Genomic DNA, 55,536 nt, shown 5'->3' with positions numbered 1-55,536 from the left:
GCCGTGCCGTCCGAGAAGCGGAGCTGGTGCCTGTCCGGCGCCGCGCCGAAGCCGGACGAGAGGTACGCCGTGTCCAGGAGCGTGATCCGGATGCCCGCGTCAGCCGCCGCCTGCACGAGGGCCTCGCCCATCGCGTTCGGGTCGGCGTAGGGCGTGCCGCCCGGCGCGTGGTGGAGGTAGTGGAACTCGCCGACGGCCGTGATGCCGGCGAGCGCCATCTCCGCGTACACCGCCCGGGCGAGCGCGTGGTACGTCTCCGGCGTCAGCCGGGACGCCACCTGGTACATGACCTCCCGCCACGTCCAGAACGTGCCCGAGCCGACCTGGACCGTTCCCCGAAGGGCCCGGTGGAAGGCGTGCGAGTGGGCGTTGGCCAGGCCCGGGATCGTCAGGCCTCGCAGGACTTCCGCGCCCGGGGGCGGCGACTCCAGGCCCCTGCGTACCGCCGTGACGCGGCCGTCCGTCACGTCCAGCGCCACGCCCGGCTCCACGTTCGTGTCCAGCCAGGCGTGTTCCAGCCAGTACGTCGTCACCTGCACGCCAGGCCCTCCAGTACGTCGGCGAGTGCGAGCACCCCCGCCACGCAGTCCTCCTCGGCCGCGAACTCGGCCGGGGAGTGCGAGACGCCCGTGGGGTTCCGTACGAACAGCATGGCGGTCGGGATCGATTCGGACAAAATACCCGCGTCGTGTCCCGCCCCCGTGCCGAGGACCGGAGTCTTCTCCCCCAGCACCGAAGCCAGCTCGTCCCGCAGGGCGTGCGCGAACTCCACCACCGGCGTGAAGGACTCCCGTACGACCGTGAGGTCGATGCCGTGCCGGTTCGCGTAGTCGCGGGCCGCGCTCTCGACGCCCGCCGTCACGGTGTCGAGCGCCGTCTGGTCGGCGGCGCGGGCGTCGAGCCAGCCACGGACCAGGGAAGGGATCGCGTTGACGCCGTTCGGCTCGACCACGATCTTGCCGAACGTGGCGACCGCGCCCGCGAGTTCGGCCTCGCGGCGGGCGGCGAGGACCGTCTCCGCGTACGTGAGCATCGGGTCGCGGCGGTCGACCAGGCGGGTGGTGCCGGCGTGGTTGGCCTCGCCCGCGAAGTCGTACCGCCAGCGGCCGTGCGGCCAGATCGCGGACGCGATGCCGACGGCGTCGCCGGAGAGGTCCAGGGCGCGGCCCTGCTCGACGTGCAGCTCGACGAAGGCGCCGATCCCGGCGAGGCGCTCGGGGTCGGGGCCGATGGCCTCCGGGTCGAATCCGGCGGCCTCCATCGCCTGCGGCAGGGTGATTCCGTCCGCGTCGCGGAGCTCGTACGCCTGCTCCTTCGTCAGCCGCCCGGCCGTGAGGCGCGAGCCGACGCAGGCCAGACCGAAGCGGGCGCCCTCCTCGTCGCCGAAGTTGGTGATGGCGAAGGGCTTGGCGAACTCCACTCCCCTGCGGCGGAGTTCGTCGAGCGCTGCGAAGGCGGAGACGACACCGAGGGGGCCGTCGAAGGCGCCCCCGTCCGGCACGGAGTCCAGGTGCGAGCCGGTGACGACCGCGTCACCGGCCGACGGGTCGCCGAGCCAGGCCCACTGGTTGCCGTTCCGGTCGACCTCGTAGTTCAGCCGGCGCGCCTCGGCCTGCATCTGGAACCAGAGCCGGCAGTCGGCGTCGGCGCCCGTCCAGGCGTACCGGCGGTAGCCGCCCGAGGCGGCGCTGCGGCCGATGGGCCGCAGCGACCGCCACATGGCGTGGAACGTCTCGCTCACGCGGAGCCGCCCTCGGGGGTCCCGGCAGCGCCGTCGCCCTCGCGCATCGGGACCCGTACGCCCTTCTCCTGCGCCACCCGCTCCGCGATGTCGTAGCCCGCGTCGACGTGGCGGATGACGCCCATGCCCGGGTCGTTCGTCAGGACGCGGCGGATCTTCTCGCCGGCCAGCTTCGTGCCGTCCGCCACGGAGACCTGGCCCGCGTGGATGGAGCGGCCCATGCCGACGCCGCCGCCGTGGTGGATGGAGACCCAGGACGCGCCGGAGGCGACGTTCACCATGGCGTTCAGGAGGGGCCAGTCCGCGATCGCGTCGGAGCCGTCGAGCATGGCCTCGGTCTCACGGTACGGGGAGGCGACCGAGCCGCAGTCCAGGTGGTCGCGGCCGATCGCGAGGGGCGCGGCGAGGGTGCCGTTGCCGACCATGTCGTTGAACATGTCGCCCGCCTTGTCGCGCTCGCCCTGGCCGAGCCAGCAGATGCGCGCGGGGAGGCCCTGGAAGTGGACGCGCTCGCCGGCCATCTTGATCCAGCGGTGGAGGGACTCGTTCTCCGGGAAGAGGTCGAGGATCGCCTTGTCCGTCTTGTGGATGTCGCTCGCCTCGCCGGAGAGCGCGGCCCAGCGGAACGGGCCCTTGCCCTCGCAGAAGAGCGGACGGATGTAGGCAGGTACGAAGCCGGGGAAGGCGAACGCGCGGTCGTAGCCCGCCAGTTGAGCCTCGCCACGGATCGAGTTGCCGTAGTCGAAGACCTCGGCGCCCGCGTCCATGAAGCCGACCATGGCCTCGACGTGCTTGGCCATCGACTCGCGGGCGCGGGTGGTGAAGCCGGCCGGGTCCTTGGCCGCGTACGTCGCCATGTCGTCGAAGTCGACGCCGATCGGCAGGTACGCGAGCGGGTCGTGGGCCGAGGTCTGGTCGGTCACGATGTCGATCGGGGCGCCCTCGGCGAGCATCTGCGGCAGCAGCTCCGCCGCGTTGCCGAGCAGGCCGATGGAGAGCGGACGGCGGGCGTCGCGGGCCTCGACGGCCAGCTGGAGCGCGTGGGCGAGGTTGTCGGCCTTCACGTCCAGGTAGCGGTGCTCGATGCGGCGCTCGATGGCGCGCGGGTCGACGTCGATACAGATCGCGACGCCGTCGTTCATCGTCACGGCGAGGGGCTGGGCGCCGCCCATGCCGCCGAGACCAGCGGTGAGGGTGATCGTCCCGGCCAGCGTGCCGTTGAACTTCTTCGCGGCGACGGCGGCGAACGTCTCGTACGTGCCCTGCAGGATGCCCTGGGTGCCGATGTAGATCCACGAGCCGGCCGTCATCTGGCCGTACATGGTCAGGCCCAGCTGCTCCAGGCGCCGGAACTCCTCCCAGTTCGCCCAGTCGCCGACCAGGTTGGAGTTGGCGATGAGGACACGCGGCGCCCACTCGTGGGTCTGCATGACGCCCACCGGGCGGCCGGACTGGACGAGCATCGTCTCGTCCTGCTTGAGGGTCCGCAGCGTGCGCACCATCGCGTCGAAGGAGCGCCAGTCGCGCGCGGCCTTGCCGGTGCCGCCGTAGACGACGAGCTTGTCGGGGTGCTCGGCGACCTCGGGGTCGAGATTGTTCTGCAGCATCCGGAGGGCGGCCTCCTGCTGCCATCCCAGGGCGCTCAGTTCCGTACCGCGCGGGGCCCGTACGGGGCGGGGTCCTGACATGGTGCAGCCTCCTCCGATGTGGATCAGTTATTCACATCCTGGACTGCTGAATACTTGTAGTCAACAGCTGCGGCGGCGCCCGTCCCGGTGGTCCTATGGATCCATGGCTTCCCACCACGCCGGCGCCCGTCGTGATCGGGCCGTCCGGGCCGCCGTCGAACAGGGCCTTCTCTCGCCCTCCGCCCCTGGCCACGAGCCCGGCCAAGAGCCCTCCGAACAGATCGTCGCCCTCCTCGACACCGCAGGCATGCGCGCCTCCGCCGCCGCCCTCGTCTCCGCCTTCGCCGCCGTCACCGACGCCCCCGTCCTGCACGCCTTCGCCGTGAAGGCCTGCCCGCTCGTGCCCGTCCTGCGCCTGCTCGACGCGTGCGGGCTCGGCGTCGAGGTCGCGAGCCCGGGCGAACTGGCCCTCGCCAGCGCGGCCGGCGTCGCCCCGTCCCGTACCGTGCTCGACTCGCCCGCCAAGACCCCCGCCGACCTGCGCCAGGCCCTCGCGCTCGGGATCGCCGTCAACGCCGACAACCTCCAGGAGCTGGCCAGGCTCGACGCGCTCGTCGCCTCCGCGCCGACCGCCTCGCCCGTCGGCATCCGGGTCAACCCGCAGGTCGGAGCCGGTTCCATCGGGGCGCTCTCGACGGCGACGGCCACCTCCAAGTTCGGGGTGGCCCTCCGGGACGAGGGCGCGCGGGACGCGGTCGTACGGGCGTACCTCGACCGGCCCTGGCTGACCCGGCTGCACACCCACACCGGCTCGCAGGGCGTCCCGCTCGCCCTCATGGCCGAGGGCGTCGCCGCCGCCTACGACCTCGCCGAGGAGATCAACGCCAAGGCGGGGCGGCAGCAGATCGACACGCTCGACATCGGCGGCGGACTGCCGGTGAACTTCGCCTCGGACGAGGAGACGCCGACGTACGCGGAGTACGCCGGGCTGCTCGCCGACACCGTCCCCGGGCTCCTCGACGGGCGGTACGGCCTGGTCACCGAGTTCGGCCGCTCGCTGCTCGCCAAGCACGGCACGATCCTGGCCCGCGTCGAGTACACCAAGAGCTCCGGGGGCCGCCCCGTCGCCGTCACCCACGCGGGCGTCCAGGTGGCCACCCGTACCGTCTACGACCCGGCCTCCTGGCCGCTGCGCGTCCTCGCCTACGACTCCGAGGGCCGCCCGCGCACCGGGGACGAGACCGTCCAGGACGTGGCGGGCCCGGCCTGCTTCGCCGGGGACCTGCTGGCCACGGCCCGCCCGCTGCCCCTGCTGCGGCCGGGAGACGTGGTGGCGGTGCCGGACACCGGCGCGTACTACTTCGCCCACCACTACGCGTACAACAGCCTGCCCCGCCCGGCCGTACACGGCTTCACCGTCACGGACGGCGGTGACGACGGTGACGACCGTTCGGGGGTCGTCTTCTCGACCGTACGGAAGGCCCAGACGCTCGACGAGATCGTCGCGGAGGCGGGCGCCGCGCACGCCGACGCGTTGCTGGACCGACGTCCCGGTGGTTCCGTGGAGCCATGACCATGGCTACCAAGAGCGTCGTCGTCGAGCGCCGCGTCGAGGCACCTCCCGGGCCCGTCTGGGAGGTGCTGACGGATCTGCGGGAGATGCCACGGATCCTGAACGGCGTGGAGCGGGTCGAGGTGCTCACCGAGGGCGGATTCGGCGTGGGCACCCGCTGGCGCGAGACCCGGCGGATGATGGGCAAGGAGGCCACGGAGGAGATGACCGTGACCGAGGCCGAGCCGCCGGACCGCTATGTGACGGTGGCCGACTCACACGGCATGCACTACGTCTCCGAGATCGCGCTGCGCCCGGCCGGGACCGGCGCGACGACCGTACGGATGACCTTCTCGGCGACCCCGGCCGAGGGGAACCGCATGGGCTTTCTCGCCAAACTCCTGAGCGGCCTCGGCGCCAAGGCGGTGAGCCGCGCGCTCGCGAAGGACCTGGACGACGTGGCGGCCTCGGTGGAGCGGCGCAACTGATCGGCGACTTCCTCGGCACCGGCATCCTCCGCGGCGAGAACTGACCGCACGGGGGCGAATTCAAGCAAGCCCTGGGCATGTTCCGATGGAAAATGCCAGAACCCCTCCCCACGGTGGAAACGTTGAGTAGCGTCACGGTCACAGCCGTACGCCGCGCGCCGCATCGGGAGGGGAATCCGCGTGCCCGGAATCGACGAGTGCCTGATGGAGGCCATGAGCCTGCCGGGCGCGCGTGGAGCCTGGTTGGTCGACTGGACCAGCGGGCTCGCCCTCGGCGCGGCGGGCGAATCGCCGGTCGGAGACCACGAGACGACGGCCGCCGAAGCCGCCGAACTGGCGCGCGCGGCGGCGGAGTACGACTCCTTCGCGGGCGCGACCCCGCCACCGAGACCGACGGTCCCACCGACGGCGGGCGCGACGGCTTCTACGATGCCGACGACGTCGGCGTTGGCTTCCGCGGCGGGCTCGGCGACGTCGGCGTTGGCTTCCGCAACGACCGCCAGGCCGACCGTCGTTCCGCCCCTGCCCACGCGACCGCCCGTCGGCAGTCCCGTGATGCCGCGCCCCAGTACGGAGTTGGCCCTGCGCGCCGGCACCGAAGTGGCGCTCCGCGAGCGCGCGTCGACCAAGGGGCCGCCGGTCGAGGACCTGATCGTCACGACCCGGGGCGGCTACCACGTCCTGCGCTTCGTCGAGACCTCCTTCGACAGCAGCGTCTTCCTCCACCTGTGGCTGGACCGGGACACCGGCAACCTCGCGCTCGCCCGTATGCGGCTGCGTGACCTCGCGGAGAAGCTGGTGCTCGGATGACCGTCTCCCCCATGCTCGTCCGCCTGGCCGCCGAGCGGGCCACCGGCGCCCTGCTCCGCGACCACGGCACGCTCTACCTCGTCGACGGCCGCGTCACGCACGCCGAGAGCCCCGCCGCGCCCGGGCTCGACGTCCTGCTGACCGCCGGCGGCAGGTTGGCCCGCGAGGGCTGGGACGAGGCCGTCGACCGGGCGGGGGCCCGGCACGAGGTCGGCAGGTTCCTGGTGGAGAGCGGTCGGCTGCGCGACGGCGAGCTGGAGATCTGCCACCTCGGCGCCGTCTACGACGCCGCGTTCTTCGCGCTCGCCCCCGCCACAGGACCCACCCGCTTCCGCTACGGGGTCGCCCACTGGTTCGGTCCCGTACGGCCGGTCTCGACCGAGGCCGTCGAGCGCGAGACCGTACGCCGCCGTGAACTGCTCGACAGCGTCTGGCCGTACGACTCCGTGGACACCGCGCCCGTCGTGCCCCGCGCGCCCGCCCCTGGGCAGTCGGTGAGCCTGCGCCAACGGGCGCTGCTCGCCGCCGCCGACGGGGTGCGCACGCCCGCGGAGATCGCGCGGGTGCTCGGCCGTCCCGCCTTCCACACGCTGCTCGACGTGCGCCGGCTCGCCGCCGCCGGACTCGTGGAGACCCCACCCGATCCCGGCCCCGACCCCGTCGTCGCCGCGCCGCCTCCCATCCCCGCCTGGGTCGGCGAGATCGCGCCCGACCCGGACATCGCCCTGCTGCGCCGGCTCCGCGACGCCCTGGAGGCAAGTCTGTGATGAGGCGTGCCCTGCGCCTGCGCGCCGAGAGGAGATTACTGATGTCGGCAGAAGCCGAGGTGCTCGGTGAGCTGAGACGGCTGCGGGCCCGACTGCCCCAGCTCACCGGGGCGCTCGCGGCGAGCGCGGACGGCCTGGTCCTCGCCCACGACACGGTCGACGCCGAGGCGGAAGGGGTGGCCGCGCTGACGGCGGCGGCCCTCGGTGTCGCCCAGCGGCTCACCGAGTCGACCGGCCAGGGCGGCTTCCGCGAGCTGCTCGTGCGGGGCGACGACGGCTATGTCGCCACGTACGCGGCCGGCGGCTCCGCCGTCCTCACCCTGCTCGCCGAGCCCCGCATCAACGTGGGCCGGCTGCATCTGGAGGCCCGGCGTTCCAGCGCCCGGATCGGCGAGCTGGTCGACGGGGCCCTGGAACGCAAAGACCTGACCCGACCCACCCCGTAGCTCCGCCTGGAGCCGAACCGGAACCGAAACCGAAAAGGAAGTGCGACACCCATGGCGAACACCGAGACCGCTCTGAAGGAAGCCGCGTCCATCCAGGGCGCCATCGGCGCCGCGCTGGTCGACTACACCAGCGGCATGGCCCTCGGCACGATCGGCGGCGGCAAGGAACTCGACCTGACCGTGGCGGCGGCCGGCAACACGGACGTGGTCCGGGCCAAGGTCAGGACGATGGAGATGCTCGGCCTCCAGGAGGACATCGAGGACATCCTGATCACCCTCAACACGCAGTACCACCTGATCCGGCTGCTGAAGGGGCGCGGGGCGACCGGCCTGTTCCTGTACCTGGCGCTCGACAAGAACAACTCCAACCTGGCGATGGCGCGCCACCAGTTGAAGAAGATCGAGGGCGAGCTGGAGGTCTGATCGGCTCGCTCGCGCAGGGGGCCGCCCTACTCGACGAAAAGCCCGCGGGCCGCCGCCTTGGTGTCGAACTCCTCCAACCGCGCCTGCGCGTCGGGCAGTTCGTCGGCCATCGCCTCCAGGAGGACCCTGCCGAGCAGCATCGGCGCGCACGCCGTGTCGAAGGCGAGTCCGGTGCCGACGGCGGCCGGGATCAGCAGGTCGCTGTGGGCGGCGACGGGCGCGAACGCCGACTCGGCGACCGTGACCACGGTGAGCCCGGCCCCCCGGGCGTACTCCAGCGCCTCCACGACCTCCCGGGGGTGGCGGGGCAGTGCGAAGCAGAGCAGGGCCGTGGCCCCGGCCCGTACCGTCGCGTCGATGCGGTCGGTGAGCATCGAGCCGCCCTCGTCGAGGAGGCGGACGTCGGGGTGGACCTTGGCGGCGAAGTACGCGAAGCCGCGCGCCTGCGAGGAGGCGGCCCGCAGCCCGAGGACGGGCAGCGGGCGTGAGGCGGCGAGCAGCCGTCCGGCGCGCTCGACGGGCGCCGGGTCGGCGAGCAGGTCGGCGAGGTGACGGAGGTTCTCGATCTCGGCGAGGACGGCCTGCTGGTACTCGTTGTGCTCGCCGCCCTCGCTCGCGGCCTCCCCGGCGGGGGCGACCTCGCGGAGGTGGCGGCGCAGGGCGGGGTAGCCGTCGAAGCCGAGGGCCACGGCGAAGCGGGTGACGGAGGGCTGGCTGACCCCGGCGAGATCGGCCAACTCCACGCTGGACAGGAACGCCACGTCACCGGCGCGGCGCACCATGCAGTGCGCGATCCGCCGCTGTGTCGGTGTCAGCCGGTGCCCCTCGAAGAGCGCCTGCAGCCGTCCGGCCGGGCTGTCGCTCACGCCGTCCCCCTTCCGCTCGTCCCGCCCACGTGTCCATCCACCGCTATTCATCCCTCTTGAACTCTGCATGAAATTATGCAGGAGGGCAACAAGAGCCGAGAAAAGCGGGGGCTAGCCCTACCGACGCGGAAGGCCACCGCTCTCTACCGTGGCGAGTATGGACGAGCTCAAGAGTGAACTGGACGCCACCCTGCATGCCCGCCGGGAGCTGGGCACGGAGTACGAGGCGGCCCTCGTCGATTCCTTCCTCGGCAAGGTGGAACAGGGCCTGGACAGGACGATCGACCGGCAGGTCAGGCGCCGGCTCGGAGAGCAGCAGGTGGCGAGCGCACGCGGCGTCCGCCCCCGCACGTCGGGGGCCGAGGGCTTCGGCGAGCGCTTCGGCTTCGGGATCATCTCGCTGATCGTGGCGATCCCGCTCTCCGCGATCGCCGTCGCCCAGGCCGATCTGGCGGGCCTGATCGTGGCCTGGCTCGGCATCGTGGGTGTGAACGCGGTCCACGCCTTCCGCGACCGGCTGCCGCTGTCGACGCGCCACGACGAGCGGGAGTAGCGCCGAGTAGCGCCGAGAAGGGCAGGACAGGCAGGAAGGGCAGGAAGGGCGAAAGAAGTAGCGCGGGGACCGCCGCACCCCCGGTGAAGGGGGGCGGGACGACGGCGGTCCCCGCGGGGGACACGGGCCCGGGTCAGGGCCGGTCTCCGCGTCCGCGGCGTCGCGAGGAGTTCCGGGAGCCGCTCCGTAGTCCTTGACGCCGACAACGACCAATGTGCCGGACGCGTGTTAAGCGGGTGCTGCGCGTACGTGTCGCGCTCGTACCGTTTTCGCGAACGCCCGCTCGAACACGCTCCAGGCACTCCTCGGCAGCTACTTCACGGCGCCCTTCACCCCGCCGTTCGCGAGGAAGGCGAGCAGGTCCTGACGGCTGACCACACCGGTCGGCTTGCCCTCGACCAGCACGATCGCCGCGTCGGCCGACTCGCCGAGCACGGACATCAGGTCGGCGACCGGCTCACCGGAGCCGACCTGCGGCAGCGGCGCGCTCATGTGGCGCTCCAGCGGGTCCTCCAGGGAGGCGCGCTGGGTGAAGAGCGCGTCGAGGAGCTCGCGCTCGACGACCGAGCCGACGATCTCCGCCGCCATGACGTCCGGGTGACCGGCGCCCGGCTTGACGATCGGCATCTGGGAAACGCCGTACTCCCGCAGCACCTCGATGGCCTGCCCGACGGTCTCCTCCGGGTGCATGTGGACGAGGGAGGGCAGCACGCCCTCCTTGTGCCGCAGGACGTCGGCGACGGTGGCGGAGGAGGTGTCCTCCAGGAAGCCGTAGTCGGCCATCCACTCGTCGTTGAAGATCTTGGAGAGGTAGCCGCGCCCGGAGTCCGGCAGCAGGACGACGACGACGTCGTCCGGGCCGAGCTCCTTGGCGACCTCGAGGGCCGCGACGACCGCCATGCCGCAGGAGCCGCCCACCAGGAGGCCCTCCTCCTTGGCGAGGCGGCGGGTCATCTGGAAGGAGTCCTTGTCGGAGACGGCGACGATCCGGTCCGTGACGGTCCGGTCGTACGCGGTCGGCCAGAAGTCCTCGCCGACGCCCTCGACGAGGTACGGCCGGCCGGAGCCGCCGGAGTAGACCGAGCCCTCGGGGTCGGCGCCGACGACGGTGACCTTGCCGCCGCCGACCTCCTTCAGGTACCGGCCGGTGCCGGAGATGGTGCCGCCCGTGCCGACGCCCGCGACGAAGTGGGTGATCTTCCCGTCCGTCTGCTCCCACAGCTCGGGACCGGTGGTCTCGTAGTGGGAGCGGGGGTTGTTCGGGTTGGAGTACTGGTCCGGCTTCCAGGCACCCGGGGTCTCACGGACGAGCCGGTCGGAGACGTTGTAGTACGAGTCGGGGTGCTCGGGGTCGACGGCCGTGGGGCAGACCACGACCTCGGCGCCGTACGCCCGCAGGACGTTGATCTTGTCCGTGGACACCTTGTCCGGGCAGACGAAGATGCACTTGTAGCCCTTCTGCTGGGCCACGATCGCGAGGCCGACGCCGGTGTTCCCGGACGTGGGCTCGACGATCGTGCCGCCGGGCTTGAGCGCGCCGCTCTCCTCCGCCGCCTCGATCATGCGCAGGGCGATGCGGTCCTTGACCGAGCCGCCGGGGTTGAAGTACTCGACCTTGGCCAGGACCGTGGCCTGGATGCCAGCCGTCACATTGTTGAGCTTCACCAGCGGGGTGTTGCCGACGAGGCTGATCATCGAGTCGTGGAATTGCACCGTAATCTCCGGGGTCTCCGTAATGGTGCGTCCAGCGTATGCGTAGTCGGAGCGGGTTACGGGGCAGTTAGATCCTGAACGGCTTGAAGGAGGTGACCGCCCCTATGTCGAGGGCGAGGGTGGCACGGCGGATCGCGGCGGGCGCGGCCTACGGCGGCGGGAGCATCGGGCTCCTCGGTGTGGCCGCGGTGGGTGTGGTCCTGGCCGAGGTGCAGCTGGCGAAGCGGACGGTGGGGGGCGGGGTCGCCCCCCTGCCGCCGGGGGCGGACGGGCTGTACGGACGCTCCTTCGCGGCCTCGGAACCGGGCCCGGGCCCGCTGCGGCTGGCCCTTCTGGGTGATTCCACGGCGGCCGGTCAGGGCGTACGCCGGGCGGGCCAGACTCCGGGGGCGCTGCTCGCCTCGGGGCTCGCGGCGGTGGCGGAGCGGCCGGTGGTGCTGCGGAACGTGGCGCTGCCGGGGGCGCGCTCGGACGATCTGGAGCGGCAGGTGTCGCTGCTGCTCACGGCCCCGACGGGGCCGCCGGACGCCTGCGTGATCATGATCGGCGCGAACGACGTCACGCACCGGATGCCGGCGACGGAGTCGGTACGGCTGCTCGCGGCGGCGGTGCGGCGGCTGCGGACGGCCGGGTCGGAGGTGGTCGTGGGGACCTGCCCGGACCTCGGGACGATCGAGCCGGTCTACCAGCCGCTGCGGTGGATGGCGCGGCGGGTGTCGCGGCAGCTGGCGGCGGCGCAGACGATCGTGGTCGTGGAGCAGGGCGGGCGGACGGTGTCGCTGGGGGACCTCCTCGGACCCGAGTTCGCGGCGAACCCTCGGGAGATGTTCGGGGCGGACAACTACCACCCGTCGGCCGAGGGGTACGCGACGGCGGCGATGGCGGTCCTGCCGACGGTGTGCGCGGTGCTCGGCGTGTGGCCGGAGACGGACCGGCTGGAGCCGGACCGCCACGAGGACATGCTGCCGGTGGCGAAGGCGGCGGCGGAGGCGGCGCGGGAGGCGGGCACCGAGGTCACGGGCGCCCGCGCCCCGTGGGCCCTGCTGAAGCACCGCCGCCGTCGTCGGCTGCCGGAGACCCCGGCCCCGGAGCCGGCCCCGTCCACGGAGGAGTCCACGGAGGACGCCCACCGCCCCTGAGGGGGCGGGAGGAAGGTGCACGAATGAGCGCTCGCTTAGAAAAGAGGTCGGCGTCACACCGTCAAGGCGGTGACCCGTCGCGTACGTACAGGTAACTTCCCGTTCTGTCCGCCCTCTCCGCATCCTCCTGGAGCCGTGATGCCCGAAGCCGTCATCGTCTCGACCGCCCGTTCCCCGATCGGCCGGGCCTTCAAGGGCTCCCTGAAGGACCTGCGGCCCGACGACCTCACCGCGACGATCATCCAGGCCGCGCTCGCCAAGGTCCCGGAGCTGGACCCGCGCGACATCGACGACCTGATGCTCGGCTGTGGCCTGCCCGGTGGCGAGCAGGGCAACAACCTGGGCCGGATCGTCGCCGTCCAGATGGGGATGGACCACCTCCCCGGCTGCACGGTCACCCGGTACTGCTCCTCCTCGCTCCAGACCTCCCGCATGGCGCTGCACGCCATCAAGGCCGGCGAGGGCGACGTCTTCATCTCGGCCGGTGTCGAGATGGTCTCCCGCTTCGTGAAGGGCAACTCCGACTCCCTGCCCGACACGCACAACCCCCTCTTCGCCGACGCCGAGGCCCGCACCGCCGCCGTCGCCGCGTCCGAGGGCTCGAACTGGCACGACCCGCGCGAGGACGGCCTCGTCCCCGACGCGTACATCGCCATGGGCCAGACCGCCGAGAACCTGGCCCGCTGGAAGGGCATCAGCCGCCAGGAGATGGACGAGTTCGGCGTACGGTCCCAGAACCTCGCCGAGCAGGCCATCAAGAACGGCTTCTGGGAGCGCGAGATCACCCCGGTCACGACCCCGGACGGCACGGTCGTCAGCGCGGACGACGGCCCGCGCGCCGGCGTCACCCTGGAGGGCGTGCAGGGCCTCAAGCCCGTCTTCCGCCCCGACGGCCTGGTCACCGCCGCCAACTGCTGCCCGCTCAACGACGGCGCCGCCGCGCTCGTGATCATGTCCGACACCAAGGCGCGCGAGCTCGGCCTCACCCCGCTCGCCCGCATCGTCTCCACCGGCGTCTCGGGCCTCTCCCCCGAGATCATGGGCCTCGGCCCGGTCGAGGCCTCCAAGCAGGCCCTCAAGCGCGCCGGCCTGACCATCGGCGACATCGACCTGGCCGAGATCAACGAGGCCTTCGCCGCCCAGGTCATCCCGTCCTACCAGGACCTCGGCCTGGACCTGGACAAGGTGAACGTCAACGGCGGCGCCATCGCCGTCGGCCACCCCTTCGGCATGACCGGCGCCCGGATCACCGGCACGCTGATCAACAGCCTCCAGTTCCACGACAAGCAGTTCGGCCTGGAGACCATGTGCGTCGGCGGCGGCCAGGGCATGGCGATGGTCATCGAGCGACTGAGCTGAGCCGGAGCGGAGGGTAGGGGTCGCCCGAGGAACGAGGGCGGCACCTGCCCGCAGCGGTGGCGAAGCTCAGCGCGACCGAAGAAGCGAGCGGCTGAGCTGAGCCGGAGCGAGCGGCTGAGCTGATCCTCGTCGAGACGCGAGGGAAAGCGTCGGACGGCAGGGCTCCCTTGCCTTCCGGCGCCCTCGCCAACCCCGTCGCGTCCCAGCCGTGACCGAATCTCCCCCAGGATGTGACCTACGTCCCGGGGGAGAGTCATAATCCCAGGTCACAGCCGGATCGGGACTAAACACCTGGCCCAAATACCTGTCCATTTCGTGACGTAATGCACTGACAGGGGGCGCACTCCCACGGCAGGCTGATGTAGGAAGTCGGGGGATCGACTCGGAATCGGGAGTACGTCAGTGAGCGCCATGTCTCTTGCCCTGCTGGTGACCACGGCCGCCGCCACGGTGGTGGGCGTCGCCGCCCTGCGCGCTGCCCACGGTCTCCGTAAGCAGGTCGTCGCCCTGCGTGGCGAACTCGCCACCGCGCACGGGGTGTCCGTCCCGCACGCCCGCCAGTCGCCCGCCGCCGAGATACGCGCCGCGGTCGCCGAGGCGCTGGCCGAGGAGCGCGAGCGCGAGCTCGCCGAGGCGCGCGCCTTCTGGGCGGCGCAGGAGGCCCGTGACGCGGCCGACGCGCCCTCCCTGCTCGGCGGTCTCGGTGGGACCACCGAGGACGGCGGACCGTTCTACGTCCCGCGCCAGGCCGACTTCGTGGGCCTGGAGGCCATGGCCCTTGAGGCGATGGAGGCCGAGGCCGCCGCGCTCGACGGCGCCGGCGTCGACAGCGTCCTGGAGGAGTTCCCGGAGCTGACCGAGTACGCGGAGGACTCCCCCGAGCTCGCCGCGGCCCGCCGCCGCCACCCCTCGCACCCCGACTTCGTGCCGGTCCAGACGCCCGTCGTCACCGACCACGAGCGCACGGTGTCCCGCCTGGAGGAGCTCGCCGACACGCGCACCGCGCTGACCGACGTACGCCCCGGCCCGCTCGGCACGCTCGACGTGTACGTCTTCGCCGACGGCACCACGCTCTGCATGACCCCCGGCCACCGCGAGACGGCGGAGCGGCTCGCCGAGGCCCTGCGCTCCGGTCGTACGCCGGTCCTGCTCGGCGGCTCGGGCGTCTCGGGCGCGTACGCCCTGACGTTCTCCTTCGGCGAGGCGGACGACGAGAACGTCTACATCCTCGCCGACCGCGTGATCGCCTCTCTCTGACCGGGCGCACGCACCCCGGGCGCACGCACCCCGGGCGCACGCACCCCGGGCGCACGCCGCCCGGGTGTACGGCTCCCCGGGCGTACGCCCCGGGCCCGCTACACCCCCGACCGCGCAGCGACCTCCCGCACCAGCCTCACGGCCTCGCCCAGTTCCCCCTCGCGGGGACCGGCCGGGGCCGTTCGTAGTGCTTCGGCCAGATCGGTTCCGGCGACCAGGAGTTGGTCGGCGACGACGAACACGCCGGCGTCCGGCATGAGCGGTCCGTCCGACTCCCCGTCAAGCCCCCCGTCCAGGCCCTCGATCCGGCGCGCCCGGAGCGCCAACTCCCTGGCCAGCGCGAGCCCTTCGGCGGCGGCGCCGCGCTGGAGTCGGCTCTGCGGGGCCGCCCGCAACCGGTCGGCGAACCGCTCGACGGCGGCGGTCAGTTCACTCGTATCAAGCACTCCGCGACCCTACGCGCCGGTCCGGCACTGTTGCCAACGGGCCGACGCTCAGGCACGGTGACGGGAAGGAGCACACGGCAACACGCGTCCGGAGGCGCCGATGTCCCACGTATTCTCCGAAGAGACCCACCGCAACCTGCTCGCCCGCATCCCGCACTGCACCGGTCGTGAGATCTCCGACTGGCTCCGCGCCGTCGAGGAAGGCCCCTCCCTCGTCCGCTTCGAGGAGAAGGTCAGCTGGCTCCGGGGCGAGCACGACCTCGCGTACGGCCACGCGAAGGCGATCATCCACGAGTACGACCTCCGCCGGGCGGCCCGCAGGCTGCTCTGACACCGCCCGGGTAGAGTGGGAGAACGATGGTTCTCCCATGCCGGGGGTGAGCGGACGATGGACACCGAGACCGCCGAGCAGCGGCTCCTGGAAGCCGCCGAGGCGCTGTTCGACGAGCGCGGGGTGCAGGCGGTCGGCATGGACGCCATCCGTACGGCGTCCGGTGTCTCGCTCAAGCGCCTCTATCAGCTCTACCCGTCCAAGGACCATCTGGTGTGGGCGGTCCTCACCCGCCGCGACGCGGCCGTACGGGAGGCCATCGCCGCCCACGGGGCCGCCCACGCCACCACCCCGTACGAGCGCGCCCTGGCGGTCTTCGACTACCTCGGCGACTGGTTCGCAGACCCCGGCTTCCGGGGCTGCGCCTTCATCAACACCTTCGGGGAGATGGGCGGCATCTCGGCGGACGTCGCCGCCATCGCCCGCGGGCACAAGCAGGCGCTGCGGGGATACTTCGCCGAGCAGACGAACGCCCTCGGCGCGCCGTCGGAGCTGGCCGACCAGCTGGCGCTGCTCGCCAACGGCGCCATGGCCGTCGCCGGTATCGACGGCTCCCCGGAGCCGGCGGCTCGGGCGAAGGACGCGGCGCGGGTCCTCCTGGACGCGGCGCTCAAGGGCTGAGCACGCGGAAGGGCCCGCCCGGCGGGAGCCGGACGGGCCCTTCGTCACACACGGGTGGTGCGTCAGTCGTCGCCCTGCAGGATCGACAGGAGACGCAGCATCTCCAGGTAGATCCACACCAGGGTGAGGGTGAGGCCGAAGGCCGCCAGCCAGGACTCCTCGCGCGGGGCGCCGTACGTCACGCCGTCCTCGACCTGCTTGAAGTCCAGGGCGAGGAAGCAGGCACCGAGGATGATGCCGATGACACCGAAGAGGATGCCGAGGCCGCCGCTGCGGAAGCCCAGGCCGTCACCGGCGCCGTCGAAGAGCGAGAACAGCGCGTTGACCGCCATCAGCAGGATGAAGCCGATCGCGGCCGCCATCACGAAGCCGTAGAAACGGCGGGTCACACGGATCCAGCGCATCTTGTAGGCGATCAGCACGCCGGCGAAGACCGCCATCGTGCCGAGGACCGCCTGCGCGACCACACCGGGCGAGATGTAGGTCGAGACCGTGGCCGAGATGACGCCGAGGAAGACACCCTCGAACGCCGCGTAGGCCAGGATCAGCGCGGGCGAGGCCTTGCGCTTGAAGGACTGCACCATGGCCAGGACGAAGGCCACCAGGGCGGCGCCGATGGCGATGCCGTAGGACTTGCCGAGGTTCGCCTCGTCGACCGGAAGCAGGAACCACGCGAGGGCGGCGGTGACCACGACCGTGCCGAGCGTCATGGCCGTACGGCTCACGACGTCGTCGATCGTCATCACATCGCCGCGCGCCTGCTGCGGGGCTCCGAGCTGGGTGTCCTGCGCGTACGGGTTCGTCGCGTAGGGGTTCGTCGCGCCTTCGGCGTACGGGTTGGTTCCGACGGCGGGGCCCCCGGCCTGCGGCTGCTGCGCGTTGAAACCGGCGTTGCCGTTGTCGCGGCTGAACCCCCGACGCGAGAAGACCGGGTTGCTGCTCCTCATCTCACTCCTCCATGCGGCCGCACTGCGCAGCCTTGACACAAGAGTAATAGGGAAGCAAAAGAATCTCCCTAGTGCTCGGGGAGGATCTTTCCAAGATCGTTCCGGAAGCCCGGTGACCGAGTGGCAGAGGACCGCCCCGGCCGGACCACCCCCGGCCGGGGCTCCCGCACAGGTACGGATCCGAGCGCCCCGGGTGAGGGGTGCAATCGCCGTCCTCGCCCGAAGATCGCCCAAGACGCGTAGTACCCGGAACCGGACTCGAACCGGCACGGCCCGAAGGCCAGCGAGGTTTAAGCTCGCCGTGTCTGCATTCCACCATCCGGGCTATGGAGCGCGGCTCCGCGTTGGCACATGAGCCTATCGGGACGCTTCCCTCGTTCAGCGGAACGTTGGCCCGATGTTGTCTTATTTTATTGACGTCTGAGGGTACGTCAGTGCAGGTGGGGCCCGTTTCGGCGAAGTGTGACGGGGCTCGCGGGCGCAAAGCCCCGCGCACCGGAATGACGGAAACTCGCCGCATCGGCGCCACCCGACCGGGCAATCCCCCCGGGGGTACCGCGTCTCAGGGATCCCGTCATACCTCAGGAGGAGGGCCGGACCCCCCGGTCCGACTCCAGTCGCCCCCGGGAACGGGCATGTGGGCGGACGACCCGCGCCCTGACGTTCGACACGATGGAGTGGTTCCCGAACACCCCGCAGTGACAGGAGTCCCTCGTGACGACCACCCCCACCGTGTCCCGCGCCACCGCGGTGGCCGCCCGCGCCATGGATCTTTCGAAGGTCTACGGACAGGGCGAGACCCAGGTGGTCGCCCTCGACCGCGTCACCGTGGACTTCCGGCAGGGCGAGTTCACCGCGATCATGGGCCCGTCCGGCTCCGGCAAGTCGACCCTGATGCACTGTGTGGCCGGCCTGGACTCCTTCAGCTCCGGTTCGGTCCGCCTCGGCGAGACCGAGCTCGGCACCCTCAAGGACAAGCAGCTGACCCAGCTCCGCCGGGACAAGATCGGCTTCATCTTCCAGGCGTTCAACCTGCTGCCGACGCTGACGGCGCTGGAGAACATCACGCTGCCGATGGACATCGCGGGCCGTAAGCCCGACAAGCAGTGGGTGGAGAAGGTCATCGACATGATCGGCCTCTCCGGCCGACTGAGCCACCGCCCCACGCAGCTCTCCGGCGGCCAGCAGCAGCGCGTCGCCGTGGCCCGCGCGCTCGCCTCCCGCCCCGAGATCATCTTCGGTGACGAGCCGACCGGAAACCTGGACTCGCGCTCGGGCGCCGAGGTCCTCGGCTTCCTGCGCAACTCGGTCCGCGAGCTGGGCCAGACGGTCGTCATGGTCACCCACGACCCGGTCGCCGCCTCCTACGCGGACCGCGTCATCTTCCTCGCGGACGGCCGGATCGTCGACGAGATGCTCGACCCGACGGCGGACGGCGTCCTCGACCGGATGAAGGCCTTCGACGCCAAGGGCCGCACCAGCTGACGCGCCGGGGCCGACCCGCCCCGCACCGCAGCCCTTAGACGTTCTCCGTCCCCGGTCACCGGGGGCGCCCACTCCAGGACACATACCCCATGTTCCGTACCGCCTTGCGCAACGTGCTCGCGCACAAGGCCAGGCTGCTGATGACCGTCCTCGCCGTGATGCTCGGCGTGGCCTTCGTCTCCGGCACCCTGGTCTTCACCGACACCCTCTCCCAGGCCTTCCGCAACCAGTCGGCGAAGAGCTACGACGACGTCGCCGTCGCCGTCAACATGTACCCGAGCCAGGAGGAGGCCGCGAAGACACCCGGCCTCTCGCAGGCCGTGCTCGACAAGGTCGCCAAGCTCGACGGCGTCGCCTCCGTCACCGGGCGGGTCGACGGCTTCGCCGGCGTGCCCGACAAGAACGGCAAGCTGATCGGTGTCGGCTGGTCCAACAAGGGCACCAACTTCGCCCCGGGCGCCGACGGCAAGGACCGGGCGTTCGACTTCACCACGGGCGCGGGCCCGCTCCAGGACGGCCAGATCGCCCTGGACAGGGAGACCGCGACCAAGGGCGGCTACAAGGTCGGCGACACCGTGCGCGTCGCCACCAACGGCCCGGTGAAGGAGTACACCCTCTCCGGCATCTTCGACACCGAGGACGGCGCGGTCCAGGCCGGCGGCAGCCTGGTCGTCTTCGACAACTCCGTCGCGCAGAAGCAGTACGTGAAGGAGGGCTTCTACCGGGACGCCATCGTCGTCGCGAAGCCCGGCACCGACGCCGACAAGCTCCTGGACGAGGTCCTGAAGGTCGTCCCGAAGGCCGCCACGGCCCAGACCGGCCAGGCGCTCGCCGACCAGCAGGCCAAGGACATCGAGGCCGGGCTCGGCGCGCTCAAGCAGGTCCTGCTCGGCTTCGCCGGCATCGCCCTCTTCGTCGGCGTCTTCCTGATCGCCAACACCTTCACCATGCTCGTCGCCCAGCGCACCAGGGAGCTGGCGCTGATGCGCGCCGTCGGTGCCTCGCGCAAGCAGATCACCCGCTCCGTCCTCGCCGAGGCCGGACTGGTCGGTCTGGTCGCCTCCGCGGTCGGCTACGGCCTGGGCATCGGGCTCGCCGTCGTGCTCCGCGCCGGCATGAACGCCTTCGACCTGAAGGTCCCGGGCGGCCCGCTGGTCCTCGGTACCACCCCGCTCATCGCGGCGCTCTCCGTCGGCGTCCTGATCACCATGTTCGCCGCCTGGCTGCCCGGCCGCCGTGCCGCGAAGATCCCGCCGGTCGCCGCCATGAGCAGCGTCCACGCGGCGGCGACGACCAAGTCCCTGGTGGTCCGCAACTCCATCGGCGCCGCGATCACCGCGCTCGGTGCGGTCCTGATCGTGCTCGGCGCCGGCAAGGGCGGCGATGACGGCCGGATGTTCATCGCGGGCGGCGCCTTCACCACCCTCATCGGTGTGATCGTGCTGATCCCGCTGCTCTCCCGCCCGGTGATCGCCCTGATCCGTCCGCTGTTCGTGGGTCTCTTCGGGGTCTCCGGCAAGCTCGCCGGCCTCAACGCGGTCCGCAACCCGCGCCGTACCGGCGCCACCGCCTCCGCGCTCGCCATCGGTCTGACCCTGGTCACCGGCCTCACCGTGCTCGGCACGACGGTCGGCGCGGCCCTGGACAAGATGACGACGGACCAGATCCGCGCCGACTACATGATCTCCATGGCCAGCGGCGAGGGCATGAACGAGGCCGCGCTGGCCGCGATCGAGAAGACCCCGGGCGCCACCGCCGTCTCGCCGCAGCTGGCCGGCTGGTTCACGCTGAAGGGCAAGGACGTCTCGGCCTCCGGTGTCACCCCGGGCGACATCGAGAAGCTGATCAAGCTCAGCACCGTGAAGGGCTCGCTCTCCTCGCTCGGCCAGGGCGGGATCGCGGTCGCCGAGAAGACGGCCACCAAGCAGGGCTGGAAGGTCGGCGACACGCTGCCGGTCGAGTTCGGCGACAAGAAGAAGGGGAAGGTGACGGTCGGCGCGATCTTCGAGGACAGCGAGTTCGTCTCGCCGGTCGTCATCGACGCGAAGACCATCACGGCCCACGAGCAGCAGTCGTACATCCCGCAGATCTTCGTCTCGATGGACGGCGGCGCCTCCGACGCCAACGAGAAGGCGCTCGCGCAGGCCATGGGTGACAACCCGGCCATCACCGTCATGGACAAGAAGGACATCCGTGACCTGTTCGGCGGCCAGATCAACCTGCTCCTGAACATCATGTACGGCCTGCTGGCGATGGCCCTGATCATCGCGATCCTGGGCGTCGTGAACACCCTGGCGATGTCCGTCTTCGAGCGGCAGCAGGAGATCGGCATGCTGCGGGCGATCGGTCTCGACCGGCGCCGCGTGAAGCGGATGGTCCGTCTGGAGGCCGTGGTCATCTCGCTCTTCGGCGCGGTGGTCGGCATCGGCCTCGGCTCGTTCCTCGGCTGGGCGATCGGCGAGACGTTCAAGAGCAGCCTGCCGGGCTACGCCCTGGTCCTGCCCTGGGACCGGATCGGGATCTTCCTGGTCCTGGCCGGACTGGTCGGCGTCCTGGCCTCCCTGTGGCCGGCCCGCAGCGCGGCGAAGCTGAACATGCTGACCGCGATCAAGACCGAGTAACTCCGGTACGTACGAACGGCGAAGGGCCGGACTCCCCCACGGGAGCCCGGCCCTTCGGCGTACGTACGGCGCTTGACCCCTACTCGTTCCAGACCCGCGGCCGCAGCGGCACGCCCGAGGTCCCGGCCTCGGGCGTCTTCACGGCGAGGAACTGGTTGACGCCGATCCGGTTGCGCTCGAAGGAGACCGCGGAGGCGGCCATGTAGAGCCGCCAGATCCTCGCCCGGCCCGGCGAGGTGAGCTGTACGGCCCGCTCCCAGGCGCCCTCCAGGTTGGCCACCCAGCGGCGCAGCGTCAGGGCGTAGTGCTCGCGGATCGCCTCCACGTCACGGACCTCGAAGCCGGCGTCCTCAAGCGTCGTCAGCGTCCGCCCCATGGGGGCGAGTTCGCCGTCGGGGAAGACGTACGCGTCGATGAACGCGTCCACCTCGTAGGCGGCCTCGTCCGGCTCGGGGCGGCGGGAGATCTGGTGGTTGAGCAGCCGGCCGCCCGGCTTGAGCAGGGAGTGCAGTATGTCCGCGTACTCGCGGTAGCGGACCTCGCCCACGTGCTCGGCCATGCCGATGGAGGAAATCGCGTCGTACGGGCCGTCCTTGACGTCCCGGTAGTCCTGGACCCGGATCTCGATCCGGTCGGTCAGGCCCTCCTCCGCGATCCGCTTGCGGGCGAAGGCGGCCTGCTCGCGGGAGAGGGTGACGCCGACGACCTGGGCGCCGTACTCGCGGGCCGCGTGGATGGCCATGGAGCCCCAGCCGCAGCCGACGTCGAGGAGCCGGTCGCCCTCCTTCAGGTTCAGCTTGCGGGCGATCAGGTCCAGCTTGTCGCGCTGGGCGTCCTCAAGAGTCCCGCCGTCCGTCCAGTACGCGCACGAGTAGACCATCGAGGGCCCGAGGACGAGGGCGTAGAAGTCGTTGCCCACGTCGTAGTGGTGGCTGATCGCCTGTTTGTCGCGGCGCTTGCTGTGCCGGGAGCCGGTGCGGCGGCGCATCTCCTCGGCGGGCGGCGCGGGCGGCGGGTAGGGCCCGGCCAGCTTCAGGAGCGCGGCGGCCGCGGCGCGCAGCTTCGGGTCGCGTACGGATTCCAGGGCGCTCCTGGTCTCCTCCGAGCGCTCCCAGAGCAGCCCCGCGAGCCGGTCCAGGACCTCGTACAGGTCGCCCTCGACGTCGATCTCACCGGCCACCCAGGCGCGGGCGAGACCGAGTTCCCCGGGCTTCCAGAGCATCCGGCGCAGGGCGCGGCGGTCCCGGACGATCAGGACCGGGGCGTCCGCGGGCCCGGCTTCGCTGCCGTCCCAGGCTCGCAGCCGCACCGGGAGCGGGGACCCCAGCAGGTCCTCCGCGAGAGTGGTCAGCCGCGATGCGGCGTCGGCCATGGTGCACACCTCCGTGATGTCGTGCCCCAGAAATGCTCGTCACCACGTAAACACCCTCCGTAGGCGTTTTTCGTCCCGTAGGCGCGCAACGACTCGGCAAAACACCCGGGCGGGCGGAACACTCGGGCGGACATGCCGAAGGGCCGCCCGCACCACGGATGGCGGACGGCCCTTACGGGAACAGCGGGGTGGAACTAGGAGGCCTTGGCCTTCTCCTGGCTCGCGGCGGCGGGAGCCGGGGCGGGCTTGGCCGCCTCGTAGAACTCCTCGCGCGGCGTCTCCATCGCACCGAGGGAGACGACCTCACGCTTGAGGAACATCGCGAGGGTCCAGTCGGCGAAGACGCGGATCTTGCGGTTCCAGGTCGGGACGGCCATGCCGTGGTAGCCACGGTGCATGTACCAGGCGAGCCGGCCCTTGAGCTTGATCTTCATCTTGCCCATGACGATCATCGCGACGCCCTTGTGGAGGCCGAGGCCCGCCACAGCACCCTTGTTGGAGTGCGAGTACTCCTTCTGCGGGAAGCCCCGCATGCCGGAGACCACGTTGTCGCCGAGGACCTTCGCCTGACGCAGCGCGTGCTGGGCGTTCGGCGGGCACCAGGCGCGCTCGGCCGGGACGCCGGCCTTGATCGCGGCCAGGTCCGGGACCTGGGCGTTGTCGCCGGCGGCCCAGATGTAGTCGGTGCCGGTGACCTGGAGGGTCGGCTGGGCGTCCACGTGGCCGCGCGGGCCGAGCGGGAGGCCGAAGCGGGCGAGCGCCGGGTTGGGCTTGACGCCCGCGGTCCACACGATCGTGTTGGAGTCGACCTCGAGGCCGTTCTTCAGCACGACGTGACCGTCGACGCAGGAGTCCATGGACGTCGAGAGGTAGATCTCGACACCGCGGCCCTCGAGGTGCTCCTTGCCCCAGCGGCCCAGCTCCGGGCCGACCTCGGGAAGGATCTTGTCGGCTGCGTCGACCAGGATGAAGCGCATGTCCTCGCGCTTCACGTTGGTGTAGTACTTCGCCGCGTCGCGAGCCATGTCCTCGACCTCGCCGATGGTCTCCGCGCCGGCGAAGCCGCCGCCCACGAAGACGAAGGTCAGCGCCTTGCGGCGGACCTCCTCGTTGGTCGTCGAGTCCGCCTTGTCGAGCTGCTCCAGGACGTGGTTGCGGAGGCCGATGGCCTCCTCCACGCCCTTCATGCCGATGCCCTGCTCGGCGAGGCCGGGGATCGGGAAGGTACGGGAGACCGCGCCCATCGCGATGACCAGGTAGTCGAACGGCAGGTCGTACGCCTCGCCGACGAGCGGCGCGATCGTGGCGACCTTGCGGTCCTGGTCGATGGTGGTGACGCGACCGGTGAGCACCTCGGCTCCGCGCACGACGCGTCGCAGCGGGACGACGACGTGGCGCGGGGAGATGCTGCCTGCGGCGGCTTCGGGGAGGAAGGGCTGGTACGTCATGTACGAGCGCGGGTCGACGACCGTGACGGTCGCTTCCGCATAACGCATCTTCTTGAGGATGCGTCGTGCTGCGTACAGGCCTACGTACCCACCGCCTACTACGAGGATCCTGGGACGCTCCGTGGTGCTCATGCATCCGAGTATCCACCCCTCCCAGGGGGGTCGCTCGTGCGCCCCTTCACAAGGTTGTGGACCACCTCTGCTACACTCCGCCGCCCACGTGACCCAGGTCATGGTCGTGCAAAGGAACCACAGTGCAGGGGTGAACGTTGTTCACCCCTACTGAACTGGCCCGGAGAGGGTCCGTTAACCCCGAACCACGGGGTGCGTTCACACGATGGAAACAACGAGCGAACAGGGCCCTCGGCCTACGAATGAGCCCCGACAGGGGCGCTGGAGGCCCAGTTGGCCCTCCACGACCCCCATCAGGGCCCATTTCCTTGTGAAGAACTTCACGAACTTTCCCGACGCGGTGTCGCGGGGGGCGTCGGGGCGTGCCCGTTATGCCACGGAGAGTGCGATTCCGTCGAGGATGTCGTGCTCGCTGACGACGACCTCACGGGCCCCCGTCCGCTCCATGATCTCCAGCAGGACGAGCGCCCCGGCGACGATGACGTCGACCCGCCCGGGGTGCATCACGGAGATCGCGGCGCGCTCGTCGTGGGTCGAGGCGAGGAGCGTGTCGACGATCTCCGCGACCTTCTCGTACGCGATACGGGAGTGGTGGATCTTCTCGGAGTCGTACTCCTGGAGCCCGAGCGCGATCGCGGCGACCGTGGTGACCGAGCCCGCGAGCCCGACCAGGGTCTCGGCCTCCCGCAGCGGCACGGTCTCCTCCGCCAGGTCCAGGGCGGCGCGGATGTCGGCGCGGATCGCGGCGACCTCCCCGGCGGCCGGCGGGTCGCTGCGCACATGGCGCTCGGTGAGCCGGACGCAGCCGATGTCGACGGAGCGGGCGGCCTCGACGTGCCGGTTGCCGACGACGAACTCGGTGGAGCCGCCGCCGATGTCCACGACGAGGTACTTCTCCGTGCCGTGCAGCTCGCCGGTGGCGCCGGTGAAGGAGAACTCGGCCTCCTGGTCGCCGGTGATCACCTCGGGCTCGACGCCCAGGATGTCCAGGACGCCGCTCACGAACTCGTCGCGGTTCTCCGCGTCCCGGGAGGCGGAGGTGGCGACGAAGCGCAGCTTCTCGGCGCCCAGCTCCTTGATGACGGCCGCGTAGTCGCGGCAGGCGGCGAAGGTCCGCTCCAGTGCCTCGGGCGCGAGCCGGCCGGTCCTGTCGACGCCCTGGCCGAGCCGGACGATCGTCATCCGCCGGTCCAGCTCGATCAGTTCACCCGTCTCCGGGTGGACGTCGGCGACGAGGAGACGGATGGAGTTCGTACCGCAGTCGATGCCCGCGACCCGGGTCATTCGGCGGCCTCCTCGTCCTTCTCCGCGCACGGGGTGACGCAGGGGCCCTTGGCCCACCACTCCGGCAGCATCGCGATCGCCTCGTCGCCCAGCGGGTTCACGCCGGGGCCCGCGGCCAGCGAGTGGCCGACGAGGACGTGCAGGCACTTGACCCGGTCCGGCATGCCACCGGCGCTCGGGAAGCCCTCCAGGACCTCGATGGCGTCACGGCGGGCGATGTAGTCCTCGTGCGCGGCCCGGTAGGCGGCGGCAAGCTCCGGGTCGGTGCCGAGCCGGGCCTGCATCTCCTTCATGACCCCGTTGGCCTCCAGCGTGCCGATCGCGGAGGCCGCCCGGGGGCAGGTCAGGTAGTACGTGGTGGGGAACGGGGTGCCGTCCGGGAGCCGCGGCGCGGTCTCGACGACGTCCGGGTTGCCGCAGGGGCAGCGGTGCGCGATGGCGCGCAGCCCCCGGGGCGGGCGGCCGAGCTGGTCCTTGAACGCGGCGACGTCCGCCTCGGTCGGCTCGGTGCGGGCGGTCTGCGGAGGGGGCGTTTCCATGCTGCGTCTTGTCTTCTCGTCGAGGGCGGTCGGTGGGGTGGACGGTGGGTGGACGGTGCTCGGATGCGGGGAGCTCCCGCCCGCCCGGGGCGTCACGACCCGTCGGGGCCGGGGTCCATCATCTCGCGTCGTGGCGTCAGCGGCCCGTGTCGGCGCGGTCGACGCCGTCCCAGAGGTCGGAATACCAGGGGCGGTCCGCCTCGCTCTGCTCGGTGCGGCGGGCGCGCTCGGCCTCGGGGTCGTTCACGGTGAAGCCGGTCTCGCCCGGCATCACGTAGTGCAGGTGCTCGCGGGCGAGCCGGCGGACGTACGCGGGGTCCTGGAGCCGGGCCTTCTCGTCCCGCAGCTCCTCGACGCGCGCGGCGGCCTCGGCGGCCTGGCGCTCCTGCTCGGCGATCTCGCCGCGCTGGGAGACGTACTGCCGCATGGGGTACGCGAGGGCGACGACCAGCGAGCAGACGACCAGGGCGAGGAAGGCCGCGCGGCCGGTGAGCCGGGAGCGGCGGGCCTGGCGGCGGGTCTGGGAACGGTAGACGCGGGCGGCGGTCTGCTCACCGAGCAGCTTGATCCTGGTCGCGGTCGAGAACCGGTCCCGGGCCATGTGCGCGCCTCCCCTTTACGTACGGACGTCCCCGCACACGGTACGGGACCGGGTGCGGGGACGTACGTAACCGAGGGTGATGCGGGGTCCTCAGGACCCTCCGGATCCTCGGATCAGCCCTTGAAGCGCGGGAACGCGCTGCGGCCGGCGTAGACGGCCGCGTCGTCGAGGATCTCCTCGATGCGCAGGAGCTGGTTGTACTTGGCGACGCGCTCGGAGCGGGCCGGGGCGCCGGTCTTGATCTGGCCGCAGTTGGTGGCGACGGCGAGGTCGGCGATGGTGACGTCCTCGGTCTCGCCGGAGCGGTGCGACATCATGCACTTGAAGCCGTTGCGCTGGGCCAGCTCGACGGCGTCCAGGGTCTCGGTCAGCGAACCGATCTGGTTGACCTTGACGAGCAGCGCGTTGGCGGCGCCGTCCTCGATGCCGCGGGCCAGGCGCTCCGGGTTGGTGACGAACAGGTCGTCGCCGACGATCTGGACCTTGGAGCCCAGCTTGTCGGTGAGGACCTTCCAGCCGTCCCAGTCGTCCTCGAACAGCGGGTCCTCGATGGAGACCAGCGGGTACGCGGCGACGAGCTCCTCGTAGTACTCGGTCATCTCGGCGGCCGAGCGCGACTTGCCCTCGAACTCGTACGAGCCGTCCTTGTAGAACTCGGACGCGGCGACGTCGAGCGCGAGCGCGATGTCCTTGCCCGGGGCGTAACCGGCCTGCTTGATGGCCTCCAGGATGAGGTCGAGCGCCTCACGGTTGGAGTCCAGGTTCGGGGCGAAGCCGCCCTCGTCGCCGAGGCCGGTGGACAGGCCCTTGGTCTTCAGGACGGACTTGAGGGTGTGGTAGACCTCGGTGCCCCAGCGCAGGGCCTCGGAGAAGGACTCCGCGCCGATCGGCGCGATCATGAACTCCTGGATGTCCACGTTGGAGTCGGCGTGCGAGCCGCCGTTCAGGATGTTCATCATCGGAACGGGCAGCAGGTGCGCGTTCGGGCCGCCGAGGTAGCGGAAGAGCGGGAGGTCGGAGGCCTCGGACGCGGCGTGCGCGACGGCGAGGGAGACGCCGAGGATGGCGTTGGCGCCGAGGGAGGCCTTGTTGTCCGTGGCGTCCAGGTCGAACATGGCCTGGTCGATGAGGCGCTGCTCGGTGGCGTCGTAGCCGACGAGCTCCGGGCCGATCTGCTCGATCACGGCGAGGACGGCCTTCTCGACGCCCTTGCCCTGGTAGCGGTTCTTGTCTCCGTCACGGAGCTCAATGGCCTCGAACGCACCGGTGGAGGCACCGGACGGAACGGCAGCACGGCCGGTGCTGCCGTCGTCGAGGCCGACCTCGACCTCGACCGTGGGGTTGCCTCGGGAGTCCAGGATTTCCCGGGCTACGACGACGTCGATGGACGGCACGAGCATCTCCTTCTGGGATGTGACGCTAGATGTGACGCTTGCGGTGCAGGGTCGCTTTGGCCTTGCGACAAGAGCCTAACCGGCTCGCGGGCTCCAGCCAGCCGGGCGCCCGCCCCCTGGGACGAAAAAGGACCCAAGGGTACGCATCCAGGGCCAAAGACCCTCAGAACTACTCGCCGGTAACCCCGGCGCGGCCGCGCGACGGGGCCGCCCGGCGGTCCGCGGACGACGGACCCCGGACAGCGCGGAACCCCGGTCCGGAGCGCACGGGGGAAGGGCGCTCCGGACCGGGGTGGTCACCGCGGGAGGGTCGAAGGACCTACGTGAGCCGCCGGACTCACGCGGGCCGTCGGGCTCACTTCAGGTGAAGCTGCTGGCCCGGGTAGATCAGGTCGGCGTCCTCGACGACGCCCTTGTTGAGCTCGAAGAGCTTCGCCCAGCCACCCTTGACGTCGTGCGCGGCGGCGATGGTGCTCAGGGTGTCGCCGGAGACGACCTTGTACTCGCCGTCGCCCTTCTTGACCTTCTTGCCGGTCGGGGTGGTGACGGTCTTCTTGGACTCGGCCTTCTTCGGGGCGGTCCGCGTCTCGCTGCGGGTCGTCGGCTGCTCGGCCTGACGCTCCGGCTTCGGGGCGGCCTGCTGGGCCGGGGCGCTCTCCTCGACGGCACCGGGGGTGGCGGACGAGAGGCCGACGCCACAGCTCGGCCAGGCGCCCTTGCCCTGACCGGCGAGGACCTTCTCGGCGATCGCGATCTGCTGCGACTTGGAGGCCTGGTCGGCGCTGGCGGCGTACTGGGTGCCACCGAAGGCGGCCCAGGTGGAGCTGGAGAACTGCAGGCCGCCGTAGTAGCCGTTGCCGGTGTTGATGGACCAGTTGCCGCCGGACTCGCACTGGGCGACCTTGTCCCACTCGGAGACCGTGGCGGCCGAGGCGGTGCCGGCGGTCATCAGGGGGGCGGCGACGGCGACACCGGCGACACCGGCGAGGGCGACGGCGCGGGTGGCCTTGGAGGGACGACGGTGTTTGCCCTTGGCGGAAAACAGCATGGAGATTCTCCTCACCGACGCCTACGAGGTGAGCTGTCGGGTTCGGGCCATGTGAGTTGCCCGGCCGCGCGGCTGGCGCGCGGCTTCACCCCAAGCCGTTCCTTCGGCCGTCTGTCTCAACGGCCGGGGACGGCACTTACCTTGGGTCCCCCGCTCCTGCCTACGGCGCATGACGCGACGACTGTTCCCATCGGCCGACGGCAGGATTCGGCGTTTCGGTCGACGGGGCCCGCGGTGGCGAGCGGTGACGACCGTAGACACAGACCCGAGGGAAGTTCAAAGACGTCCATGAGGGACAAAACGGCCCTACTTGCCTCGGGACGAAGGGTATTTACGCAGGTGAGAGGTGACGGAAGCAGAGTTTGCGGACGAGACACGCCAGTTGAGGCGAAGAGACCCATGTCTCACTTGCACAGAACCGGACATTCGGCCTCGAACCACCCCTACTTCGGGTCCGTCTCCGCGTCCTTCTCCGCGGGCGTACCGATCGTCAGATCCAGGCTCTGGCCAGGGAGGATGAGGTTCGGGTCGGCGCCGACGGTCGATCGGTTGGCGTCATAGAGGGCGCCCCAGCCGCCGGGGAGTTCGTTGCGCTGGGCGATCTCGGTGAGGTTGTCGCCGGGCTTGACGGTGTATTCACCGATAGCGTCCGCGATGCCCTCGGCAGGCGTCTTGTCCGCAGTGTCGCCACTGTCCTTACTGTCCCGATTCGCCGCCTCCTCGTCGGTGGCGCCCGGTGTCGACCCGTCAGCCGGCGAGGCGTGACGGCCCGTTTCACGCGAGTTGTCCGTCTTGCCCGACTCGTCCGTCCCGTCCGTAGCCTCCGGGGCAGCGCCGCCCCGGTGCTTGCCGGTCCCGGGAGCGGTCGGCGCGGGGGACGCCCCGGGGGTGGCCGCGGAGGGCGAGGAGGGCGCCGACGGGGTCGGGGTGGCCTCGGGGCCCTCGAGGGCCTCCGGCGGGGCCTGGACGTTCGGAAGGCCGGCGGTCCGGTTGGACTCCGGGAGCGGGCCCGTCGGCTCGCTCGGCTCGACGGCGGGACCCGGGTCGACGCCGGGCTTGACGCCGTCGACGGTGAGACCGGCGATCGGGGCGCAGGTGGCCCACTGGGTGTCACCCGCGGCGAAGGCCTTGTCGGCCACCACTATCTGCTGGGCGCGGCTGGCGAGGTCCGCGCTCGGCGCGTACGCCAGACCGCCGTGGCGCTCCCAGCTCTCCTGGGTGAACTGCAGCCCGCCGTAGAGGCCGTTGCCGAAGTGGGCGCTCCACTGGCCGCCCGACTCGCACTCGGCGACCCGGTCCCAGGTGGCCGCGTCGGCGGCGGAGGCCGAGCCCGCCCCGAGGAGGGGCAACGCGAGGGCCGATCCCGTCACGCCTGCGGCGACGACGATGGCGGGGGCCTGGCGGGGTCTGCGGTGTCGTCCGTTCCCGGAGCGCATGCGGAGCTGCCTTTCGCGTGACTGCTGAGGTGACGGTGAACGTAGCGGCATTCGAACGTGAGTCACAAGTCGATGCAGCGGAGATCACGTAAAAGTCACAGTCTTGACGGATCGTCAGCTCTCGCGAGAGGTGGACGAGGGGGAGAACTCCACCGGAAGTGTGCGCAATCCACGCATGATGAGCCCGCCCCGCCACCGCAGATCGGACGGATCGGCACCAAGTCGCAGATCCGGCAGGCGCGTCAGGAGCGTGGCAAGCGCGATCTGTCCTTCGAGCCGGGCGAGCGGCGCCCCGATGCAGTAGTGGATGCCGTGCCCGTAGCCGAGGTGTTGGTTGTCGCGCCGGGACAGATCGAGCGTGTCGGGCTCGTCGAAGCGCGCCGGGTCGCGGTCGGCGGCGGCGAGCACGACGAGGACCGGGTCGCCCGCCGGGATCGCCTGGCCGCCGATCGTCAGCGGCTCCATGGCGTACCGCCAGGTCGCCAGCTCCACCGGCCCGTCGTAGCGCAGCAGCTCCTCGACACCGGTCTCCAGGAGGCCCTGCTCCCCTGCGGCGAGCGAGGCCTGCAGACGGGCGCGCTGATCCGGATGACGGAGCAGGGCGTACATCCCGTTCCCGATCAGATTGACGGTGGTCTCGAAGCCGGCGAAGAGGAGGATGAAGGCCATGGCGGCGGCCTCGTTCTCGGTGAGGTGCTCGCCGTGGTCGGAGGCCTTGATGAGCCCCGAGATCAGGTCGTCGCCGGGATCGAGCCGCTTGCGGTGGATCAGCTCCGCGAGGTAGCCGCGCATCTTCTTGACCGACCGCGCCACCCCGCCGCGCGGCCCTCCGCCGTGCCGGATCATCATCCCGGCCCAGTCCCGGAAATCGTCCTGGTCCTCCTCCGGCACCCCGAGCAGGTCGCAGATCGCGTAGATGGGCAGCGGGAAGGCGAACTCGTGGATGAGGTCGGCGGAGCCCTTCGCCGCGAAGGAGTCGATCAGCCGGTCCGTCAGCTCCTGCACCCGGGGCGTGAACTCGGCGACGCGGCGCGGGGTGAAGGCCTTGGAGACGAGACGGCGCAGCCGGGTGTGGTCGGGTGGGTCGATGTTGAGCAGATGCGTCATCAGCTCGGCCTTGCGCTCCCCCGGAATCCCCGTCTTCCCCTTGGCGTGCGCGGGCTCGTCGTGGTGCGCCGGGTTCTTCGAGAGCCGCTGGTCGGCAAGCGCTTGCCGGGCGTCCGCGTACCGGGTCACCAGCCAGGCCTCGACCCCGCTGGGCAGCTTGGCCCGGTGGACGGGCGCGTGCTCGCGCAGCCAGGCGTAGGCGGGGTACGGGTCGGTCGCGAACTCCCAGGTGAAGAGCTCGGGGGCGGGGGGTCCGGCGGGGGTTTCGGCGGGGGGTCCGGCGGGGGTTTCGGCGGGGGGCGTGCTCACCCTGAGACGGTACAAGGTGACCGCCGCACCGGCCTCCGGGCCGCCCGGTCCGGCCTCCGGGCCGCCCAGCCTCCGAGATGTGATCATCCCGTGAAGAGGAGTGGCCTAGATTCTCCCGCGTGGATGCCCAGTTGCTCAGAAGCACGTTCGCCGTCGTCGAGAGACGGGCCGAACATGCCGTCACCTTCTTCTACTCCCATCTGTTCTGGCACAACCCGGGCGTCCGCGAGCTCTTCCCCGAGGACCTGCGGGCCCAGCGCGACCGGCTCTTCGCCGCGCTCACCCATGTCGTGACCCATCTGGAGGACCCCGGGCTCGCGGAGTACCTCGCCCATCTGGGCCGCGACCACCGCAAGTTCCTCGCCTCCCCCGCGCTCTACGCCGCCGTCGGCACCAGCCTGACCGCCGCCTTCGCGCACGCCGCGGGGGCCGCCTGGAGCGTCGAGGCCGAGAAGGCGTGGGCCGAGGCGTACGGATACGTCGCCGAGCTCATGATCCGGGGCGCCGAGCAGGCCGAGGCCGAGGGTGAGCCGCCCTGGTGGGACGCCGTCGTCGTCCGGCACCGGCGGCTCGACGAGGACCTGGCGGTGCTGACCCTGAAGCCCCGCAGGCCCTTCGCGTACCGGCCGGGGCAGTACGTCGGCGTCAGCTCGCTCCGGGTCCCCCGGGTGTGGCGGACGTACTCCCTGGCCAACGCCGCCCGCGCGGACGGCACGGTGGACCTGCACGTGAGCCGGATCCCGGGCGGGGCGATGAGCACGACGCTCGTCGACGCGGTACGGGAGGGCGAGCCGCTCCGGCTGAGCGCGCCCGGCGGCGCGCTGACGGCCCGCACGGCGCCGGACGTCCCGCGCAGCTACATCGCCGCGGGGACGGGCTGGGCGCCGGTCAAGGCGCTCCTGGAGGAGGTGGCGGACGGCCCGGAGGGCGTCGAGGCGCGGCTCTTCCTGGTGGCACGGGCGAAGGAGTACCTGTACGGGAAGAGGGACGCGGAGCACCTGCGGGAACGGATACCCGGCCTGAAGGTCACGTACATCGCCTCCGCGCCCGAGCGTCCGCGGGAGCAGGCGACGGAGCGGCTGCTGCGCGCGCTGTACGCCTGCGGCAACTGGCCCACGCACGACGTCTACGTGGCGGGCCCGCCCGAGTTACTGGCGGAGACCCTCCCGGCCCTTCAGCAGCTGGGCGCCCCGCGCGTCCACCACGACCGCCTCCCGACACCGGGCGAGGCCCGCCCGCTTGGCACGGCGGAATGGTTCATCGCCCGCCCGGAACCCCACTGGCACAACCCGGCCGACCGCGCGCCCCACCCCAGGTGACCGCCCCTAGGGGTACCCGGGGCTACCGCCCCTCCGCCGCGAGGATCGCGTCCCGGTACGCGCGGGCCGCCGCGCGCAGGGCGGCTTCCGGGTCCGTGCCGGAGGCCTCCGCCTCGGCGGCGAGGGCCAGCAGGTCGTAGCCGATGCCGTCGCCCTTGGGCAGCTCCACGTCCAGGCCCGCCGTGCGGACCCGGCCCGCCAGCTTCGCGGCGAGCGCCAGGCCCGGCTGGCCGAGCGGCACCCCGTCGGTGACCGAGTCGCGCTGCTTCTCGATCGCCTTGGTGCGCAGCCAGTGCGCCTTGACCTCTTCCGGGGTCTCCGCCTTCGCGTCGCCGAAGACGTGCGGGTGGCGGTGGATCAGCTTCTCCACGATCGTCGCGGCGACGTCGTCGACGGAGAACGGCTCCTCCTCGTCCTCCTCGGCGATCCGGGCGTGGAAGACGACCTGGAGGAGGACGTCCCCGAGCTCCTCGCGCAGTTCGTCGCGGTCGCCGTCCTCGATCGCCTCGACGAGTTCGTACGACTCCTCGATGCCGTACTTGGCGAGCCCCTTGTGGGTCTGGCGCGAGGACCACGGGCACTCGCGCCTGATCCGGTCCATGACCTGCACCAGGTCCAGGAGTCGGGCGCCGGGCAGGTCGTACGAGCCGGGCAGCAGCTCCAGGTCGGGCATCGTGACGCGGCCGGAGCCGGCCAGGCGGGCGAGCCCGTCGGTGAGCGCCTGGTCACCCTCGCCGGAGGGCAGGATCACGACGGTCCGGCCGCCGGCGCACGCCTCGACGAGCTCCTGCGCCGCCGGGCGGGCGTGCTCGACGGCGACGCCGGCCTCGCGGAGGTACGGCAGCTGCGGGTGGTTCTCGTCGGCGCACAGCACCCGGTCGGCGCCGTGCAGCGCCTGCCACGCGGGCCAGGACAGCAGTCCGGGCGCCACGCGGTGGCTGGCGGTGAGAAGGACGATGCGACCGGACTCGGCGGGTGATGTGGCGTTCACCCTTCCGAGCCTACGTGGGGCCGGGGGCTGTCCGGCGGGTCAGGGTCGGACAGGACGCGGCGTCTGGTGCGGTGCATCGCAAGGCGCCGGGGCGCCTCAATAGCGGAGCTGTTCAGGCGTTTCGGCAACGCGGCGAGGTGCCGTGCCAGGCGTCGTGGCCCCGGCCCTGATCCGCCGGACAGCCCCGCCTACGCGCCCGCCTCCGCGGCCGCCGGGTCCTGGCTGATCTGCCGGACCCACGGGGCCGTGAACGTGCCCAGTTGGATCTTCGTGTCGTCCCACGCCCCGAAGCGCGGGTTCACGTCGATCTTGAGGTCCTTCGAGGCCGCTGTGAAGACTCCGAGGAGCTTCTTCTGGCCCTCCGGGGTGTTCGCGATGCCCAGCTTCTCGGCGATCTTGTTCATCAGGACCGTGCGGCGGACGACCCCGTCGATCTGGTCGGGGGCGACCCCCTGCTGCTGGAGCAGGGTCGCGGCGAGCTGCTCCTCGCCGCCGCTCTGCTTGGCGAACTCGCTCCGCGTCCGCTGGATCTCGCCGCGCGACGCCGTGATCCCGTTGTCCTCGGCGACCTTGTCCACCACCCGGTCGAAGATCATCACGTTGAGCTTCTCGCGGCTGAGGTCGCCGGTGGCCTGGAGCAGCTGCGCGGACTGCGGGGACGCCTCCTGCGCGGTCCGCACGTCCCGCACCTGCGCCTGGAGGCTGGACACCTCGATCCGTTCGCCACCGACGACGGCCGCCGCCCCTGGGTGGGGCTCACCGCCGCAGGCGGCGAGCAGCGGAGCCGCGGCGAGGAGCGCGGCGGAGACGGAGAGCGCGGTGCGGCGGTGCAAAGGAGCCTCCCGGCGTGGGTCATTCAACAGGTGCGGCGCGAAGCGTCTCGTTGAGGGGTGGTGGTCGGGCTGGCGGGCGGGCGGAACGACCTTGCGGTGATCGATGGTAGGCAGTCGCCGTGGCCGGGGCCACTACTTCGACGTGACTGTCTCGATCAACGACTCACGCGTTCGGGTGGTGGCGGCCGGGGGGAGCGGAACGTCCGCGTTCGTCGCCTTCACCAGGAAGTGCGGTCGCCGCTTCACCTCGTAGTAGATACGGCCGACGTACTCGCCCACGAGACCGAGCATCACCATCTGGACACCGGCGAGCGCCGTGACGATGACGAGCAGCGTGACGTATCCGGGCGTGTCGACGCCGTTGACCAGCGCGTCACCGACGATCCAGGCCGCGTACGCGAGCGCCACCGAGACCAGGACCATTCCCAGATAGACGGCGGCCCGCAGCGGCTTGTTGTTGAAGGAGAGGAGTCCGTCGAGCCCGTAGTTGAGAAGTTTCCCGAAGGTCCATTTCGAACGGCCCTCCTCACGTACCGCATTCTCGTACTCGAATGTGGTGGTGCGGAATCCGACCCAGGCGAAAAGGCCCTTGGAGAAGCGGTTGTACTCGGTGAGTTCGAGGATCGCGTCGACGGTACGGCGCGAGAGCAGCCGGAAGTCGCCGACCCCGTCCACCAGCTCGACGTCGACGAGCCGGTTGATCGCCCAGTAGTAGGCGCGGGCGGTCAGGGTGCGGGTGACCCGGTCGCCCTTGCGGGTGCGCCGGGCGATGACCTGGTCGTACCCCTCGGAGTGCAGGGCCAGCATGCGGTGCACGAGCTCCGGCGGGTGCTGGAGGTCGGCGTCCATGATGACGACGGCGTCGCCCGCGGCGTGCTGCAGGCCGGCCAGCATGGCGGCCTCCTTGCCGAAGTTCCGGCTGAAGGAGACGTACCGGGCGCGGGGGTCGGAAGCGACGATCTCCTCCAGGAGCGGGAGGGTCCGGTCGTGACTTCCGTCGTCCACGTAGACCAGCTCGAATTCCCCGTCGAAGCGGGAGAGTTCGGCGGTCACATGGTCGTGGAAGCGACCGATGATCTCCTCTTCGTTGAAACACGGGACCACGATCGAAAGAAGCACGAAGGACACAACAACCGACGCGGGTGACTCCGGCCGATTCGAAACATGACGACAAGGCGACCATTGCGTGAACTGGCCCCGCTGGATCACCTTTTCGTGTTCCGTACTGGCATATTCACACCATCATGCCTGCTCAGACGACATCGGCCGCCGTGAGCCGCTTTACCGGCCCCGCCGCCCCGCTCGCCGCCTCGCTCGCCGCCTTCCTCACCGCGCTCGCGGTCTGCGTCGGGGACGCGGTCGCCCGCACCTTCCCCTTCGGGCCCGAACGCCGGGGCGTCAACGACCTGTCCAACCAGTTCATCCCGTACCACGCCCATCTGTGGGACCTGGTGCACGGACGTACGGACGGCGGGCTGCTGCTCAACTGGCAGTCCGGTTGGGGCAGCAGCTTCCTTCCCGACCTCGGGACGTACCTGGGCAGCCCGCTCGCGCTCCTCGTCGCGCTCTTCCCGCGCGAGGACATCGAGTACGCGGTCTACACGGTCACGATCCTGAAGATGGCCGCCGCCGCGGCCGCCATGACCGTGGCGCTGCTGCGGCTGCGGCCCGGCGTGTGGTGGGCGGCGGCGGTGCTCGGCGCCTCGTACGCGCTGTGCGGCTGGTCGGTCATCGAGGCCACGTACAACCCGATGTGGCTCGACGGACTGATCGCCTTCCCGCTGCTGTGCCTCGTCGGCGAGTGGGTCCGCCGGGGCCGCCGGCCGCTGATCGGTCCGCTGGTCGTCGCGGTCTGCTGGGTCGGCAACTTCTACACCGCGTACATGGCGACGATCGGCGCCGCCCTGGTGCTCCTGGTCCGGCTCGCGGTCGTCCACGAGCTGCGGCTCCGGGTGGTCGTCCGCGCGGTGGCGACCGTGCTGCTGGGGATCGGGCTCGCCGCGCCGATCCTGGTACCGGTCTTCCTCGGCTCCACGCACGCGTACCCGGGCTGGACGAACGAGTTCGAGGCGGCGAGCGGAACGGACTTCCTCGCCCGGCTGATGCCGGTGACGTACAGCTTCTCGACCCCCGCCGCGTTCGTCGGGACGGGGACGCTGCTGCTCGCCGGGGCGCTGCTCTTCCACGGGAGGGTGCCGCGCAGGGAGCGGGTGCTGTGGGCCGGGTTCGCGGTCGCGGTCGCGCTGTCGCTCCAGTGGCAGCCGACGCACCTCGTCTGGCATGTGTTCGCCACTCCCAACGGCAGCCCGTACCGGCAGACGTTCGTCCTGTGCGGAGTGCTGGTCCTCGCCGCCTGGACCGTCGTCTCGTACGGCTGGCCGGGGCGGCGGGCGCAGCTCGGCGGCGTCGGCGTGGTGGCGGCGGTCGGCGTGGGGGCGGTGGCGAGCGAGGAGGTGACCGGCTGGTCGTACCCGCTGTTCGCCCTCGGTCTCGCGGCGGCCTGCGGCGGGGTGTGGCTGGCCCGGCGCGGGAAGCTCCCGGTGGTGGCGGCCGTGCTCCTGGCGGGGGCGCTCGTCGGGCAGGCCGCCGCGACCACCGCGTACGCGGACCGCGAGCGGCTCGGCAGGCTCGACGACTATCCGGCCTGGGGCGCGGAGCAGGGGCGACGGACGCAGGCGCTCGGCGAGGCCGACGGCTGGCCCGCGTACCGCACCGACTCGGGGCGCGAGCAGATCACCGGCAACGAGCCGATGCTCTTCGGCGGCCAGGGCGCCGCGTACTACAGCAGCCACACCCCCGCGGTGCTGACGAAGACGCTGGCCGCGCTCGGCGGCGGCTGGACCTCGCGCGGGCGCAATCTGCAGAGCCTGGACAACCCGGTGACGGACGCCCTGTTCGGTGTCGGCGCGCGGTGGCGGGGCGACCGTCTGGTGCGTACGGACCCGGACGCGGTGCTGCCGCTGGTGACGGTACGTCCGGAGGGTGCGGCCGCGCCCCGGTACGGAGCCTCTCCGTTCCGCAACCAGGAGCTGCTGCTCGGCGCGTCGGTGTACACGCTCCCGGCGCGGGGCACGGCCTGCCCGATCGGGAGCGAGGTCTTCCTCTGGGCCCCCGACTTCCGGGGGACGGCCCGGCTCGGCACGGGCGGCAAGAAGGTCAAGATGACCGGCGAGCTGCCCAAGCGCCGGGCGGCGCTGACGTCCATGGGCGTCCAGGAGCGGGCAGGTGATGTGGTGGCCCTGAAGGGCCGGCGCGGCAAGAAGCACGAGGTCGGCTGCCTGGACAGCTCCCGACTCGCGGCGGCCGTCGCGGAGTTGAAGGCCTCGGCCCCGGTGTCGGTCGACGTCACGGACAGCGGCATCCGCGCGGAGCTCCGCCCGGGGGCGCGGGGCACGGTCGTCGTCGCGGCCCCGAGGATCGCGGGCTGGACGTGCGAGGGCCGCCCGGCGGACGCGTACGGCGGCCTGGTGGCGACCCGCGTGGACGGCGACCGCACGTCGATCACCTGCGACTTCCGCACACCGGGCCTGCGGGCGGGCCTGGGCGCGGGCGCGCTCGCGGCGGCGCTGCTCGCGGGGTGGCTGCTGTGGGCGGGGCAGCGGAGGCGGCGGCGCCCGGCGGCGGTCACGCCGGAGGCCCCGGCCAGGTCGGAGCTCGCGCGGACGGCGTGACCGCAAGACGGGGTGACGGCATGACGGCAACCCCGTCTTCTGCGCGGAATCGAGCCGGGGAAACCTCCATTCCCGAGTGACAAGGGCCACGACAGTCAGGCTGTGAACTCCCTGTTCGCCGCCTGTACGGTCTTGCCGGACCAACTCATTCACCGGGAAGGCCGCATCAATGCCCGGCACCACTGGGGCCAAAAGCGGCGGAGAGCCGGCGAACCGTCTCTTCGCCCTGGACGGAATCCGGATCACAGCAGCCCTGATCGTGGTCTTCTACCACTACATCGGCCTCAATTCCGCATGGGACAGAAACGCCTCCGACCTGTTTCCCGCACTGCGTCCCTTCGCGGTGTACGGCTGGCTCGGCGTGGAGATCTTCTTCATCGTCAGCGGCTTCGTCATCTGCATGAGCGTCTGGGGACGCCCGGTCGGTGACTTCGCCGTGTCCCGGGTGTCCCGGCTCTTCCCCGCCTACTGGGCGGGCATCGCGCTCAGCGCGCTCACCCTGTGGTTCCTGCCCGAGGTGCAGGAGCTGCGCCACCTTGAGCGGTGGAGCGACGTCCTGGTCAATCTGACCATGATGCAGGGCGGCCTTGGCGTCGGGAATGTGGATCACTCGTACTGGACGCTGTTCGTGGAACTCAAGTTCTACGCACTCTTCGCGCTCGTCGTACTCCGCGGTGTCACGTATCGCCATTGCGTTCTCTTCTGCGGAATCTGGACGCTGGCCGCGGTTGCCGCACCGACCACCGACTTCCAGCTGCTCCATTTCTTCGCGATGCCGCAGTACGCGCCGTATTTCATCGCGGGAATCGCGTTCTATCTGATGCGCCGATTCCGCCCCACCATGCTGCTGTGGGGATTGGTCGGAGTGCAGTTCCTGCTGGCCCAGCACTACGTTCCCGAGCGCATGGACACGAACCTCGGCCCGCACCTGGCGGGTCAGCTGCCGACCTGGCCCGCGCGTCTGGTCATCGCGCTCGGCTTCCTCGCGATCGCGGCCGTGGCGCTCGGCCGCCTCGACCGCGTCCGGTGGCGCTGGCTGAAGACGGCGGGGGCGATCACGTATCCGCTCTACGTGATCCACATGGCGATCGGCATCACGCTGATCCACCACTTCCGCGACCGTGTCGCGCCCCTCCCCCTCGTCGTGTCCGTGACGGCCGCCATGGTGGTCCTGGCCTGGCTGATCCACGTCTTCGTGGAACGCCCGCTGTCGAAGCGCCTGCGCTCGGGGATGAGGCGCGGGGTCCAGGAGATCCGCCTCCACACACCGGCTCCGACCGAGCGTCCCGCGCGTGCGCGGTCGGCCCCCCTGACGGCGAGCGTGGGTCCGGTCGGGCTGAAACGCCGGCTCGACCGGACCACGTGACGGCTACGGAATCCGGTGCCGGCCAAGGCACCTGGTGACGGCTAAGGAACCTGCTCCGGTGCCGACTGGGCGGGGATGCTCCCGTCCGCCTTCCCGGGCGTGCCCCCGTCCGCCTTCCCTGGAGTGCCCCCGCCCGCCTTCGTCCTCGACTTCGTCCACATGTCCCGCAGGCTTTCGAGCATCGACGCGAGGAAGATGACCGCGCCGCCGAAGATCTGCGACAGGCTCAGCGACTCGCGGTTGACGAGCCCGAACAGGCTGGCGAACACGAGGTCGAGGTTGAAGATCACCGAGGTGCGCGCACTGCCGACCCGCCGCTGGTACCGGGTCTGGAGGTAGATCGCCAGAGCGGTCGACATGACCCCCATGAAGACGATCGCGATCCACACCTTGGTCTCGGCCAGGGGCGCGAGGTCCCGCTGGAACGGGAAGTACAGCAGGGCGAGCGTCCCGAACAGCACCTGGAAGAAGCCCAGGGCCAGCCGGTCGACCTGCCCGGACTCCGGCTCGGACGTCAGCTTTCCGATGATCGAGATGGTCATCGCGATGGCGAAGGCGGCGAGACCGCCCCACAGATAGCCGACGGAGAGGTCGTCGAGGTCGGGCCCGAGCACGATGAAGGCGCCCACGACACCGACCACCACCGAGGCGAGGTCCACCTTCGACGGCCACCCCTGGCCGAGCGCGGCCGAGACGAACGGGATGAAGACGATGCACATCGTCACGCAGAACGCCGTACTGGCCGACGAGAGGTAGTGCAGCGCGTAGCTCTGGCTGACGATGTTGAGCGCGCTGAACAGGCCCAGCACGAGCCCGCCGAGCAGCGCCTTGCGGCTGGCGCGCAGCGCGACCGGGAGGGCGAAGGGCAGCAGCGCCAGCGTCGCCACCAGGGAACGTGCGAACGCGTACAGACCGGGGTCCACCACGGCCACGGCGTTGTGCGTCAGCGGGAAGCCGATGCCCCAGATCAGCGGGATCGCGAAGATCGCCAGCAGAGCGACGCGGTCGCGTGTCTTCTCGGCCTTGCTGTCGTCCGAAGGAGCGGCACGCTCATCGGTAGTCGACGTATCCATAGAACTTCCCCGGCTCGTAGTTCCACGTCACGGTCCGCTGCGTGTCACCGAGCAGCATCTCGGCACGGCGCAGGTCGCGCGAGACCAACAGTCGCTGCAGCCAGCGGTCGGTCCCGTCGTAGCGTGCCTTGAACGCGGTTCTGCCGTGGACGGTTTTGAGATTGTCGAGCAACAGGGTCTCGCCGGGACCGAGGTCGACGGCGTACATGTTCTCGTGCAGGATCACCCGCAGTCGGTCGAGGGCGGCCTGGGCGCGGGGGTTCGTGCCGGCGATGTACTCGTCGTCGTACGCGATCATCGGCGAGGCGGGGTCGCCGAACAGCACGCGGATCGCGGGTCCGTTGCCGCGCTCGGCGTCACTGTTGCCGAAGTTGTAGTCGACGCTCGTCCGGAACTGGAACTCGGAGAGCGTGACGATGTCCTCCGCGCTCAGCAGGGGCAGGATCTCGTCCGCCCCGATCACGAGCGTCTTGGCGACCCCGGCCGGGTCGCGCCGCAGCCCGCTCAGCATCAGGTAGTCGGGCTGGACCGGGTGGTAGATGTTCTCGTTGTGCAGGTCGAGGATGACGGCCGAGCTGTCCGAGGAGATGTTGGACTCGTTGCGCTTGGCCGGACGCACGTTGTGGATGATCGCGCCGTTGCGCTCCTGGCTGTAGCTGAAGGGCTCGCCGAGCAGCTTGCCGAGCATGATCAGCGTGAACTCGCTGTAGTACGTGCCCTTCCCGTTCTCGATGTCCTCCGTGGACTCCGTGGTGGGCATCAGGTCGGGGTCGAGCGCGCCGTTGCGGATGAGCAGACGTCCGCCGGGGCCGCCCTTGCGCTTGAAGTCGAGCAGGGCGCGGACGTCGTCGTGCTCCAGGGTGGCGAGCGCCTCCTCGGCGTGCGCGGCCGTGCGCTCGAACTCCCGGTAGGGGTTGCTGCGGACGGCGTGGCGCCGGATCGCCTCCGACCAGGAGGCGATGTCGACGGTCGGCATGGGTATGTGGGTACGGGTCACAGCGCTGCCCTCGCAGTCTCGCCGCCGTCGACGATGTAGTGCTGACCGGTCATGAAACGTGCTTCGTCGGAGGCCAGGTAGACGAGGAAGCCACCGATCTCGGAGGGGTCGGCGTGGCGGCCCAGCGGGATGTTGGCGTTGACCTCGTCGAGCATCTCGTCGGTGTACTCCGCCCGCTGCATCGGCGTGAGCACGGCCCCGGGGGCGAGCGCCAACACCCGGATCTTGGGGGCGAGTTCGACGGCCATCGTGCGCGAGAGCGCGAGGATGCCGGCCTTGGAGGCGTTGTAGTCCGCGTAGTGCGGGAACGCGGCGAGGCCGTTGATCGAGGACATGTTGACGATCACGCCCTCGTCCATGCGCCGGACGGCCTCGCTCGCGACGTAGAAGACCCCGTTGAGGTTGGTGTCGATCACGGCGCGCCACTGCGCGGGCGTGATGGAACGGAAGCTCTCGTGGCGGACGCTGACTCCGGCGTTGTTGATCAGTACGTCGAGGCGCGGGAAGGTCTTCTCCAGTTCCTGGAACGCCTCCGCCACGGCGACGTCGTCCGAGACGTCCACGGTGATCGCCGCGGCGATCTCCGGAATGGCCGCCACCGTTTCGTCGATCGCGCGCTTGTCACGGTCGAAGATCGCGACGCGTGCGCCCTCTTCGACGAACCTCCGGACGGTGGCCTGGCCGATTCCGCTCGCACCGCCGGTGACCAGCACGCTTTTCCCTCTGATGCCCTGCATGAAGAAACTCCCCTGGGTGTCGGGCCGGGTGTCGGGCCGGGTGTCGGAGCGGATCACAGCTGCTCGAAGACGTTGCGGTCCGGAATATCGAAATCCACGGGCCACTTTCCGGAGTCGACGCGCTCCTTGATGTACGGGAAGTCGCGGTAGAGCTGACCGAGGAGGTGGTGCCCGACGACGATCCGCTCGTCGCTCTCCCCGAATTGCGGCAGGACGCTCAGTTCGGTCTCGAAGTCGAGATTCATGAAGAACGGGAAGCTGTAGCGCTCCTCGCCGGTCGTGACGACCCGGTGCAGGAGCGACCCCACCTTCCCGCCGGTGATGAACTGGAGCATGTCGCCGCCCAGGACGAGCAGGGTGTTCTTGAAGACGGGCATGCTGCGCCAGGTCTTCGAGGCGCGGTCGTACGCCAGCAGACCGGGCGAGGTCTGGTGGATGAGCGTGAAGAGCTCGTAGTCGGTGTGCGCGCCCATGGAGGTGTCGCCGCTGTTCACCAGCACGTCGTTGGGGACGTAGTGGATCAGGCGCAGCTGCGAGGCGGGGCGGGTGATCCACGGGTCGAAGTGGTTCTTGTCCTCCCCGACGCCCTGCGCGATGAGTTGCAGGATGGTGCGGCTGATGGCGAAGTTGGCCTCGTAGTACGCCTCCGAGGTCTTGGCCATGCCGTCGACGTGGGCGGGGTACCGGTTCGGCCCCACGAGTTCGTACCCGCGGCTGCGGCTCGGCGGCAGCGGGTCGGCCTCGTAACCGATGTCGAAGGCCTCGTAGGTCCGTATGGATTCGTCGCCGTACGCGCCCTGTTCGGTGACGGGGACGTAGCCGCGGTGATTGTCGGAATCGCCGATGTAGAACTCCATCTTCGACTCGGTGGAGGAGTCGAAGAAGCTCTTCGAGACGTCCTGCAACGACTTGAAGAGCAGCGGAGATATGACCTGGTCAAGGTCGGAGAGATAGAAGAAGCCGGTGCCAGCCAGGGTTTCGACGATGTGTGCGGGTGTCACGTCGCCGGAAAGTATCTGGTCGTAGCTGATCACCGGAATGGAGTGAATCGCCATGTATGGGCTCCCCCGAGCTCCATGCTTTCGGACAGATCTTGCCGACACAGAGTTTGGTGGAGCCCGGAAAGGAACGTCAATCTTCCACTTATCGCCGTACACAACGTAGTGATTGAGCGGCGAACAACGAAGCCCGCTTTGTTCGCCTATCCGCCACTGTCGACATTCAGGAACTGGCCACTCTGGCCATAACTAATCCCCCCGAATGTGACCGCCATCACACACCCCCGGCCGTTTGATTACCGCCGGGTTACGCCACCGGACGGCCCGAATGACCGCTTCGCGTTCTTGACGGGCTCACATCGAGGCGCCAGCGGACCTCGCCGTCCTGCCACACGTCGGTGGGCGTGAGCCCGACGGAGCCGGCGACGGCGGCGGACGCCGCGTGGTCGGGGTGGACGTGGGCGAGGACGGTGTCCACGCGCGCGTGCGTCGTGAGCCAGTCGACCAGCTCCCGCACGGCCTCCCGGGCGAACCCCCGCCCCTGCCACGGCGTCCCCACGACCCAGGCGACCTCGGCGCTCCTGTCGCCTTGGAGGGTCGCGTGAACGCCGGCCTGGAGGGTCGCGTGAACGGTCGCCTGGAGGGTCGCCTGGACGGTGCCGACGAGACGGCCCTCTTCCCGCTCCCGTACGACCCAGTTGCACCAGGAGACCCCGGGCTCGGACGAGCCGGCCGTCTGCCGCTCGTAACGGGCGCGCAGCGCCGCCACGGTGGGCGGCTCGCCCCCGATGAAGACGTACAGCGACGGCTCGGCGAGCACCCCCGCCATCTCCTCGGCGTGCTCGACGGCGAGGGGGTGGAGGGTGAGCCGGGGCGTACGGATGATGTCGGCCTCGATCATGGTCACGGAGCCAAGCATGACCCCTGGCAGGGAGGGTGGGAACATCTGTCCAGGACACCGGGACACCGGGAGACCAGGACGGGGGCTGGGCGATGGGACGCCTGTGGGACAAGGTCGTGGGCACCGCGTACCCGGACAGTGGTGTCGTGCCGCTGTCGGCGGCGGAGGTGCGGGCCGCGCTGCTCGCGGTCGACGGCCCGGACGTGCCGTTCCGTGTCCGCAACGGCCTCCCCGCGGAGAAGGCCGACCTGGTGGCGGAGTGGCGGGTCCCGGAACTGCGGATGACCCTCAAGACCCGGATGCGACTCGTCCCGGAGACCCGCGAGGTACGCACGCTCGACGAACGCTGGGAGGCCTCGACGGCCGACTCCGGCAAGCAGTACGGCCGCGGCCGGAGCACCCAGGTCGCCCGCAAGTGGAGCTACGAACAGGGACCCGACGGCCGCCGCCGAAAGGTGGAGACGTTCCGCTTCGACTCCCGGGACATGCGGAACCCCCTGCTGTCGGCCGTCCTCGGCGCGGGATGGACCTGGCGCGGAGTGCTGTTCAGGTGGTGACGTCGTGGTCCTGCCAGAGGTGTCGGCGGAGGAGGACGTTCGCGTCCGTCTCGGCGCTGCCGTCGTAGCGGGCGCGAGCGTCACGACGTCGCTCGGCCAGCCGCGCGCAGACCTCGCAGTCGGGTACGGGCGCGGGCGGGCGGGCCAGGTCGACGGTTCGCGTACGGGTACGGGCGTTGACCGCCCTGACGCCCGCACTCAGCCGTTCCTCCGGGGTCGCCGGCCGGAGGGCGTCCGGATCGGCCTGCCACTCCCGGCCGCCGCCGACGGGGCGGAGCATGACGTACGGGCCGATGTTTCCGCGAAACTCCCCTACCACGCATGCGACTTGGTCGTACACGAAAGCTCCGCACTCCATGGTTTCCCGCCTTCCTCGTGAATTACCCTCTGCGATCCGGGCACTACGAGAATGGACCCCGGACCGAGGAACGATGAGCGCTGCAGGGCGGTACTTCCCCACGTCGCGCGGGTAGTTCCACATCTTCCACAAGGGAGCGCGTGATGCCGGCGAGACGGGTGGTTACAGGCCGCAGCCAGGAACCGCGCAAGCGGTTCGCGGAGGAGCTGCGCAAGCTTCGGATCGAGCGCGGCGACAGCCTGCGGCGGCTGGGCGAGGTGGTCGGCTGGGACTGGTCCCTGTTCTCCAAGATGGAGAAGGGCGAGACCCTCGGCGGCCCGGAGGTGGTCGATGCGTTGGACACGCATTACGGGACGCCGGGGCTGTTGTTGGCGTTGTGGGAGCTGGCGGTGGGGGATCAGACGCAGTTCAAGGTGAAGTACCGCAAGTACTTCACCTTGGAGGCAGAGGCGGTCAGTGCCTGGAACCACGTGGCCGGCGTGATCCCTGGCCTGCTCCAGACCAGGGCCTACGCACACACGCTGATGGAGACAGGCCTTCTTGAGCGCGACGATCTGACACGCCATGTCGAGGCACGCCTGGGGCGCCAGGAGCGACTGACAGGAGCCGACGCCCTTGGCTTCCGTACGATCCTGCCGGAGGCCGTGCTGCGCAGGCCGCTGCTGGATCCGGCGCAATGGCAGGAACAACTGCAGCATCTGCTCACCATGGGCGACCGCCGGAACGTCACCATCCAGGTGCTGCCGCACTCCGCTGGGCTGTACGCGCTGAACCTCACCGATGTGACGTTCCTGAGGCTTACGGATGGCCGCGTCGTGGCCTGGCTGGAGACCAACTTCTCGGGCAGCCTGATCGAAGGTACGACCGACGTGGACCTCTTGCAGCTCCGCTACGATCGAGCTCGCGATCTGGCCCTTTCCCCGCCAGATTCAAGGAAGTTCATCATGAACGTGTTGGAGGAAGCGCAGTGCGAATCGTCGATCTGAGCACCTTCACGTGGCGCAAGAGCTCGTACAGCAGCGGTGACGCCGGCGCCTGCCTGGAGGTCGCCGACGCCCTCCCCCTCGTCCCCGTCCGCGACAGCAAGAACCCCACCGGCCCCGCCCTCCTCTTCGCCGCGCACGCCTGGGCGGTCTTCGTCGACGGGCTCAGGGCGGGTTGAGTGCGGGTACTCATGTGGGCGGCTGTCAGCGGCCTGCAGAGTACGGGCATGCGATCGAATCCCTTCACGAAGTCCCTGCTGGCCGCCACGCTCGGCGGCGTCGTCCTCCTGACCGGCCTCGGTGCGCAGAGCGCCGCCGCCCATCAGGCGTCCACGGTCAACACCGCCGCGACGAGCGACGGCGGCGCGGAGGCGCGGTTCCTGGAGATGCAGGACCTCATCTCGCAGAGCTGCCAGCCCGACGTCTCCGGCGGCCTCGACGCCGTGGCGGCGGAGCCGACCCCCGACTCCACCATGCCCGTCCTGGTCGACCCGGTGGCGCTGACCTCGACCGAGGAGTGCGCAGCCCAGAGGCACCAACTGCGCATCATCAAGGCGTTCTCGGGGACGGACACGGCCTCGTACGAGGCGCTGCGCACCAAGCTGACGGGCCTGAACTACCCGGCGGCGCGGATCCACCGCATGCCGGACTTCGCGGGCGAGCCCGTGGCGCGGCTCGACCTGCGGGTGGGGGCCGAGCACTTGGCTCTGCAGGTCACCGACATCGGCAGCGGTGTGATGGTCGAGGCGTTCGGCGCCCCTGAGGGCGTGAGCGTGACCGAGGTGCGGCTGGAGCCGCTGCTGGACTCACCCATGTTCTGAGGCCCGTCGGGCAGCTCGGATCACGCTGCGAGCTTCTCCGCCGAGGGTCCGCAGTCGCGGCAGCGGCCCGGTTCCGGGGCGCGGAAGGCGCGGTCGCAGTCCTCGCAGGTCTGCAGGGGGTCAGGGGCCGGGGGCTTCGCCGGAAGCGGCGGTGGGAGCAGGGTGGTCAGGCGGTGCGACAGGAGGCCTGCCGGGTGTTTCAGGTCGTCCGGGAGGCACGCCGTGAGTGTGCGGCGGACGGCGTCCGGGTGGGCACCCCTGGCGAACCAGGCGTCGACACCGGGGGCCAGACGCTGGATGTCTCGTACGGACAGCAGCAGACGGGGTTCGTGGGCGCGCAGCCCGAGGAGGAGGTCCGCGGCGGGGCCCTCGGGCAGGCGGGCCGGCGGTGGCTGTGGCTGTGGCTGTGGCTGCGGGATCGGGATTGCGAGTCCCGGCCGGGGGCCGAACTATGTTCCGCCGCCGCAGGCGACTGTCCGCCGGGCTGAGCAACGGCGCCGGGGCGCTGTTCCTCGGGTTCGCCGCCAAGCTCGCGACCACCGACGGCTGACGCGCACGGAGGGGCCGGACCCGTCCGGGTCCGGCCCCTCCGTGTACGTCGTGCGTCTGCCGCGTCCGTTACTTGACGGGGTTCAGGCAGAGGACGAACTTGTACGACTCCAGCTGCTGCGCGAGCGCGACCTCGCTCACGTCGCCGCACTTCTCCACATCGAAGGTGTCGTCGATGACCTTCACGACCTTGTAGAGGTCGGGCACCTTCTCGCCGCAGGGCTTGGTGCTGACCTCGGGGTCGTTCTCCGGGCCGGTCACCGTCACGCACTCGCCGACCTTGGCGGAGACGGGCGCGTCGCCCGTGAGGTACGGGAGGCCGAGCTTCCAGAACAGGATGGCCGCGATGGCCACGACGATGCTGAGGATCGTCTTGCCTATGCTGCGCTTCTTCTTCGCCGGCTCGGCGGGCACGGGCGCGGGCGTGGGCTCGGGCGCGAGGGGCTGCTCGGGAGTGGCGGGCGCCTGCGTCGTCATGAAGGATTCCTTGGGGACGTGTGCATGATCAGACGCGCAGGCTACATCTCACGGAAGGGGCAAATCGGACCCGGAAGATCCAGTTCCCCAACCAGTTGTGGACTCGTGATTCTGGCGCCCCGTCAGGCGAAGCGGCCCATCTGCTGCTGACGGGCCAGCGAGCGCCGCAGGTCCGTCGGAAGCGCGTGGTACGGGCCGTACGCGCGCTCCGTGTCGTACAGCAGCGCCTGGAGCTGCTGGTGGGCCGCCGTGTGGTCGCCCATCGACAGGAGCAGGTTGCCGATCCGACGGCGGATGTCGAAGAACCGGGCCTGGTCCGCGCCGTGTTCGAGGAACGGGAGCAGGGCCCGGTACTCCGTGAGCGCGGCGGCCGTCTCCCCCAGCTGCTCCAGGCACTGCGCCGCCTCGTAGCGGAACTGCAGCGTCTGCGGGTCGGCGGGGCCCGCCTCGTGCGCCCGGTCCTCGGCGAGGCGGCGCAGCTCCGGCAGGGCGCGGCGGTACTGGCCGTCGTCCATCAGCGTCGTCGCGTACTGCTTGCGCAGGATGCGGACGACCGGCGAGTGCTCGCCGTGCTCGGCGGCGGCCGCGGGCAGGATCGAGCCGAGCAGGTCCACGGCCCTGGTCAGGGAGCCCTCGCCGAGGAGCCGCTTGACCTCGTCCACGGTGGCGGCCACGTCCGGGCGGGCGACCGGCGGGGCCACCGGCGGGGGCGGGGGCGGGGCGGACGCGCGGTCGGGCCAGGGCGCGTGCGGTCGCAGGAAGGGGCGGGTCGGGTCGAGCGGCCCCGCCGGGGCCCCGCGCGCGGGGAGCATCGGCAGCAGGGCCTCGTACACCTCGTGCGCCCCGGAGGGGCGGTGCTGCGGGTCCTTGGAGAGCAGCCTGAGCACGAGCGCCTCCAGGGCCTCCGGCACCTCGGGGCGCAGCTGGCGGACCGGCAGCGGCGGCTCGTACAGATGCCGGTGCAGGACGCCGAGCGCGGTCGACCCGGCGAACGGGACGTTCCCGCTGAGGAGTTCGTGGAGCAGGACACCGAGCGCGTACAGGTCCGTGAACGGGCCGACCGCGCCGCCCATGGCCTGCTCGGGCGCCATGTACGCCGGGCTGCCGATCGGCGAACCGGTGTGCGTGAGGCGGGTGGTGTCGGTGTCCAGGACGGAGGCGACACCGAGGTCGAGCACGGTGACGGTGCCGTCGGAGCGCACCATCACGTTGCGCGGCTTCAGGTCGCGATGGACGATCGGCACCGCGTGCACGGCGGCGAGCACGGCGCACAGCTGGGCGGCGACGGAGACCGCCCACTCCCAGGGGTACGGGTCGTGCTCGGCGAGATGGTCGGCGAGGTCCGCGCCGTCGACGTACTGCATCACGAGGTACAGGTCGTCGCCGTCACTGCCGGCGTCGTGGACGGTGACAAGGCCGGGGTGGTCGACCTGGGCCGTGACCCGGCACTCGCGCACGAAGCGCCGCCGCAGCTCCTCGGCGGCGGTCGCGGGTCCCGTCATGGTGGCGGGGCGGAGCAGCTTGACGGCGACCCGGCGGTCGAGCCGCCCGTCGTACGCCGTCCAGACCTGGCCCATGCCGCCCTGGCCGATGACCGTGGAGAGTTCGTACCGGCCGCCGATGACGCGTCCGTTCACTTCCCCTCGTCCTTACGGAGGAGGTTGCTGAGCTCGTCGAGCTCGGCGCGGACCTGGTCGATCCGGGGGTTGGCGGGTGCGGGCTGCACGGTCGGCTGCGGCGGGATCACGGGCTGGGGCTGCGGCTGGGGGGTCGGCTGAGGCTGCGGCTGGGCCTGCACCGGGGGGACGTAGCCGGCCTGGTGGCGCGGCACCGTCGCCCCGTACGGGTTGTACGCAGCGGCCTGCGGCGGGACCACGAGACCGAGGCGGACCTTGTCGTGCTTGATGTCGACGACCAGGAAGTAGACGGTGAACGCCAAGGCGTTGAGGAGGATCAGGCTCATCGCGATGTCCGCCTGCGTCGTCTCGACGTCCTCCGGCAGGATGACCAGGCCGGTGATCATGACGGCGGCCGAGACCCCGCAGAGCACCCAGTCACGCGCGCGCCGGGTGACGACGGCGAGCCGGATCATCGTCCCCCAGGTCAGGAACCCGATGCTGAACAGCGGCAACAGCGCGAACAGCACGCGGAGCACGATCACCGACGTCGGAATGACACGCGGTGATGGCGGAGGCACATAGCCGTGGCCGTACATTCCTGCTCCTGGGCACTGAGGTGGCGCTCGATCGGTTGCGGAGTCGAGCGTATACACCGACACCGACAAGGTCCTCAGGGTTGTACCGAACCGTTGCCTGACTGATCACGTCACGGCGGGTCCAGGCCTCCTCAGGGCGCGACCGTGCCGTCCGCGAGGCCGTCGTAGAGCCCCTGGACCAGCTGTTCGCCGAGGCGGGCCGCGAGGCGCAGGGCGTCCTCGAACTCGGCGAGGGCGCGGAAGCGTTCGCCGTACCGCTGCTGTTCGGAGAGCGGGAGGCGGGGGAGCTGGAGGCGGCGGACGTCGAGGCGGGTGGCGGTCGAGGCGTAGCTGCTGGCCTGGCGGGTGTTGGCGGTGCCGCGCAGGAAGCCCGCGAGGAACCAGGGGTCGAGTGCGGCCGGGTCGGGGCGCAGGAGCTGGAGGTTGCGGCCGAGGGCGGCGCCCGCGGTGACGGTGTCGACGACCCGGGCGAGGGAGCCGCCTCCGAGGACGGGGACGACGACGTCGCCGGGGGCGAGGAGGACCGGCTCCTCGCGGGCGCCGTCGGGCAGCGCCCCGGAGGGCGGCTGGGCGGCGAAGACGTCGTTGTCCGTGAGGACCCGGAGCGGGGCCCCGGTGAAGGCCGTGGTGCCGGTGCCGCCCGCGCGCAGTTCGAGCGCGCCGGTGCGGGCCAGTTCGCCCACGGTGACGCCGGTGAGCCGGGCGGCCGCCGCCGGGTCCGCGGCGGTGTCGGCGGGCAGGGCGGGCGGCGGGGTGAGCGCGACGCTGCGGCCGAGGGTCTCGGCCAACCGGTCGCGGACCGCGAGCAGTTCGGCCGCGCCACCGCCCGCTGCGGGGGGCGGCAGATGGCGGGCGGGCGCCAGGTCGACGTCGTCGTCGAGGAGTTCGATGACGGGCACGGCCCGGCTCGCGCCGGGGGTCTCGGCGACGGTGCCGTGCTTGTCGAAGGGCAGCCAGGCGTCGAGCACGGCGGTGTGCACGGCCTGCCAGTCGAGCTTGTCGCGGCCCGCCGCGCCGGTGTGGTCGGCGGTGGTGTCGACGAGCAGCAGCGCCGGGGAGGGGGTGACGCCGGCGGCCGGCCTGCGGAGGACCCAGAGGTGGAGCGGGATGCCGTACGGCGGGGCCGCGCCGGCGGGCAGGGCGACGACGGCCCGCAGGGCGCCCCTGCGCAGGAGGTCGGCGCGGATGCGGCGTCCTGAGCGGCGGGACGCGGCGGCGGGCGGCATGAGGAGGACGGCGGTGCCGCCGGGGCGGAGCCGGGCCAGGGCGTGCTGGACCCAGGCCAGTTCGGACTCCGTACGGGCCGGGAAGCCGTACTCCCAGCGCGGGTCGTAGGCCAGTTCGTCGTGGCCCCAGTTCCGCTCGTTGAACGGCGGGTGGCAGAGCACGGTGTCCGCCGTGAGGTGCGGGAAGGCGTCGGCGCGGAGGCTGTCGCCGGTCCGTACGCGGATGTCGGCGTCGCAGGCGAGGGCGAGGCGCAGGGCGGTGAGCGCGGCCAGGTCGGGGTCGGTGTCCTGGCCGTGCAGGGCGCCGGGGTGCTCGACGGCGCGGAGCAGGGTGCCGGTGCCGGAGGCCGGGTCGAGGACGGTGGGGCGGGGTCCCGCGGCGGGGGCGGCGAGGGCGGCCATCAGGGCGGCGGGTCCTGGCGGGGTCAGCGTGTACTGGCGCGGGTTGGCGTCGAGGTGCCGGCCGAGCAGGAACTCGAAGGCCTGGCGTGCGCCGGTCTCGGCGGCGAGGTCGGCTGCTCCGCGCAACAGGGTTACGGAGGAGGCCAGTTCGGCCGCGGTGGGGGTCAGCACGGACCGCTCGACGCCGAGGCGTTCGGTGAGGACTTCCTCCAGGGCGACCGGCAGGGTCTCGGCGAGCCGCTCGTCGGAGACGGCGGCCAGCTTCGGCCAGGCGCTGGACCGGTCCCGTACGAGCAGCAGGACGCAGCCCGCGTGGGCGAGCGCGGCGACGGCGCCTGCCGGATGGCCGGCCACCTGCTGCCAGACGCGCTCGCGCAGCGGGACCTCGGCCAGCTTGCCCTGGGCGCGCAGCCAGCGTTCGACGTCGGCGAGCGCGAAGGAGGGGCTGGCCTCCGTGCCGCCCACGGGCCGGGGGAAGTCGGCGTGCCGGCGCCGCCAGTTGCTCACGGCGGCCCGTCCGACCCCCGCGAGCCGGGCGATCCCGGCGGCGGTCACCTCTGCTGCGTGCTCCGGCACCTGGCGCCTCCTCTGCGTTTCCCGCTCGAACCCCTGCTGTGAGCCCCGATCTTACCGATGGACGCAAGACCCCTCCCTTCACAGCGTGAGTCGACTCAATCCCTGTGAACCATGTTGACTCGGTTCACAGGCTCTGGTCTTATTGAGTCATCGCTCCACGGGATTCCGGCGGGGCTCCGCTCACCACCGACACGTCATGTCCGGGAGGACACCCATGTCGTACGACACCCAGACCCCGCAGTCCCCGCAGGCGCCGCAGGTGGCCGTGCGCAACGGGCTCGGCACAGCGGCCCTGGTCCTCGGCATCATCGGTACGGTCTCCGGCCTCGTCCCGCCGCTCTTCTGGCTGGCGGGCATCCTCGGCCTGATCGCCCTGATCCTGGGCCTGGTGGGCCGGGGCCGCGTGAAGCGCCACGAGGCGAACAACAAGGGCGTGACGACGACCGGCGCGATCCTCGGCCTCGCGGCCCTGATCCTCTCGGTGATCGGCGCGGTCATCACCATCACGGCCGTCAGCGAAGCCGTCGACGAGATCAACAAGGCCGTCGAGGACTCCGCCCCGAAGGACCCGTCGAGCACGGCGAAGGGCGACGCGGGCAAGAAGGACATCGCAAAGGGCCTGGCGGCCGGTGACATGGCGGCCTACGACGACCTGAAGGTCACGGTCTCCGAGGCGAAGCCGTACAAGCCCAGCCAGTTCGCCCCGGGACACACCAAGGGCAACAAGGCGTACCAGGTGACCGTCGTCATCGAGAACAGCGGCAAGGAGAAGTTCGACGCCACGCTGGCGACGCTGAACGCCCGCGCCGGCAAGGACGGCGTGACGGCCGAGCAGATCTTCGACGACAGGGTCGGCACCGGCTTCACCGGCACGATCCTGCCCGGCAAGAAGTCCACGGTGGTCTTCGCCTTCGACGCCCCCAAGGACGCCAAGAACCTCTCGATCGAGGTCAGCCCCGGCCTGGACCACGAGGCCTCCCAGTGGGAACTGAAGATCGGCTGACGCCCACCCGCTCCCCGCCCCGGGGCCGGCTCCCCCGGCCGGACCCGGCCACCCCCTCCCGTACACCGCGAGCACACGCACGCACGCCCCGTAGCTCACACCCCGTACCGCCCGTCCTCCCACCCCCGGAGAACCCACGATGTCTGCCGCCCGCCACCCCCGTACCCACCGCCGCGCCGCCCTCGTCGCCGCGCTCTGCGCCGCCGTCGCACTCGGCGCGACCGCCTGCGGGCCCTTCTCCGACGACGCGAAGGCCTCCGGACCCTTCGGGGACCTGACCGGCCCGCAGATCGCCGACAAGGCGATCGCCGCGACGAAGAAGGCCGACTCCCTCACCCTCGACCTCGCCGCCAAGACGACCGACGGGCCGATGAAGGCCTACCTGGCGATGGACACCACCGGAAAGTGCGCCGGCACCCTGACGGTCGGCACGACGGGCACCGCCGAGCTGGTCAAGGCCGACCAGAAGGACGTCTACCTCCGCTTCGACGAGGCGTTCCTGCGGGCACAGGGGGAGGGCGAGCTGGCCGAGGTCCAGGAGGCGATCCTCAAGGAGCTCAAGGGCCGCTGGGTGAAGACGCCGGTGACCGACCCGGACGCCAAGGACAACCTCGAACTCTGCGACCTGAAGGCGCTCCTCGCCGACTTCGAGGAGGGGATCGACTTCGCGGTCAAGGGCAAGGAGACGACCGTCGGCGGCAAGAAGGCGCTGACGCTCACCCAGAAGTCCGGCGCCGAGACGACGACGGTCTACGTGGCGACGGAAGGCGAGCCGCTCATCCTGAAGGTCGTGGCGGCGGGCGGCGAGGAGCCCGGGACGATGACGTTCACCGACTACGGCAAGCCGGTCGCGGCGACGGTGCCGGCGGCCAAGGACGTCATCGACCAGAAGAAGGGCAGCTGACGGAGGGTCCGGCCACGCGGGACGACGAAGGGTGTGAGGGCCGCCGCAGGGGAGCGGCCCTCACACCCTTCGTACGGTTCACAGGCGGTTCACAGCAGGGGCCGAGTTCACAGCCCGGGCCGAGTTCACAGCCCGGGCCGAGTTCACAGCCCGGGCCGAGTTCACAGCCGGGGCCGAGTTCACAGCCCGCGCCGGTTCACAGGCGGTGGCGGACCCATATGTTCGGCTCGACATAGACCGCGTAGCCGCGCGAGGCCTCGCAGTGCACCGGGACCAGCGCGCCTTCGACCTCCACCGGGCCGTCCGTGTCGAACGGCAGCCCGGTCCAGGCGCGCCACTGCTCCACCGAGGCCGCGACCGTCATCGAGGCCGGGCAGACCGCCTCCACCGCGCCGCCCGCCCGGACATGGACGCGCAGCCACGGGTCATGGGGCAGCCCGTCCGACTCCCGGGTACGGAAGGCGTACTCGTGGATCGAGGACGCGGCCTCCAGGTGCTTGCCGTTGGGCCGCACCGGCGCGACGACCTCCGAGAAGCCCAGGCGGCGGGCGTTGTCCCGCATCGCGCCGAGCATCCGCGCCGAGAGCCCCTGGCCGAGCGCCCGCGTGTCCACGGTGACCTCGATCGCGCTCACGGTGTCGGGCACGCGCCCGTGCCGCCTGTCGGAGAACGCCCACATCAGCACCTGGTCCCAGCCGGTGGCCGGCAGCGCGCCG

52 protein-coding genes, 1 tRNA gene, 2 pseudogenes and 1 riboswitch (2 of these 56 running past the window's edge) are annotated in these 55,536 nt (G+C 71.1%); of the genes and pseudogenes, 23 read left to right on the top strand and 32 right to left on the bottom strand.

Going from position 1 to position 55,536, the window contains the following annotated elements; genetic code table 11:
* The 3 genes in view from ACGFYP_RS22600 to hutU are tightly spaced (each overlapping or abutting the next) and all read right to left on the bottom strand, a layout consistent with a single transcriptional unit that may run on beyond the window.
* A protein-coding gene (locus tag ACGFYP_RS22600) for a formimidoylglutamate deiminase (protein ID WP_393496307.1) crosses the window boundary here: on the bottom strand, positions 1-539 show its 5' end (the start). It extends 799 nt beyond the left edge of the window; only the first 539 of its 1,338 coding nucleotides appear in the window; its start codon is at positions 537-539; its stop codon lies off the left edge, out of view.
* Positions 530-1,741, bottom strand: coding sequence for an allantoate amidohydrolase (locus ACGFYP_RS22595; RefSeq protein ID WP_393496304.1), 1,212 nt, complete (start codon positions 1,739-1,741; stop codon positions 530-532). The genes ACGFYP_RS22600 and ACGFYP_RS22595 overlap by 10 nt, the downstream gene beginning before the upstream one ends.
* Positions 1,738-3,429 carry a urocanate hydratase gene (gene hutU / locus ACGFYP_RS22590; protein WP_393496301.1) on the bottom strand — a complete coding sequence of 564 codons (1,692 nt, stop codon included), beginning with the start codon at positions 3,427-3,429 and terminating at the stop codon, positions 1,738-1,740. Before hutU ends, ACGFYP_RS22595 begins: the two co-directional genes overlap by 4 nt.
* A 103-nt stretch (positions 3,430-3,532) precedes the next feature.
* On the opposite strand from hutU, the gene ACGFYP_RS22585 reads away from it, so the two are divergent.
* The 6 genes and pseudogenes from ACGFYP_RS22585 to ACGFYP_RS22560 all read left to right on the top strand — a co-directional run bounded on the left by ACGFYP_RS22585 (position 3,533) and on the right by ACGFYP_RS22560 (position 7,855).
* Positions 3,533-4,942 (top strand): diaminopimelate decarboxylase, encoded by a 1,410-nt coding sequence (locus ACGFYP_RS22585; protein WP_393496298.1) that lies wholly within the window; start codon positions 3,533-3,535, stop codon positions 4,940-4,942.
* Positions 4,943-4,944: 2 nt separating this feature from the next.
* Positions 4,945-5,409, top strand: a complete 465-nt coding sequence (locus ACGFYP_RS22580) for an SRPBCC family protein (protein WP_361961098.1) — start codon at positions 4,945-4,947, stop codon at positions 5,407-5,409.
* A 630-nt stretch (positions 5,410-6,039) separates the two neighbouring features.
* Positions 6,040-6,219: pseudogene (locus ACGFYP_RS22575) on the top strand (hypothetical protein); the annotation flags it as partial.
* On the top strand, positions 6,216-6,986 hold the full coding sequence (locus ACGFYP_RS22570) for a transcriptional regulator (protein ID WP_361961100.1): 771 nt from the start codon (positions 6,216-6,218) through the stop codon (positions 6,984-6,986). The pseudogene ACGFYP_RS22575 and the gene ACGFYP_RS22570, both read left to right, overlap by 4 nt.
* On the top strand, positions 6,986-7,432 hold the full coding sequence (locus ACGFYP_RS22565; RefSeq protein ID WP_361961102.1) for a roadblock/LC7 domain-containing protein: 447 nt from the start codon (positions 6,986-6,988) through the stop codon (positions 7,430-7,432). Before ACGFYP_RS22570 ends, ACGFYP_RS22565 begins: the two co-directional genes overlap by 1 nt.
* Before the next feature lie 51 nt (positions 7,433-7,483).
* Positions 7,484-7,855 carry a hypothetical protein gene (locus ACGFYP_RS22560; RefSeq protein WP_393496292.1) on the top strand — a complete coding sequence of 124 codons (372 nt, stop codon included), beginning with the start codon at positions 7,484-7,486 and terminating at the stop codon, positions 7,853-7,855.
* A 26-nt stretch (positions 7,856-7,881) separates the two neighbouring features.
* Here ACGFYP_RS22560 and ACGFYP_RS22555 read toward each other — a convergent pair whose 3' ends face one another.
* Positions 7,882-8,721: a MurR/RpiR family transcriptional regulator gene (locus ACGFYP_RS22555; protein ID WP_361961106.1), complete on the bottom strand. Its 840-nt coding sequence runs from the start codon at positions 8,719-8,721 to the stop codon at positions 7,882-7,884.
* 157 nt (positions 8,722-8,878) lie between these two features.
* Here ACGFYP_RS22555 and ACGFYP_RS22550 point away from each other — a divergent pair, with 157 nt between their 5' ends.
* Positions 8,879-9,274 (top strand): hypothetical protein, encoded by a 396-nt coding sequence (locus tag ACGFYP_RS22550; RefSeq protein WP_393496288.1) that lies wholly within the window; start codon positions 8,879-8,881, stop codon positions 9,272-9,274.
* A 312-nt stretch (positions 9,275-9,586) separates the two neighbouring features.
* On the opposite strand, the gene ACGFYP_RS22545 is transcribed toward ACGFYP_RS22550, so the two are convergent.
* Positions 9,587-10,987: a cystathionine beta-synthase gene (locus tag ACGFYP_RS22545; protein WP_361961110.1), complete on the bottom strand. Its 1,401-nt coding sequence runs from the start codon at positions 10,985-10,987 to the stop codon at positions 9,587-9,589.
* A 104-nt stretch (positions 10,988-11,091) separates the two neighbouring features.
* Between ACGFYP_RS22545 and ACGFYP_RS22540 the strand changes: the two genes are divergently transcribed.
* The 3 genes from ACGFYP_RS22540 to ACGFYP_RS22530 all read left to right on the top strand — a co-directional run bounded on the left by ACGFYP_RS22540 (position 11,092) and on the right by ACGFYP_RS22530 (position 14,742).
* Positions 11,092-12,126 (top strand): SGNH/GDSL hydrolase family protein, encoded by a 1,035-nt coding sequence (locus ACGFYP_RS22540; protein WP_361961112.1) that lies wholly within the window; start codon positions 11,092-11,094, stop codon positions 12,124-12,126.
* 138 nt (positions 12,127-12,264) lie between these two features.
* Positions 12,265-13,485: an acetyl-CoA C-acetyltransferase gene (locus ACGFYP_RS22535; RefSeq protein WP_393496283.1), complete on the top strand. Its 1,221-nt coding sequence runs from the start codon at positions 12,265-12,267 to the stop codon at positions 13,483-13,485.
* A gap of 411 nt (positions 13,486-13,896) precedes the next feature.
* The gene (locus ACGFYP_RS22530; RefSeq protein WP_361961116.1) at positions 13,897-14,742 is read left to right on the top strand and encodes a hypothetical protein; all 846 of its coding nucleotides are present in this window, start codon (positions 13,897-13,899) and stop codon (positions 14,740-14,742) included.
* A gap of 98 nt (positions 14,743-14,840) precedes the next feature.
* Here the strand turns inward: ACGFYP_RS22530 and ACGFYP_RS22525 are convergent, their stop codons facing one another.
* On the bottom strand, positions 14,841-15,188 hold the full coding sequence (locus ACGFYP_RS22525; protein ID WP_361961118.1) for a hypothetical protein: 348 nt from the start codon (positions 15,186-15,188) through the stop codon (positions 14,841-14,843).
* Positions 15,189-15,288: 100 nt separating this feature from the next.
* Here ACGFYP_RS22525 and ACGFYP_RS22520 point away from each other — a divergent pair, with 100 nt between their 5' ends.
* Positions 15,289-15,519, top strand: a complete 231-nt coding sequence (locus ACGFYP_RS22520) for a DUF4287 domain-containing protein (RefSeq protein WP_361961120.1) — start codon at positions 15,289-15,291, stop codon at positions 15,517-15,519.
* Between the two features lie 57 nt (positions 15,520-15,576).
* Positions 15,577-16,140 (top strand): TetR/AcrR family transcriptional regulator, encoded by a 564-nt coding sequence (locus tag ACGFYP_RS22515; protein WP_361961122.1) that lies wholly within the window; start codon positions 15,577-15,579, stop codon positions 16,138-16,140.
* Positions 16,141-16,202: 62 nt separating this feature from the next.
* Here the strand turns inward: ACGFYP_RS22515 and ACGFYP_RS22510 are convergent, their stop codons facing one another.
* Both ACGFYP_RS22510 and ACGFYP_RS22505 read right to left on the bottom strand, forming a co-directional pair.
* Positions 16,203-17,087, bottom strand: a complete 885-nt coding sequence (locus ACGFYP_RS22510; protein WP_361961124.1) for a Bax inhibitor-1/YccA family protein — start codon at positions 17,085-17,087, stop codon at positions 16,203-16,205.
* A 243-nt stretch (positions 17,088-17,330) separates the two neighbouring features.
* Positions 17,331-17,412: transfer RNA gene (locus ACGFYP_RS22505), tRNA-Leu, on the bottom strand.
* Between the two features lie 389 nt (positions 17,413-17,801).
* Here ACGFYP_RS22505 and ACGFYP_RS22500 point away from each other — a divergent pair.
* Both ACGFYP_RS22500 and ACGFYP_RS22495 read left to right on the top strand, forming a co-directional pair.
* The gene (locus ACGFYP_RS22500) at positions 17,802-18,572 is read left to right on the top strand and encodes an ABC transporter ATP-binding protein (protein WP_393496275.1); all 771 of its coding nucleotides are present in this window, start codon (positions 17,802-17,804) and stop codon (positions 18,570-18,572) included.
* A gap of 89 nt (positions 18,573-18,661) precedes the next feature.
* Entirely contained in the window at positions 18,662-21,193 is a 2,532-nt protein-coding gene (locus ACGFYP_RS22495; protein WP_393496272.1) for an ABC transporter permease, read from the top strand.
* A 79-nt stretch (positions 21,194-21,272) separates the two neighbouring features.
* Here the strand turns inward: ACGFYP_RS22495 and ACGFYP_RS22490 are convergent, their stop codons facing one another.
* The 9 genes from ACGFYP_RS22490 to ACGFYP_RS22450 all read right to left on the bottom strand — a co-directional run bounded on the left by ACGFYP_RS22490 (position 21,273) and on the right by ACGFYP_RS22450 (position 31,863).
* On the bottom strand, positions 21,273-22,565 hold the full coding sequence (locus ACGFYP_RS22490) for a class I SAM-dependent methyltransferase (RefSeq protein WP_393496269.1): 1,293 nt from the start codon (positions 22,563-22,565) through the stop codon (positions 21,273-21,275).
* A 194-nt stretch (positions 22,566-22,759) separates the two neighbouring features.
* Positions 22,760-24,145, bottom strand: coding sequence for an NAD(P)/FAD-dependent oxidoreductase (locus ACGFYP_RS22485; RefSeq protein ID WP_361961132.1), 1,386 nt, complete (start codon positions 24,143-24,145; stop codon positions 22,760-22,762).
* A 369-nt stretch (positions 24,146-24,514) separates the two neighbouring features.
* A complete protein-coding gene (locus tag ACGFYP_RS22480) occupies positions 24,515-25,429 on the bottom strand; it encodes a Ppx/GppA phosphatase family protein (protein ID WP_361961134.1) in 915 nt (304 codons plus the stop codon).
* Positions 25,426-25,968 carry a DUF501 domain-containing protein gene (locus ACGFYP_RS22475; protein ID WP_361961136.1) on the bottom strand — a complete coding sequence of 181 codons (543 nt, stop codon included), beginning with the start codon at positions 25,966-25,968 and terminating at the stop codon, positions 25,426-25,428. The genes ACGFYP_RS22480 and ACGFYP_RS22475 overlap by 4 nt, the downstream gene beginning before the upstream one ends.
* A 136-nt stretch (positions 25,969-26,104) precedes the next feature.
* The gene (locus ACGFYP_RS22470; RefSeq protein ID WP_361961138.1) at positions 26,105-26,569 is read right to left on the bottom strand and encodes a septum formation initiator family protein; all 465 of its coding nucleotides are present in this window, start codon (positions 26,567-26,569) and stop codon (positions 26,105-26,107) included.
* Between the two features lie 113 nt (positions 26,570-26,682).
* A complete protein-coding gene (gene eno, locus ACGFYP_RS22465) occupies positions 26,683-27,969 on the bottom strand; it encodes a phosphopyruvate hydratase (RefSeq protein ID WP_393496261.1) in 1,287 nt (428 codons plus the stop codon).
* Between the two features lie 349 nt (positions 27,970-28,318).
* Complete coding sequence (locus ACGFYP_RS22460) at positions 28,319-29,011, bottom strand: transglycosylase family protein (protein ID WP_393496258.1); 693 nt, start codon at positions 29,009-29,011, stop codon at positions 28,319-28,321.
* Positions 29,012-29,014: 3 nt separating this feature from the next.
* Positions 29,015-29,189: riboswitch (cyclic di-AMP (ydaO/yuaA leader) on the bottom strand.
* A 265-nt stretch (positions 29,190-29,454) separates the two neighbouring features.
* Positions 29,455-30,447 (bottom strand): transglycosylase family protein, encoded by a 993-nt coding sequence (locus ACGFYP_RS22455; protein ID WP_393496255.1) that lies wholly within the window; start codon positions 30,445-30,447, stop codon positions 29,455-29,457.
* A gap of 114 nt (positions 30,448-30,561) precedes the next feature.
* Positions 30,562-31,863, bottom strand: coding sequence for a cytochrome P450 (locus tag ACGFYP_RS22450; RefSeq protein WP_393496252.1), 1,302 nt, complete (start codon positions 31,861-31,863; stop codon positions 30,562-30,564).
* 119 nt (positions 31,864-31,982) lie between these two features.
* Here ACGFYP_RS22450 and ACGFYP_RS22445 point away from each other — a divergent pair, with 119 nt between their 5' ends.
* The gene (locus ACGFYP_RS22445) at positions 31,983-33,182 is read left to right on the top strand and encodes a globin domain-containing protein (protein WP_393496249.1); all 1,200 of its coding nucleotides are present in this window, start codon (positions 31,983-31,985) and stop codon (positions 33,180-33,182) included.
* Positions 33,183-33,204: 22 nt separating this feature from the next.
* On the opposite strand, the gene ACGFYP_RS22440 is transcribed toward ACGFYP_RS22445, so the two are convergent.
* From ACGFYP_RS22440 to ACGFYP_RS22430, 3 genes are all read right to left on the bottom strand, one after another.
* The gene (locus tag ACGFYP_RS22440; protein WP_393496246.1) at positions 33,205-34,173 is read right to left on the bottom strand and encodes a nucleoside triphosphate pyrophosphohydrolase; all 969 of its coding nucleotides are present in this window, start codon (positions 34,171-34,173) and stop codon (positions 33,205-33,207) included.
* Between the two features lie 188 nt (positions 34,174-34,361).
* On the bottom strand, positions 34,362-35,006 hold the full coding sequence (locus tag ACGFYP_RS22435; RefSeq protein ID WP_361961152.1) for a SurA N-terminal domain-containing protein: 645 nt from the start codon (positions 35,004-35,006) through the stop codon (positions 34,362-34,364).
* Positions 35,007-35,138: 132 nt separating this feature from the next.
* Positions 35,139-36,125 carry a glycosyltransferase family 2 protein gene (locus ACGFYP_RS22430; protein WP_393496241.1) on the bottom strand — a complete coding sequence of 329 codons (987 nt, stop codon included), beginning with the start codon at positions 36,123-36,125 and terminating at the stop codon, positions 35,139-35,141.
* Positions 36,126-36,250: 125 nt separating this feature from the next.
* Here ACGFYP_RS22430 and ACGFYP_RS22425 point away from each other — a divergent pair, with 125 nt between their 5' ends.
* Both ACGFYP_RS22425 and ACGFYP_RS22420 read left to right on the top strand, forming a co-directional pair.
* Positions 36,251-38,677, top strand: coding sequence for a YfhO family protein (locus ACGFYP_RS22425; RefSeq protein ID WP_393496236.1), 2,427 nt, complete (start codon positions 36,251-36,253; stop codon positions 38,675-38,677).
* 169 nt (positions 38,678-38,846) lie between these two features.
* Positions 38,847-40,043 (top strand): acyltransferase family protein, encoded by a 1,197-nt coding sequence (locus ACGFYP_RS22420; protein ID WP_393496233.1) that lies wholly within the window; start codon positions 38,847-38,849, stop codon positions 40,041-40,043.
* Between the two features lie 41 nt (positions 40,044-40,084).
* Here the strand turns inward: ACGFYP_RS22420 and ACGFYP_RS22415 are convergent, their stop codons facing one another.
* The 5 genes from ACGFYP_RS22415 to ACGFYP_RS22395 all read right to left on the bottom strand — a co-directional run bounded on the left by ACGFYP_RS22415 (position 40,085) and on the right by ACGFYP_RS22395 (position 44,749).
* Entirely contained in the window at positions 40,085-41,116 is a 1,032-nt protein-coding gene (locus ACGFYP_RS22415; protein ID WP_393496230.1) for a DMT family transporter, read from the bottom strand.
* Positions 41,094-42,092, bottom strand: a complete 999-nt coding sequence (locus tag ACGFYP_RS22410; RefSeq protein ID WP_393496227.1) for a TauD/TfdA family dioxygenase — start codon at positions 42,090-42,092, stop codon at positions 41,094-41,096. The genes ACGFYP_RS22415 and ACGFYP_RS22410 overlap by 23 nt, the downstream gene beginning before the upstream one ends.
* A 17-nt stretch (positions 42,093-42,109) precedes the next feature.
* The gene (locus ACGFYP_RS22405) at positions 42,110-42,850 is read right to left on the bottom strand and encodes an SDR family NAD(P)-dependent oxidoreductase (protein WP_393496225.1); all 741 of its coding nucleotides are present in this window, start codon (positions 42,848-42,850) and stop codon (positions 42,110-42,112) included.
* 53 nt (positions 42,851-42,903) lie between these two features.
* Complete coding sequence (locus ACGFYP_RS22400; RefSeq protein ID WP_393496223.1) at positions 42,904-43,905, bottom strand: isopenicillin N synthase family dioxygenase; 1,002 nt, start codon at positions 43,903-43,905, stop codon at positions 42,904-42,906.
* Between the two features lie 250 nt (positions 43,906-44,155).
* Complete coding sequence (locus ACGFYP_RS22395) at positions 44,156-44,749, bottom strand: GNAT family N-acetyltransferase (protein ID WP_393496513.1); 594 nt, start codon at positions 44,747-44,749, stop codon at positions 44,156-44,158.
* A gap of 92 nt (positions 44,750-44,841) precedes the next feature.
* Here ACGFYP_RS22395 and ACGFYP_RS22390 point away from each other — a divergent pair, with 92 nt between their 5' ends.
* Positions 44,842-45,306, top strand: coding sequence for a hypothetical protein (locus tag ACGFYP_RS22390; RefSeq protein WP_393496220.1), 465 nt, complete (start codon positions 44,842-44,844; stop codon positions 45,304-45,306).
* Here the strand turns inward: ACGFYP_RS22390 and ACGFYP_RS22385 are convergent.
* Complete coding sequence (locus tag ACGFYP_RS22385) at positions 45,296-45,586, bottom strand: hypothetical protein (protein WP_393496217.1); 291 nt, start codon at positions 45,584-45,586, stop codon at positions 45,296-45,298. The genes ACGFYP_RS22390 and ACGFYP_RS22385 overlap by 11 nt on opposite strands.
* A 221-nt stretch (positions 45,587-45,807) precedes the next feature.
* Between ACGFYP_RS22385 and ACGFYP_RS22380 the strand changes: the two genes are divergently transcribed.
* Genes ACGFYP_RS22380 through ACGFYP_RS22370 form a run of 3 tightly spaced genes read left to right on the top strand, consistent with a single transcriptional unit; the run spans position 45,808 to position 47,468 of the window.
* Positions 45,808-46,650, top strand: a complete 843-nt coding sequence (locus tag ACGFYP_RS22380) for a helix-turn-helix domain-containing protein (protein ID WP_393496215.1) — start codon at positions 45,808-45,810, stop codon at positions 46,648-46,650.
* Positions 46,632-46,826: a DUF397 domain-containing protein gene (locus ACGFYP_RS22375; RefSeq protein WP_393496212.1), complete on the top strand. Its 195-nt coding sequence runs from the start codon at positions 46,632-46,634 to the stop codon at positions 46,824-46,826. The genes ACGFYP_RS22380 and ACGFYP_RS22375 overlap by 19 nt, the downstream gene beginning before the upstream one ends.
* Before the next feature lie 48 nt (positions 46,827-46,874).
* A complete protein-coding gene (locus ACGFYP_RS22370) occupies positions 46,875-47,468 on the top strand; it encodes a hypothetical protein (RefSeq protein ID WP_393496210.1) in 594 nt (197 codons plus the stop codon).
* Between the two features lie 618 nt (positions 47,469-48,086).
* Here the strand turns inward: ACGFYP_RS22370 and ACGFYP_RS22365 are convergent.
* The 4 genes from ACGFYP_RS22365 to ACGFYP_RS22350 all read right to left on the bottom strand — a co-directional run bounded on the left by ACGFYP_RS22365 (position 48,087) and on the right by ACGFYP_RS22350 (position 52,913).
* Positions 48,087-48,494, bottom strand: coding sequence for a hypothetical protein (locus tag ACGFYP_RS22365; RefSeq protein ID WP_393496207.1), 408 nt, complete (start codon positions 48,492-48,494; stop codon positions 48,087-48,089).
* 122 nt (positions 48,495-48,616) lie between these two features.
* On the bottom strand, positions 48,617-50,131 hold the full coding sequence (locus ACGFYP_RS22360; RefSeq protein ID WP_393496204.1) for a protein kinase: 1,515 nt from the start codon (positions 50,129-50,131) through the stop codon (positions 48,617-48,619).
* Positions 50,128-50,655, bottom strand: coding sequence for a hypothetical protein (locus ACGFYP_RS22355; RefSeq protein WP_393496201.1), 528 nt, complete (start codon positions 50,653-50,655; stop codon positions 50,128-50,130). Before ACGFYP_RS22355 ends, ACGFYP_RS22360 begins: the two co-directional genes overlap by 4 nt.
* A gap of 185 nt (positions 50,656-50,840) precedes the next feature.
* Entirely contained in the window at positions 50,841-52,913 is a 2,073-nt protein-coding gene (locus ACGFYP_RS22350; protein ID WP_393496198.1) for an N-6 DNA methylase, read from the bottom strand.
* 214 nt (positions 52,914-53,127) lie between these two features.
* On the opposite strand from ACGFYP_RS22350, the gene ACGFYP_RS22345 reads away from it, so the two are divergent.
* Positions 53,128-53,916, top strand: coding sequence for a DUF4190 domain-containing protein (locus tag ACGFYP_RS22345; protein WP_393496195.1), 789 nt, complete (start codon positions 53,128-53,130; stop codon positions 53,914-53,916).
* Positions 53,917-54,055: 139 nt separating this feature from the next.
* Positions 54,056-54,820, top strand: a complete 765-nt coding sequence (locus tag ACGFYP_RS22340; protein ID WP_393496192.1) for a hypothetical protein — start codon at positions 54,056-54,058, stop codon at positions 54,818-54,820.
* Here ACGFYP_RS22340 and ACGFYP_RS22335 read toward each other — a convergent pair.
* Both ACGFYP_RS22335 and ACGFYP_RS22330 read right to left on the bottom strand, forming a co-directional pair.
* Positions 54,795-54,995, bottom strand: a pseudogene (locus ACGFYP_RS22335) (hypothetical protein); the annotation flags it as partial. The gene ACGFYP_RS22340 and the pseudogene ACGFYP_RS22335 overlap by 26 nt on opposite strands.
* Positions 54,996-55,016: 21 nt before the next feature.
* Positions 55,017-55,536: the 3' portion of an N-acetyltransferase gene (locus ACGFYP_RS22330; protein ID WP_393496189.1), read on the bottom strand. 227 nt of this gene lie beyond the right edge of the window; 520 of the gene's 747 nt are visible here — the last part of the coding sequence; its start codon lies off the right edge, out of view — the gene reads right to left on this strand; its stop codon occupies positions 55,017-55,019.

This window comes from Streptomyces sp. NPDC048370 (assembly GCF_043200825.1).
Classification (GTDB): Bacteria; Actinomycetota; Actinomycetes; order Streptomycetales; family Streptomycetaceae; genus Streptomyces.
The sequence above is the reverse complement of the archived record's forward strand: the minus strand, read 5'-3'. Positions and strand labels throughout refer to the sequence as shown.

Coding starts and splice junctions, on each gene's coding strand:
- eno (WP_393496261.1), bottom strand. CDS start 27,969: ATGCTCGTGCCGTCCATCGACGTCGTCGTAGCCCGGGAAATCCTGGAC.
- ACGFYP_RS22480 (WP_361961134.1), bottom strand. CDS start 25,429: ATGACCCGGGTCGCGGGCATCGACTGCGGTACGAACTCCATCCGTCTC.
- ACGFYP_RS22560 (WP_393496292.1), top strand. CDS start 7,484: ATGGCGAACACCGAGACCGCTCTGAAGGAAGCCGCGTCCATCCAGGGC.
- ACGFYP_RS22490 (WP_393496269.1), bottom strand. CDS start 22,565: ATGGCCGACGCCGCATCGCGGCTGACCACTCTCGCGGAGGACCTGCTG.
- ACGFYP_RS22385 (WP_393496217.1), bottom strand. CDS start 45,586: ATGCTCCGCCCCGTCGGCGGCGGCCGGGAGTGGCAGGCCGATCCGGAC.
- ACGFYP_RS22460 (WP_393496258.1), bottom strand. CDS start 29,011: ATGCTGTTTTCCGCCAAGGGCAAACACCGTCGTCCCTCCAAGGCCACC.
- ACGFYP_RS22395 (WP_393496513.1), bottom strand. CDS start 44,749: ATGATCGAGGCCGACATCATCCGTACGCCCCGGCTCACCCTCCACCCC.
- hutU (WP_393496301.1), bottom strand. CDS start 3,429: ATGTCAGGACCCCGCCCCGTACGGGCCCCGCGCGGTACGGAACTGAGC.
- ACGFYP_RS22535 (WP_393496283.1), top strand. CDS start 12,265: ATGCCCGAAGCCGTCATCGTCTCGACCGCCCGTTCCCCGATCGGCCGG.
- ACGFYP_RS22370 (WP_393496210.1), top strand. CDS start 46,875: ATGCGATCGAATCCCTTCACGAAGTCCCTGCTGGCCGCCACGCTCGGC.
- ACGFYP_RS22455 (WP_393496255.1), bottom strand. CDS start 30,447: ATGCGCTCCGGGAACGGACGACACCGCAGACCCCGCCAGGCCCCCGCC.
- ACGFYP_RS22405 (WP_393496225.1), bottom strand. CDS start 42,850: ATGCAGGGCATCAGAGGGAAAAGCGTGCTGGTCACCGGCGGTGCGAGC.
- ACGFYP_RS22345 (WP_393496195.1), top strand. CDS start 53,128: ATGTCGTACGACACCCAGACCCCGCAGTCCCCGCAGGCGCCGCAGGTG.
- ACGFYP_RS22510 (WP_361961124.1), bottom strand. CDS start 17,087: ATGAGGAGCAGCAACCCGGTCTTCTCGCGTCGGGGGTTCAGCCGCGAC.
- ACGFYP_RS22475 (WP_361961136.1), bottom strand. CDS start 25,968: ATGGAAACGCCCCCTCCGCAGACCGCCCGCACCGAGCCGACCGAGGCG.
- ACGFYP_RS22495 (WP_393496272.1), top strand. CDS start 18,662: ATGTTCCGTACCGCCTTGCGCAACGTGCTCGCGCACAAGGCCAGGCTG.
- ACGFYP_RS22420 (WP_393496233.1), top strand. CDS start 38,847: ATGCCCGGCACCACTGGGGCCAAAAGCGGCGGAGAGCCGGCGAACCGT.
- ACGFYP_RS22530 (WP_361961116.1), top strand. CDS start 13,897: ATGTCTCTTGCCCTGCTGGTGACCACGGCCGCCGCCACGGTGGTGGGC.
- ACGFYP_RS22515 (WP_361961122.1), top strand. CDS start 15,577: ATGGACACCGAGACCGCCGAGCAGCGGCTCCTGGAAGCCGCCGAGGCG.
- ACGFYP_RS22540 (WP_361961112.1), top strand. CDS start 11,092: ATGTCGAGGGCGAGGGTGGCACGGCGGATCGCGGCGGGCGCGGCCTAC.
- ACGFYP_RS22485 (WP_361961132.1), bottom strand. CDS start 24,145: ATGAGCACCACGGAGCGTCCCAGGATCCTCGTAGTAGGCGGTGGGTAC.
- ACGFYP_RS22380 (WP_393496215.1), top strand. CDS start 45,808: ATGCCGGCGAGACGGGTGGTTACAGGCCGCAGCCAGGAACCGCGCAAG.
- ACGFYP_RS22570 (WP_361961100.1), top strand. CDS start 6,216: ATGACCGTCTCCCCCATGCTCGTCCGCCTGGCCGCCGAGCGGGCCACC.
- ACGFYP_RS22425 (WP_393496236.1), top strand. CDS start 36,251: ATGCCTGCTCAGACGACATCGGCCGCCGTGAGCCGCTTTACCGGCCCC.
- ACGFYP_RS22585 (WP_393496298.1), top strand. CDS start 3,533: ATGGCTTCCCACCACGCCGGCGCCCGTCGTGATCGGGCCGTCCGGGCC.
- ACGFYP_RS22415 (WP_393496230.1), bottom strand. CDS start 41,116: ATGGATACGTCGACTACCGATGAGCGTGCCGCTCCTTCGGACGACAGC.
- ACGFYP_RS22390 (WP_393496220.1), top strand. CDS start 44,842: ATGGGACGCCTGTGGGACAAGGTCGTGGGCACCGCGTACCCGGACAGT.
- ACGFYP_RS22580 (WP_361961098.1), top strand. CDS start 4,945: ATGGCTACCAAGAGCGTCGTCGTCGAGCGCCGCGTCGAGGCACCTCCC.
- ACGFYP_RS22340 (WP_393496192.1), top strand. CDS start 54,056: ATGTCTGCCGCCCGCCACCCCCGTACCCACCGCCGCGCCGCCCTCGTC.
- ACGFYP_RS22410 (WP_393496227.1), bottom strand. CDS start 42,092: ATGCCGACCGTCGACATCGCCTCCTGGTCGGAGGCGATCCGGCGCCAC.
- ACGFYP_RS22565 (WP_361961102.1), top strand. CDS start 6,986: ATGAGGCGTGCCCTGCGCCTGCGCGCCGAGAGGAGATTACTGATGTCG.
- ACGFYP_RS22400 (WP_393496223.1), bottom strand. CDS start 43,905: ATGGCGATTCACTCCATTCCGGTGATCAGCTACGACCAGATACTTTCC.
- ACGFYP_RS22550 (WP_393496288.1), top strand. CDS start 8,879: ATGGACGAGCTCAAGAGTGAACTGGACGCCACCCTGCATGCCCGCCGG.
- ACGFYP_RS22470 (WP_361961138.1), bottom strand. CDS start 26,569: ATGGCCCGGGACCGGTTCTCGACCGCGACCAGGATCAAGCTGCTCGGT.
- ACGFYP_RS22520 (WP_361961120.1), top strand. CDS start 15,289: ATGTCCCACGTATTCTCCGAAGAGACCCACCGCAACCTGCTCGCCCGC.
- ACGFYP_RS22365 (WP_393496207.1), bottom strand. CDS start 48,494: ATGACGACGCAGGCGCCCGCCACTCCCGAGCAGCCCCTCGCGCCCGAG.